Here is a 53891-nt window from a genome sequence, read left to right on the forward strand (position 1 = left end):
AACGCCCGGTTACATTCCGAACCCGGAAGCTAAGCCTCACAGCGCCGATGGTACTGCAGGGGGGACCCTGTGGGAGAGTAGGACGCCGCCGAACTCATTTTAATAGCCGTGGTCCCTGGACTTTATTGTCCAGGGACCACGGCTTTTTGTATTTCTGGGCCCTTTCGGGCCCTCGGCCACCCCTCTGCACCGCCGGCTGACAACTGAGGGTAAGGTCAGGGGGCATCATCGGCTCGTTTCCCACAGGAGGCCCCCGGGTGGAGGTCCAGGAGACTCGCGTCCAGACGGACCGGGTCCTCACCATCCCGAACATCCTCAGCATGGCGCGTCTCCTTGGCGTACCCCTCTTCCTGTGGCTGATCCTCAGGCCGGAGTTCGGCGGGCCCAAGAGTGACCACTGGGCGCTGCTGGTGCTGATGCTGAGCGGCATCAGTGACTATCTCGACGGCAAGCTGGCCCGCCGCTGGAACCAGATCAGCAACCTCGGGCGGCTGCTCGACCCGGCTGCCGACCGGCTCTATATCTTGTCGACGTTGCTCGGGCTCACGTGGCGGGAGATTCTTCCGCTGTGGGTGACCGCGGTGCTGCTCCTGCGCGAGCTGGTTCTGCTGGTGATGGTTGGGATCCTCAGGCGTCACGGCTATCCGCCGCCGCAGGTGAACTTCCTGGGCAAGGCCGCCACCTTCAACCTGATGTACGCCTTTCCACTACTGCTCCTCAGTGACGGCAGTGGCTGGATCAGCACTCTCGCTGCTATTTTCGGATGGGCGTTCGCAGGATGGGGTACAACTCTGTACTGGTGGGCAGGGATCCTCTACGTGGTTCAGGTCCGCCGACTTGTCCGTGCGGACGTCACGGCCGATTGAGCTTGCCGATTCGGCAGCTGTAGAGGCTTGCAGACCCGTAAGAGATATTTACGGGACTATCTTGGCGGGCTGAGTCGGCTAGATCGTCGCCTATTGAGGAGGACGCTTCCGACATGAAGGCCGTCGTAATGGCTGGAGGCGAAGGCACGCGCCTTCGCCCCATGACCTCGAGCATGCCCAAGCCGCTCCTGCCTGTGGCCAATAGGCCCATCATGGAGCATGTGCTGAGGCTGCTCAAGAGGCATGGACTCACCGAGACCGTAGTAACAGTCCAGTTCCTGGCCTCACTGGTCAAGAATTACTTCGGCGATGGTGAAGAGCTCGGGATGGAGCTCACCTATGCCAATGAGGAGAAGCCACTCGGCACTGCCGGGAGCGTGAAGAACGCCGAGGAGGCATTGAAGGACGATGCCTTCCTCGTGATCTCCGGTGATGCTCTGACCGATTTCGACCTCACCGAGCTGATCAACTTCCACAAGGAGAAGGGCGCGCTTGTCACCGTCTGCCTGACGCGCGTTCCCAATCCGCTGGAATTCGGCATCACCATCGTGGACGAAGAAGGAAAGGTCGAACGCTTCCTGGAGAAGCCGACCTGGGGACAGGTCTTCTCCGACACGGTGAACACGGGCATCTATGTGATGGAGCCCGAGGTCTTCGACTATGTCGACGCCGATGTGTCGGTCGACTGGTCCGGTGACGTCTTCCCCCAGCTCATGAAGGAAGGCAAGCCCGTCTACGGGTACATCGCCGAGGGCTACTGGGAGGACGTCGGCACGCACGAGAGCTACGTCAAGGCGCAGGCCGACGTGCTGGAGCGCAAGGTCGACGTCGAACTCGACGGCTTTGAGATCTCGCCCGGTGTGTGGGTCGCCGAAGGCGCCGAGGTGCACCCCGACGCCACGCTGCGGGGGCCGCTCTACATCGGTGACTACGCCAAGGTCGAGGCCGACGCCGAAATTCGTGAGCACACGGTCGTGGGCTCGAACGTGGTGGTCAAGACCGGCGCGTTCCTGCACAGGGCCGTCGTGCACGACAACGTCTACATCGGCCAGCACAGCAACCTGCGGGGCTGTGTCATCGGCAGGAACACCGACATCATGCGGGCCGCCCGCATCGAGGACGGTGCCGTCATCGGCGACGAGTGCCTCGTCGGTGAGGAATCGATTATCCAGGGCAATGTGCGGGTCTACCCGTTCAAGACGATCGAGGCCGGCGCGTTCGTCAACACGTCCGTCATCTGGGAGTCCCGCGGCCAAGCCCATCTCTTCGGTGCACGCGGTGTCTCCGGAATCCTGAACGTGGAGATCACGCCGGAGCTCGCGGTGCGGCTCGCGGGGGCGTACGCCACGACCCTGAAGAAGGGCTCGACCGTCACCACGGCCCGTGACCACTCTCGAGGCGCCCGGGCGCTGAAGCGAGCGGTGATCTCGGCCCTCCAGGCCAGCGCCATCGACGTACGCGACCTGGAGAACGTGCCGCTGCCGGTGGCGCGGCAGCAGACGGCTCGAGGCAGTGCCGGCGGGATCATGATCCGGACGACGCCCGGGGTGCCGGACTCCGTCGACATCATGTTCTTCGACGCACGCGGGGCCGACCTGTCGCAGGGGAGTCAGCGGAAGCTGGACCGGGTGTACGCGCGCCAGGAGTACCGGCGTGCCTTCCCCGGGGAGATCGGGGATCTGCACTTCCCGTCCAGCGTCTTCGACTCCTACACGGGCTCGTTGCTGCGCAACGTCGACACCACGGGCGTGGCCGAGTCGGATCTGAAGGTGGTCGTCGACGCCTCCAACGGCAGTGCGGGCCTCGTGCTGCCGAGCCTGCTCGGGCGACTGGGCGTCGACGCGCTGACCATCAACCCCGGTCTCGACGAGTCGCGTCCGACCGAGACCTATGAGGCTCGCAGGTCGGGGCTTGTGCGGCTGGGCGAGATCGTGGCGTCGTCGCGTGCCGACTTCGGTGTGCGGTTCGACCCCGTGGGCGAGCGGCTTTCGCTCGTCGACGAGAAGGGGCGGATCATCGAGGACGACCGCGCGCTTCTCGTCATGCTCGATCTGGTCGCCGCGGAGCGCCGCAGCGGGCGGGTCGCGCTGCCGGTGACGACGACGCGCATCGGCGAGCAGGTGGCCGCGTACCACGGGACGCAGGTCGACTGGACGACGACGTCGCCCGACGATCTGACGCGCGTGGGGCGTGATGAGTCGACCATCTTCGGTGGCGACGGCCGCGGTGGATTCATCATTCCGGAGTTCAGCAGCGTCTTCGACGGTGCGGCGGCCTTCGTGCGGCTCATCGGTCTCGTCGCGCGGACGCAGCTCACGCTGAGCCAGATCGATGCCCGTATCCCGCGTGCGCATGTGCTGCGGCGTGACCTCGCGACGCCGTGGGCGGTCAAGGGGCTCGTGATGCGGACCGTGGTGGAGGCCGCGGGGGATCGGTCGGTGGACACGACCGACGGCGTCCGGGTCGTGGAGACCGACGGGCGGTGGGTGCTGGTGCTGCCCGACCCCGCGGAGGCCGTCACCCATCTGTGGGCCGAGGGACCCGACGACGCATCCGCCCAGGCGTTGCTCGACGAGTGGTCCGCCGTGGTGGACAGCGCCGGTCGCTGACCGGCGGCGTGGGCCGGACGGCACCTGTGAGAGGTGCTGTCCGGCACGCCGGTGGGGCCATTCGGAGGTAGCGCCCGCGACGTGCGACGATGTGCGGCATGCCGCAGCAGCCCCCCGTTCGGAGCACCCCCTCGCGCCCCCGGCGCCCGGACGCCTCCATGTCGCTGCTGACCACGGTCATGGACCACAGTCTGGACGAGGGCTACGCAGAGGCGGCGGCCCGCAAGAAGGCGCAGGGCGCGGCCGGTGTGCCGCGTCCGCTGCGGGCGAAGCTCGGCCTCGCGCTCGGACTGGTGCTCGCGGCCCTGGTGGTGACGGTGGGTGCGGCGCAGGCGCGGATAGCCGCTCCGGTCGTCGCCAAGGAGCGCGTGGAGCTCATCGACCGCATCGAGTCGGCGACCTCGGACGCCGACGAGCTCGAAGAGGACGTCGAGACGCTCCGTGACGACGTGGGCGAGCGGCAGCGCGAGGCCTTGAAGAAACACGGGGGCAGCAAGGGCGAGTTGGTGTCCCTGCTCTCCGGTGCCACCAAGGTCCACGGGCTCGGTGTGAAGCTTGTCGTGGACGACGCGAAGGAAGCCGACCAGGGCGGGGGCGGGCCGCGCGAGAGCGCGGGGTTCTCCGACACCGGACGGGTGCGCGACCGCGACATGCAGCGGGTCGTCAACGGCCTGTGGCAGTCCGGCGCTGAGGCGATCGCCATCAACGACCAGCGGCTGACGGCCCTGTCGGCGATCAGGGCCGCGGGTGACGCGATACTGGTCGACAACAAGCCGCTGGTGCCGCCGTATACGGTGCTTGCCGTGGGTGACGGTCAGCGCTTGAGCACGAGATTCCAGAACAGTCGCGACGGTCAGTATCTGCATGCTCTGCAGGAGAACTTCGGCGTACGGACCAGTATTTCCGTCCAGGAAGACGTCCGACTGCCGGCAGCACCGAGTGTGACCGTACGTACAGCAGAGCCGAAGGCAGGAAAGGGCACATCGTGATCGCCGTACTGGGCCTCGTCGTGGGAGTCGTGGCCGGATTGTTGGTCCGGCCCGAGGTTCCGGCGGTGGTCGAGCCGTACCTTCCGATCGCCGTGGTGGCGGCACTCGACGCGGTGTTCGGAGGTCTGCGGGCGATGCTCGACGGGATCTTCGACGACAAGGTCTTCGTGGTGTCGTTCCTCTCGAACGTGGTCGTGGCCGCCCTGATCGTGTTCCTGGGCGACAAGTTGGGCGTGGGCGCCCAGCTCTCCACCGGTGTCGTGGTGGTCCTCGGCATCCGGATCTTCTCGAACGCCGCCGCCATCCGCCGACACATCTTCAGGGCGTGACGCGCATGGGTACGGACGAGACGCCCGGGGGCGACAACCGCGGCAGGGCGCTTCCCGCCGAGGTGCACGGCGCTCCCGCGGAGCCCGTGCAGGCCGCGGGGCCCGAGCAGGGCGAACAGCGGGACGCACACCACGACGAGCAGCAGAACACGCAGCAGGACGGGCAGGCGCCGCTCAGCGGCCGTCGGCGGCTGGCGGAGGGGCTGTGGCCCCCTCGCGTCACGCGCCCCCAACTCATCGTCGCCCTGCTGCTGTTCGTGCTGGGGCTCGGTCTTGCCATCCAGGTGCGCTCCAACAACGACAGCAGCGCGTTGCGCGGCGCACGTCAGGAAGATCTCGTACGCATTCTCGATGAACTGGATGACCGTACACAGCGTCTGGAAGGTGAGAAGCAGCGTCTTGAGGACCAGCGCACCGGGCTTGAGAACAGCTCGGACCAGGCCGAGGAGGCCCGCAAGCAGACTGTCGAGAAAGAACGTCAACTCGGCATTCTGGCGGGCACCGTGGCGGCGCAGGGTCCTGGCATCACGCTGACCATCGATGACAAGAAGGGGTCGGTTGAGGCGGACATGCTGCTCGACGCCATTCAGGAGTTGCGTGCTGCGGGTGCCGAGGCCATCCAGATCAATGATGTACGCGTAGTGGCCAACACCTATCTGTCGGATACGGACAGTGGTGGTGTCCGGGTGGACGGCCGCAAGGTCGGCAAGCCCTACCGGTTCAAGGTGATCGGCAAGCCGCAGGACCTCGAGCCGGCGCTGAACATCCCAGGTGGCGTGGTGCAGACTCTGGAGAAGGAGCAGGCCACCGTCACCGTGACGCGAGCGGAGAAGATCGTGGTGGACGCCTTGCGAGCGGCGAAGCGGCCTGACTACGCTCGGTCGTCGTCCCAGTGAGGGCGGGGTGCATGGGGGCCGCCGGTCGAGGGCATGAGGTTGCGGGGGGTCGGCGCACTGTAAGCGTGGTGCGTGGTGGAAACTGTTTGGCGGATGCGGACGTTGTGAGGATGTCTGTGCTGCCGATGTACGCCGGTGTGTGCAATCAGGGTTCGTCCTGCCCCACGGGCGGGTCTGTTTCGGTCAAGGGGAATCGCCCGTGAAGTTGTTTGCGAAGTTGTTCGGCAAGAGCGCACGTGAGGACAGTGGCAACCCCGCCACTGCCCGGCACCGTGCCACGCGCCATGGAGATGCAGAGGAGCAGGGCGCCGAGCGCCCGATGTTCCGTGACCAGGTCGGTGGGCCAGGCGGTGACATTTCGGGCGCGCAGGGCGCGTCGTCTGTTGACCCTGCCGGTCCGGGCCGCATAGGTTTCGGAGAACCGTCAACCTCAAGTACGGGTGGAGGGTTTACCCCCGATCCGTACGCATCGAATGCCCCCGCGGGGCAGCCGCGGCAGGAGGATCCGTCCATGGCCCTGGTGTGTACGAGGTGCGGGAACCGCAACGCCGAGGCGAGCCGGTTCTGCTCCAACTGCGGCGCGCCGCTGCGGGCCGGGGCCGCGCCGGAGCGTCCCTCGGAGACGACCTCCACCATCTCCATCTCGGGCCTGGAGGCCTACGACGCGGAGGTGACGGGGCAGACCGCCTCGCCCGCCCTCTCGCCGGAGGCCCAGGCCGCCGTTGACGCACTGCCGCTCGGTTCCGCGCTCCTCGTGGTGCGCCGTGGGCCGAACTCGGGCAGCCGCTTCCTCCTGGACGGCGAGCTGACCACGGCGGGGCGCCACCCGCAGAGCGACATCTTCCTGGACGACGTGACCGTCTCGCGTCGCCACGTGGAGTTCCGTCGCCTCGGTGACGGCTCCTTCACCGTCGCCGACGTGGGCAGCCTCAACGGCACGTACGTCAATCGGGAGCGCATCGACTCGGTCGCGCTGTCGAACGGCGACGAGGTGCAGATCGGCAAGTACCGCCTGGTCTTCTACGCGAGCCAGCGGGCCATGGGTATCTGATCCGTCAGGAAGGTCCATGCTTCAAACACCGAGGGGCGGTGCCGGCAACGGCACCGCCGCCGAGGACCGTCGGCTGATGAGCATCGGCGCCGTGTTGAACGCGCTGCGTGACGAGTTTCCCGAGGTCACGATCTCCAAGATTCGTTTCCTGGAGTCGGAAGGGCTCATCGAGCCGGAGCGCACGCCGTCGGGCTATCGCAAGTTCAGCCCGCAGGACGTCGAGCGGCTCGGTCACGTCCTGAGGATGCAGCGGGACCACTATCTGCCGCTCAAGGTCATCCGGGAGCACCTGGACGCCCTGGAGCGCGGAGAGAAGGCTCCCGTGCCCTCTCTGGGGCAGCCGCGCGAGCCCGGTGACGCCTGGGGCGTGAGTGACGCCGATGAGCCCACTGCTGCCCGTGTGGGCCGTGCCGAGCTCCTTGCGGCCGCCGAGATCGACGCGGAGCAGCTCGCGGACTGGGAGACGTACGGGCTCATCGTGCCCTTGCCGGACGGCGGCTATGACGCGGAGGCCGTGACGGTGGCCGCGCTCGTCGTCGAACTCGGGCGGTTCGGTATCGAACCCAGACATCTGCGCACCCTGAAGTCGGCGGCCGAACGCGAGGCCGGGCTCGTCGACCAGGTCGTCGCGCCGCTGCGCCGGCACCGCAATCCGCAGACCAGAGCCCATGCGGAAGCTCGTACGAAGGAGCTCGCGGGACTGACCGGAAAGCTGCACTCTGCACTGGTGCAGACCGCGCTCGGGGTGCGGTTGCCCTGACTCAAGGGGTGCCCGACTACCCAAACCGGCCGGGCACGTCCTAGGGTTGCTGTGTGAACGAGCTCGACGTCGTAGGTGTCCGGGTGGAAATGCCCTCCAACCAACCGATCGTGCTCCTGCGTGAAGTGGGAGGCGATCGGTACCTCCCCATCTGGATCGGACCAGGTGAGGCGACCGCGATCGCCTTCGCACAGCAGGGGATGGCGCCCGCACGGCCGCTGACCCACGACCTGTTCAAGGACGTGCTGGAGGCGGTGGGACAGGAGCTCACCGAAGTGCGCATCACGGACCTCCGAGAAGGGGTCTTCTATGCGGAACTGGTCTTCGCCAGCGGAGTCGAGGTGAGCGCCCGGCCGTCCGACGCCATAGCGCTCGCCCTGCGCACCGGAACGCCGATCTACGGCAGTGACGGTGTCCTCGACGACGCGGGCATCGCCATTCCGGACGAGCAGGAGGACGAGGTGGAGAAGTTCCGCGAGTTCCTCGATCAGATCTCGCCCGAGGACTTCGGTACGAACAGCCAGTAGTCCGTCAGCCGGTGGTCCGTCGCTTCCGAAGGGGTCCGGCGGACCATTCGGCTAGCTTTTCCCGGCGGTGCGGTACGGCAAACCACTCTTAGGGTGATTATCACTCGGCGTGCCGAGTGTGGCGATCGTTGACGAGCCCCTGGTGACTGCCTACCGTCGAGAAGGCAGGTCAAGGACGGAGGTCGGCGTGGGAAGCAGCGGCGACGGTACGGCGATGGGCGGGCCGTATCCGCTTCACAGCAGCGCGGCCGGTCACTCTCCGAAGAGGCCGATGGTGGTTCAGGGGAGCGTTCAGGGGAGCGGGGACGCCACGTCCGGACAGTCCGAACAGGAACAGATCGGTTACCGGGGGCCGACCGCGTGCGCGGCCGCCGGCATCACCTACCGACAGCTCGACTACTGGGCCCGTACGGGTCTGGTCGAGCCCAGTGTGCGGTCCGCGGGCGGGTCGGGCACCCAGCGGCTCTACAGCTTCCGGGACGTCGTCGTCCTGAAGATCGTGAAGCGGTTCCTCGACACCGGTGTGTCCCTGCAGAACATCAGGACCACGGTCCAGCATCTGCGCGACCGCGGCTTCCAGGACCTGGAGCGGATGACGCTCATGAGCGACGGCGCGACGGTCTACGAGTGCACGTCGCCCGACGAGGTCCACGATCTGCTCCAGGGCGGCCAGGGGGTCTTCGGGATCGCCGTGGGCGTCGTGTGGCGGGACGTGGAGGCGGCGCTCTCGCAGCTGCACGGCGAGCGGATCGAGACCGGGGAGACGCTGGTGCGGCCGAACCCCGCCGACGAGCTCGCGCGGCGGCGCAACAGGGCCGTCTGAGGCCGCCGCGCGCGTCGCGGACCGGTCGCGGCCCGGTTGGGTGCGGGGTGGCGTTCTCGGGGCGTTGTCAGTGGCGTAGGGCAGCATCAGTGGTGTGAGAACCGCGCCCACGATTCTGCATCTGGACATGGATGCCTTCTACGCGTCCGCCGAGCAGGCCGCGAAGCCGAGTCTGCGCGGGAAAGCCGTGGTGGTGGGCGGGCTCGGGCCGCGGGGCGTGGTGGCCACGGCCTCGTACGAGGCGCGGAAGTTCGGTGTGCACTCGGCGATGCCCATGGGGCAGGCGCGGCGTCTGGTGCCCAATGCCGCCTATCTGGTGCCGCGCTTCGCGCTCTACCGCGACATCAGCGACCAGGTGATGGCGCTGCTGCGTGAGCTGTCGCCGCTGGTGGAGCCGCTCAGCCTGGATGAGGCATTCGTCGACCTGGAGGCGGGCGGGGTGGCCGACGACCAGGCGTCGGCGCTGGCCGTGGGAGAGCGGTTGCGTGTCGACATCAAGGCGGTGACCGGGCTCGCGGGGTCGGTCGGGCTCGCCGCGTCCAAGATGCTGGCGAAGATCGCCTCGGAGGAGGCCAAGCCGGACGGCCTGCGGCTGATAGTGCCGGGGACCGAGCGGGACCTGCTCGGGCCGCTGTCGGTGCGCATCCTGCCCGGTGTGGGGCCGGCCACCGGGGACCATCTGCGGCGCGGCGGGATCACGACGGTGGGGGAGATCGCCGAGGCGGGCGAGGACGAGCTCGTCCGACTCCTGGGCAAGTCGCACGGGAGCGCGCTGTACGCGATGGCGCTCGCGCGCGACGAGCGGCCCGTGGTGGCCGAGCGGGAGTCCAAGTCGGTCAGCGTCGAGGACACGTACGACGTGGACATCCATGACCGGGTGCGGGTCAGGGGCGAGGTGGCGCGGCTCGCCGACCGGTGTGTGGAGCGGCTGCGGGCGGCGGGGCACTCGGGGCGGACCATCGTCCTGAAGGTGCGGCGGTTCGACTTCTCGACGCTGACGCGTTCCGAGACGCTGCGGGGGCCGACGGACGACCCCGGGGTGGTGCGGGAGGCCGCCGCGCGGCTCCTGGAGTCCGTGGACACCACCGGAGGCGTGCGGCTGCTCGGCGTGGGCGTCACGGGGCTCGCCGACTACACGCAGGAGGATCTCTTCGCGCAGGCCCAGGCCCAGGCGCTGGCGCTGGCAGAGGGCCCTGAGCAGAGGGAGGGCGAGGCCGCGCCGGAGGGGGTGGCTGCCGAGACGGTGGAGGAGCCGGCCGAGGAGGTGCCGCTCGTCCTGCGCCGGTGGAGCGCGGGGCACGATGTGCGGCATGCGCGCTTCGGGCACGGGTGGGTGCAGGGGAGCGGGCTCGGGCGGGTGACGGTGCGGTTCGAGACACCGGGGTCTGCACCGGGGCGGGTGAGGACCTTCCGGGTGGACGATGCCGAGCTCGTCCCCGCGGAGCCGTTGCCGCTGGTGACTCCGCCGGGGGAGGAGGGCTGAGCCGTGGGGTCAGGTGCTCTCCTGGCCCGCGATCTTTCCGAAGTCCTGGTCCGGCGGTGGCGCCGACTGCGGGGGCGTGATGTCCAGGCCGTAGTGGTGGTAGAGCTGTAGTTCCTGCTCGGGGGAGAGGTGGCGGCCCACGCCGAAGTCCGGGGCGTCCTTGACCAGGGAGCGGTCGAAGGGGATGCGCAGGGTGCCCTCGCTGGTGACCTCGCTGGGCTCCAGGGGGACGAAGGCGTCCCGGCTGAAGAGGCCCGTGCGTATGGCCGCCCACTCCGGGGCCCCGGTGGCGTCGTCGAGATAGACCTCGTCGATCGTGCCGATCTTCGCCCCGTTGCGGTCGAACGCCTTGCGGCCGATCAAGGTGCGTGGATCGATATCGGTCTGCACGGGCCCTCCAACTGGTCGAGGCTTGTCGAAGTGGGGCGTAACTCATCCTTGTTCGTTCGTATTCACTACGAAAGAGCACTTCGGGGCAGGCGGCCACTCGAGGGATCCTCCATCTCCTCGCTGGTAGGCTGGCGCTTGGCTGCTGACCCCGTGCGGGAGAGCTCTCCGGTGGACACACCGGAGGCGCCGAAGGAGCAACTCCTCCCCGGAATCTCTCAGGCCCCTGTACCGCACGGACGAGGTCACTCTGGAAAGTAGGGCGGGCGTCGGGCGGGCACGTTCGAAACCCTTCCTCACCGACGGTGAAAGCCGGTACGGCGTCTCTCGCGAGGCACGGACCGGTGAAGCTCTCAGGTTGAGATGACAGAGGGGGAGGCCGTCCGGGTACCCGCGCCGTGGTGCCCCTCGCAGGTCGCGTCAGACCCGCGTCAGACCAGGAGGCCTCCGCATGACCGCCACCCCTCGTATCCCGCTCTCGCAGCTCGAGCAGGGCATTCCCTTCGAGCAGCGGCACATCGGTCCCGATGTGGAAGCACGGGCCAAGATGCTCGCGCAGGTCGGATACGGCTCGCTGGACGAGCTGACCGCCGCCGCCGTGCCGGATGTGATCAAGAACGCCGAGGCGCTAAACCTGCCCGGGGCGCGCACCGAGGCCGAGGTCCTGGCCGAGCTGCGCTCTCTCGCGGACCGTAACCAGGTCCTCGACTCCATGATCGGGCTCGGTTACTACGGGACCTTCACTCCGCCGGTGATCCTGCGGAACGTGATGGAGAACCCCGCGTGGTACACCGCTTACACGCCGTACCAGCCCGAGATCTCCCAGGGGCGCCTCGAGGCGCTCCTGAACTTCCAGACCGTCGTCGCCGAGCTGACCGGGCTGCCCACCTCCGGTGCCTCGCTGCTCGACGAGGGCACCGCCGCCGCCGAGGCCATGGCGCTCTCGCGGCGCATGGGCAAGGTCAAGGACGGTGTCTTCCTGGTCGACGCCGACGCCCTGCCGCAGACCGTCGCCGTCATCCAGACCCGCGCCGAGCCGACCGGTGTCGAGGTCGTCGTCGCCGATCTGAGCGAGGGCATCCCGGCCGAGGTCGCCGAGCGCGGTGTCGTCGGCGTACTGATCCAGTACCCGGGCGCCTCCGGTGCCGTGCGCGACATCAAGCCGCTCATCGAGCAGGCGCACGAGATCGGTGCCATCGTCTCCGTCGCCGCCGACCTGCTGGCCCTGACGCTGCTCACCTCGCCCGGCGAGCTCGGCGCCGACATCGCCGTCGGCACCACGCAGCGCTTCGGTGTGCCGATGGGCTTCGGCGGCCCGCACGCCGGTTACATGGCGGTGCGCGAGAAGTTCGCGCGCAGCCTGCCGGGGCGGCTCGTCGGTGTCTCCGTGGACGCGGACGGGAACAAGGCCTACCGCCTGGCGCTGCAGACCCGTGAGCAGCACATCCGCCGCGAGAAGGCCACCAGCAACATCTGTACGGCGCAGGTGCTGCTCGCCGTGATGGCCGGGATGTACGCGGTCTACCACGGGCCCGAGGGCCTCAGGTCCATCGCGCGGCGTACCCACCGCTACGCGACCGTGCTCGCCGCGGGACTCACCGCGGGCGGTGTCGAGGTCGTGCACGGCGCGTACTTCGACACCCTGACCGTTCGGGTGCCCGGCCGGGCCGAGGCGCTCGTGGCCGCGGCCCGCGAGGGCGGTGTCAACATCCACCAGATCGACGCCGACCACGTCTCCCTGGCCTGCGACGAGACCACCACGCGCAAGCAACTGACCGCGATCTGGACGGCGTTCGGCGTCGAGGCCGACGTCGAGGCGCTCGACGCGCAGACCGCGGACTCGCTCCCCGGCGCTCTGCTGCGCTCCGACGACTACCTGACGCACCCCGTCTTCCACCAGTACCGCTCCGAGACCGCGATGCTGCGCTACCTGCGCAAGCTGTCCGACCGCGACTACGCGCTCGACCGCGGCATGATCCCGCTGGGCTCCTGCACCATGAAGCTCAACGCGACCACGGAGATGGAGCCGGTCACCTGGCCCGAGTTCGGCCAGCTGCACCCCTTCGCCCCCGCCCAGCAGGCGCAGGGCTATCTGACGCTCATCCGTGAGCTGGAGGAGCGCCTCGCCGAGGTCACCGGGTACGACAAGGTCTCGCTGCAGCCCAACGCCGGTTCGCAGGGCGAGCTCGCCGGACTGCTCGCGGTGCGCGGCTACCACCGTGCCAACGGCGACGAGCAGCGCACCGTCTGCCTGATCCCGTCCTCCGCGCACGGTACCAACGCCGCGAGCGCCGTGATGGCCGGCATGAAGGTCGTCGTCGTGAAGACCAGCGACGACGGCGAGATCGACGTCGAGGACCTGCGCGCCAAGATCGAGAAGCACCGCGACGAGCTGTCCGTGCTCATGATCACCTACCCGTCCACGCACGGGGTGTTCGAGGAGCACGTCGCCGACATCTGCGCCTCCGTGCACGAGGCGGGCGGCCAGGTCTACGTCGACGGCGCGAACCTCAACGCCCTGGTCGGCCTCGCCCAGCCCGGCAAGTTCGGCGGCGACGTCTCGCACCTGAACCTGCACAAGACCTTCTGCATCCCGCACGGCGGCGGCGGCCCCGGCGTCGGCCCGGTCGGTGTGCGCGAGCACCTCGCGCCGTTCCTGCCCAACCACCCGCTGCAGCCCGCCGCGGGCCCCGAGACGGGCGTCGGGCCGATCTCCGCCGCGCCGTGGGGCTCCGCGGGAATCCTGCCGATCTCCTGGGCGTACGTACGCCTCATGGGCGGCGAGGGCCTCAAGCGCGCCACGCAGGTCGCCGTGCTCTCCGCCAACTACATCGCCAAGCGCCTCGAGCCGCACTACCCGGTGCTCTACACCGGCCCCGGCGGGCTCGTCGCGCACGAGTGCATCATCGATCTGCGCCCGCTGAGCAAGGCGACCGGTGTCAGCGTCGACGACATCGCCAAGCGGCTCATCGACTACGGCTTCCACGCGCCGACCATGTCCTTCCCGGTCGCGGGGACGCTGATGATCGAGCCCACCGAGAGCGAGGACCTGGTCGAGATCGACCGGTTCTGCGAGGCGATGATCAACATCCGCGCGGAGATCGAGAAGGTCGGCGCCGAGTGGACGGCGGACGACAACCCGCTGCGCAACGCGCCGCACACCGCCGCCGCGCTCGGCGGTGAGTGGGAGCACGCCTACAGCCGCGAGGAGGCCGTCTTCCCGGCCGGCGTCGTAGCCGCTGACAAGTACTGGCCGCCGGTGCGCCGCATCGACCAGGCGTACGGCGACCGGAATCTGGTCTGCTCCTGCCCGCCGCTGGATGCGTACGAGGACTGACAGCGCGTCCAGAACATGCGTGGGGGCCGGTCCGGAGGTTGTTGCTCCGGGTCGGCCCCTTTGTTGTCCGTGCCGTGATGGCGCCGCGTCAGGCGGCGGTCATGATCTTGTCCGTGCCCAGCGGTCGATGCGGGGCGATGATCTGGCCGTCCGGCAGCAGCTCACCGGTGTCCTCGAAGAGCAGGACGCCGTTGCACAGCAGGCTCCAGCCCTGCTCCGGGTGGCTCGCCGTGAGCAGTGCGGCTTCCCGGTCGGCGGAGTCGGCTGTCGGGCACGGTGGTTGGTGCTGGCACATGGAAGGGTTCTTTCGCTGCGGTGTGATGGCTGTGACGTCTGCCTTGCGGCTCGATGCGGTGTTCATGCCGCCCCCCGTTTAGTCGGTCCGATCCCAGTGTTGCCCTACGGACGTCAATCCGCAGGGATTTAGCGGCAGCGCTCCTTACTGCTTAATGACGTATCACCCGCCCGGACGGTTCAGCCCAACTGCACTGTCTCTTCGGGTGGTTCGGGGTGGTCATACTGGGCTAGTCCGTATGGGCACATCACGCGCCGAGCCCCGCGGCCGAGGTCGGCGGCGGGGCACGGGGACGTACGGCGAGGTCAGGCGGGCGAGCCGAGCAGCGGTGCCGGGGTCAGACGGTGGGTGAGGACCTTGAGGAGCTCCGCGGCGCGGTGCGGGCGGTGCGCCGCGATGCCGGGAGGCGCGGGCGCCAGGGGCACGAGGATGTCGGAGGGCGCGAGATCGCCGTCCGCGCCGTCCGCCGTGCAGTCGCCGTGCAGCCAGAGGGTCAGCATGTAGAGCTCGGGTACGGACAGCAGACGGGGTTGGTAGGGCATCGGCATTGCCTCGGCATGGCGCAGGGCGCGTTCTGTGGAGGCGATGTAGGGGCCCTCGAAGAAGTGGGAGAAGGCCCATCCGTCAGGGGTCAGCATCGTGTCCGCGGCGGCGACGGCTCGCTCGCCGGAGCGGATCAGGAAGCGCCACCCGGCGAGCCGGGTGGGCGATGTGCCCGACGGGGCGATCCGGTCAAGGACGTGGACGGGCAACGGGAGTTCGGGGCTCGTCGGTCCCTGCGCGGCACGCAGGGACGGGGTGCGGGCTTCGCGTACGGCGGTGGGTGAACCGAGTGCCGCGAGGACGCTGCGCAGGGCGGGCGCGGGAGCCGGGGGGACTTGCAGCGGCATGATGGGTCGCCTCTCTCATTCGACAGGCACGGTGGAACGAGGACAGGTGCGGACGTCGCTGTCTGCTCCGAAGTCAGAGGGGGCGGGGGCAGGGGACCGCGAGCGCCAACTCTCTGCCTCGTTCGCGGAGTTTATACGACACGTGTTCAGGCAGTGTTTCGTCTAACCGCACCCGATATTGCCTGCAAGGCGTTATTCGGTCGCCATTTTGCGGGCTTTATCCCGATCTCGGATGAGCCCAGGCGTTTGACCTCGGCTCCCTTCGCGGGAGCGGACGGCCGATTCTCGTCGGCGTTTTTCACCAGGGGTTCGGGGCGAGGAATCCCCGGCGTACCCCATGCCCGGTGAATGTGCCGCGCGGGCACGGCATCGAGCCTACTGGGCCGGAGGCATGTGCGGGGCGTTATCGATCACATTGCAGGGCATCATCCCCCGAGACATCGCGGCCGGATCATTGGCTGCCCATCCGAGGAGGGGACGCTTCGATGGGGGAGAAGGTCGTAGCAGGAACGTTTGACCTGGCCGAGCGGCACCGGTACCGGAGCAAGCTCAGGGAGTGTCTCGCGGGGCTGCGGAGACTGTTGGACGAGGAGCGGTTCGAGCGCCCCCAGAACCTGATGGGGGTGGAGATAGAGTTGAATCTCGCGGGGCCCGACGGCATGCCGAGAATGCTGAATGCGGAAGTTCTCGAGCGCATCGCAAGCCGCGACTTCCAGACCGAACTCGGAATGTTCAATCTTGAAGTCAATATCGCCCCGCACCGATTGGGCGGACGGGTTCTCGACCGCCTCGCCGAAGAGCTGCGCACCGGCCTCGCCTATGCCCACCGGAAAGCCAACGAGGTGAACGCGGGCATTGTGATGATCGGTATTCTGCCGACGCTCGCCCACCACGACCTGGTCTCGGGGAACCTCTCCGACGTCGACCGCTACGCGCTGCTCAACGACCAGATCGTGGCCGCCCGCGGCGAGGACTTCGTCCTGGACATCCAGGGCATCGAGCGGCTGACCTGCACCTCCGCGTCGATCGCGCCCGAAGCGGCCTGCACCTCCGTGCAGTTGCACCTCCAGGTCACGCCGGGCAGGTTCGCCGACGTGTGGAACGCGGCGCAGGCCGTCGCCGCGGCGCAGGTCGCCGTCGGCGCCAACGCGCCCTTCCTGTTCGGGCGCGAGCTGTGGCGCGAATCCCGGCCGCCGCTGTTCCTGCAGTCCACCGACACCCGCCCGCCCGAGCTACAGGCACAGGGCGTGCGGCCGCGGACCTGGTTCGGCGAACGCTGGATCAGCGACGTGTACGAGCTCTTCGAGGAGAACCTGCGCTACTTTCCCGCGCTGCTTCCCCTCATGGACGACGAGGACCCGCTGGAGGCGCTCGACGACGGCCGGGTGCCCCAGCTGGGCGAACTCGTCCTGCACAACGGCACCGTGTACCGCTGGAACCGTCCCGTGTACGGCATCGCCGGCGGCGTCCCGCACCTGCGCGTGGAGAACCGCGTCCTGCCCGCGGGCCCCACCGTCACCGACGTCATCGCCAACGCCGCCTTCTACTACGGCGTCGTACGCGCCCTCGCCGAGGAGCCCCGGCCCGTGTGGACCCGGCTGCCCTTCGAGGCCGCGGCGAGCAACTTCGACACCGCGTGCCGCGACGGCATCGAGGCCCGGCTGCAATGGCCGCGGCGCGGCCGCTACGGAGGGCTGGTCGAGGTGCCCGCGGTCGCTCTCGTACGCGACGAGCTGTTGCCGCTCGCCGCGGCGGGGCTCGACGCGTGGGGAGTCGAGCCCGCCGACCGGGACTTCTACCTCGGCGTCATCGAGGAGCGCTGCAGGCGGCGGGTGAACGGGGCGTCCTGGCAGGCGGCGACCTACCACCAGGCCCTGGAGACCGGGCTCGAACGCGAGGCCGCGCTCGCGGCGACCACCCGGCGCTACGCCGAGCTGATGCACGCGGGGGACCCGGTGCACACCTGGCCGGTGGGGCTGCCCGAACCGGCCTTCCTGAGCTGAGGCGCCGCGCCGAGGCGCACGGGGGCGGGCTCAGCCGTGGCTGCCCGCCTCCATGATGGCCTTGAGGATGACCGCGTGGATCTGCGCCGGATCATCGACCTGGTGACCTGATCCGCCGGTCGCCTCCGCGATCTGCACGACCTCCTCCTTGTCCGCGTTCGGGCCGACCGCGATCGCGATGAGCGGCACCGGGCGCTTGGGGTCGGCGAGGTTCTCCAGCTGTGCGATGAGGTTGCTGCGCGAGATGGAGCCGAGGTCCTGGTTCGCGCCGTCCGTGAGCACCACGAGCGCGTTGAACTTGCCCTTCGCGTAGGTGGACGTGGCTTCCTTGTACGCCGCAAGCGTCGTGTCGTACAGGCCGGTCGCGCCGCCCGGGATGGGCGCCAGATCGCTGAAGGCCTCCGAGACCTTGTCCCGCTGGGTGCCGCCGCCCTTGCGGTCGCCGAGCCGCTCGGTCGGCACGAGCTTGCGGTAGTCGCGCTCGCCGTCCAGGAGGGTGGAGAACTCCCAGAGGCCGATCTCGTCCTCGTCGGTGAACCCCGCGAGGGCCTGGAGGAGCGAGGACTTGGTGACCTCCATCCGCGTCTGCCCCCGGCCCGGCACGAGCTGGCCCATGGAGTCCGAGACGTCGACGACGGTGCTGAGCCGGGCGCTCTGGACGGTGATCGTCCACATGCCGAGCGTCTCCTGCACCTCCTTCTCGGAGGGAGGATCGGTCGGTTCGTCGCCGTACGGCTGGGGGGTCCGGCCGCCTGCCGCCGTGATGAGCTTCGCCGACGGGGCCTCGGTGCCCGTCCTGAAGCCGTGCCTCTCCAGGATCGCGCGCCCCTCGTCGTCGCCGAACAGCGTCATGAAGCGCAGGGCGGCCCGGCTCTGGTCCGTGGACAGCTCGTCCTCCTGGACCAGGGTGTACGGGTAGTCGAGGCGCGGCGAGCCGTCCTTCGGATAGAACATGTCCAGGCTGTTCTCCTCGCCCGCCGTCGCGTTGTGCTTGAACGCGGCCTGCTCGGAGAGGATCAGCGCCTGGTTGCGGCGCGGGTTGCCCTGCTCGGTGCCGGAGGCGTCGCGGGCCAAGGTGTCAAGGAGCTGGCTGTCGCTGTCGGAGGTGCGCGCGGACAGCGCCTTGGCCAGCCCGGCGGCCTGGGTGTCGCCGTCCTTGCCGCCCGACTTCTTCGCCGAGGCGCTCAGCTTGGCGAGGGCCAGCAGGCCGGTCGCGCTGCGGGCCGGATCGGCGGCGCCGAGCCGCAGCTTGTCGCCCTTCATCGCCGCGCCGGTCAACTCCGGCCAGTTATACGTCTTCTTGGGCCAGCCCAGGGATTCGGCGGCCGAAGGGACCATGGCCATGCCGACCGGCGACGAGGCTATGTTCCCCGCGGGCGACACCTTGTTCTGCCGGCCGCCCAGGCCCACGCGCTGCAGCCACAGTTCGGAGTCCGGCACCCACACGTCGTAGCCCGGATCTCCCTTGCCCGTGCGCAGCTGGTCGGCGACCTTGTAGGAGTCACGGGCGGTGACCCGTACGTCGATGCAGGCTCCGTCGGACGCGACCTCGTTCTCGCGCGCGTCGTCGGCGGCCGCGCGCAGGGCGGGGGCGATGTCGGGCGCGGCGACGACGTCCAGCTCCACCGCGTCGTCGCTGCACGAACCGCCGAAGGTGAGCAGGTCGCTGCGGACGGCGACCGCGGTGCCCGCCGCGACCGTCAGGACCAGTGCCGTCGCGATGGCCACGGTGCGGCCGCGGGTGCGTGGCCGAGGGTCGGGTGCGTCCGTCCCGTACTCATCGGGCAAGCTGTGACGTCCCATGGCGGTGGTGCCCCTCCTTGAGTGATGAAGCAAGGAAAGAGGGGGTGGCATGACCGCAGTCGGCGTCCGTCCCCCTCGGCCTGTCGCGCACGATCTTCGTAACTCTTTTCGAGACCCTAGCGGGGCGGAGATGGGGATGAGGCGGGATTACTCAACTGGAGGCGGAGTGCAAGCGGAGCCCGGGCCGTTGGCCGGTTCTTTTCGGGGCGAGGAGCCATCGCGACGGATCCTCCGGGACGAGACGCTGCTCGTCCTGGCACTTTCCCTGGGTGCGAGCGGTGTGTCCGCGCTGATCAGCTTTGTCGGGTCGGTCACCAAACCGGGTGGTCTGAAGGATCAGGCGGCGACCATGAACGCGTCGGCCGCTCCGGGGCGGCCATGGCTTGATCTCGCGTGGCAATTGTTCGGAATCTCCACCGCGTTGGTGCCGGTCGCGCTGGTCGCGCACTTCCTGATCCGGGAGGGCGCCGGGCTGCGCACGATCGGCTTCGACCGGAGCAGGCCGTGGCCGGACCTGGGGCGCGGGGCGGCGATCGCGGCGGTGATCGGCAGCACCGGGATCGCCTTCTATCTGGCGGCGCGCGGGCTCGGGTTCAACCTGACGGTGGTACCGGAGGACCTGCCCGACGTGTGGTGGAAGTACCCGGTGCTCGTGCTGTCCGCGGTGCAGAACGCGGTGCTCGAGGAAGTGATCGTCGTCGGCTATCTGCTGCGCAGGTTCGGGCAGTTGGGGTGGACGCCGACGGCCGCGCTGGTCGGCAGCTCGGTGCTGCGCGGCTCGTACCACCTCTACCAGGGCATCGGCGGGTTCATCGGGAACATGGCGATGGGGGTGGTCTTCGTGCTCCTGTACCGGCGGTGGGGGCGGGTCGGACCGCTGGTGGTGGCCCATTCGCTGTTGGACATCGGCGCGTTCGTCGGGTACGCGCTGCTCGCGGGGAAGGTGGGGTGGCTGCCGACGCCTTAGGCGGCGGGCAGGGCGGTGCTGGGCTGGCGCGGACGGTGCTGGGCTGGCGCGGACGGTGCTGTGGGGACGTACGACCGGGTGTCGTGCGTCCCCACGGTTGCGTCAGGTGTCAGGGGGTGGTGTCAGGCGTAGAGCTCGCCCTCGATGACGGTGACCGCGCGGCCGGTCACCACGGTGCGGTCGCCGCGCAGTTCCGTGCGGACGAGACCGCTGCGGGCCGAAGCCTGCAGGCCGGTGAGTTCCGCGCGGCCCAGGCGCTCGGACCAGAAGGGGGCCAGGGCGGTGTGGGCGCTGCCGGTCACCGGGTCCTCGTCGATGCCGACGCGCGGGAAGAAGCCGCGGGAGACGAAGTCGTAGCCGCGGCCGGGGTCTTCGGCGCGTGCGGTGGCGATGATGCCGCGCCTGGAGTGCTGGGCCAGGGCCTTGTGGTCCGGGGTGAGGGCGCGCACGGTCTTCTCGTCCGCGAGCTCGACCAGCAGGTCGCCGAGGTTCGCCCCGGTGTCGTAGACCGCGAGCGGCTCGGCGCCGAGTGCCTCCGCCGCGCCGGCGGGGATCTCGGCCGGGGTGAGCGGGGCGGTCGGGAAGTCCATGGCGATGTTGCCGTCGGCGTGCGCGGTCGTGGTCAGGACACCGCTGCGGGTGGCGAAGCGCACGGTGCCCTCGGCGGCGCCGGTGGCCTGTAGCACGTGGGCCGTGGCGAGCGTGGCGTGGCCGCAGAGGTCGACCTCGGTGGTGGGCGTGAACCAACGCAGCGCCCAGTCGGCTTCGCCGTGCGCGGGGAGGCGGTGGGCGAAGGCGGTCTCGGCGTGGTTGACCTCCGCGGCCACGTTCTGGAGCCAGGCGTCCTCGGGGAATGCGTCGAGGAGGAGGACACCTGCGGGGTTGCCCGTGAAGGGGCGGTCGGAGAAGGCGTCGACGATGCGGATGCGGTGGGAAGTGGACATGTCGATGACGCTAGCGGGCCAATGCGGGGGTGGGACAAGGCCAATTGGGGGTTGGTGGCCCGTTGGGGGGCGGTTTTTTTGGGGGGCCACGCGTGAGTGGGGCTCGGTGGACTGGGTGAAGTGGGGGGCGGGGCTTGCTGGGGGCTGCCGTGGGGGCGCGGGTGCGGGGGTTGCGGGTGCGGGTGCGGGTGCGGGTGCGGGTGCCGGTGCCGGTGCCGGTGTGGTGGGGCTGGTTGGCGGGGTCGACGGTGGTGGTCGGTGAGTCGGGTGGCGGCGCCGTCGGTGTGCGGTCGCTGCTCCCTCTCCGTTCGGGCCGTTGGTGATGACCCGGCCTGTCCGGCCCAGCCGCCGGGTGGCCCTGCCCTCCCCTGCGGGTGTCGGCGCCGGTGTGGTGGGGCTGGCTTCGTGTGAGGCGTCGGCCGGGCTCGTGAGCGTGATCGCGTACGGCTCAGGGGGGCGTCGTTGGCGGGGTCGACGGTGGCGGTCGGTGAGTCCGGTGGCGGCGCCGTCGGTGTGCGGTCGCTGCTCCCTCTCCGTTCGGGCCGTTGGTGATGACCCGGCCTGTCGTCCGACCCAGTCGCCGGGTGGCTCTGCCCTCCCCCCAAGCTCCTGACCTGCTGCTCTGCCCACCCCTCAGAAGAGCCTTGCCATGCGAACTGTTCCGATATATCGTTGACGCATCGCGACAGATCAACGATGGCGCGATAGATCACCTACGAGAACAAGCGCACGAGGAGTGATTGCTATGCGTTCCCACGGTTATGAACACGAGCACGGACGTGGAAAGTGCGGCCCCGGCCATGAGGGTCGGGGTGGCTTCGAGGGCCGGCGCGCCGCTTTCGGTCCCTTTGGGCCCGGCTTCGGCGGTCCCGGTGGACCCGGCGGCCCCTGGGGCGGCGGACGAGGCGGCAGGGGCGGTCCGCGCGGCAGGGCGCGGCGCGGCGACGTACGCGCGTCGATCCTGGCCCTGCTGAAGGACCGGCCGATGCACGGCTACGAGATGATCCAGGAGATCGCCGAGCGCAGCGGCGGGGCATGGAAGCCCAGCCCCGGTTCGGTCTACCCGACCCTCCAGCTCCTGGAGGACGAGGGTCTGATCAGCAGCGCGAGCGAGGGCGGCAAGAAGCTCTTCTCGCTCACCGAGGCCGGTGTCACCGCGGCCGAAGAAGGTCCTGACGCGCCTTGGGAAGAGGCCGGGCGCGGGGTCGACTGGGAGACGCTGAACGAGATCCGGCAGGCCGGCTTCGGTCTGATGGAGGCGTTCGGCCAGGTCTGGAAGACCGGCAGCAAGGAACAGCGCGAGAAGGCTCTCACGGTCATCAACGACGCCCGTAAGAAGCTGTACCTGATCCTCGCCGATGAGGACTGAGGTCGTGGGGGTCGATGAACCCCATGGCCGCTGAGGCGCCCCGCACTTCGCGTGTGGGGCGCCTCTTTGCGTACGAGTTGCCCGCGGGGGAGTCTCGCTCAGGTCACCAGGCCCGCCAGCTTCCGCAAGGACTCGTTCAGTGCCGCCGTCGCCGAGTCCTTCAGCTTGCCCGCCATCAAGGAGACCGCCGCGCCCGTGAAGTCGCCGTCGATGCGTACGTTCGTCGCGTCCCCGTCGGGCGTGAGCGTGTAGCGCGTGCCGACCGTGACGCCCATCGGGCCCTTGCCCTTGATGGCCAGGGTGCGCTCGCTCTCCAGGTCCTCGATCGTCCAGTTGACCTCGGCGGGGAAGCCCATCAGCTTCATGTTCTCCAGGAACGTGCCGCCCACCTCCAGCGTGGTGGGACCGCCCTTGGGAAAGTTCGTGTGCGTGGCGTTCCACTCGCCGTACGAGGAGAAGTCGGTGAGCTGGGCCCAGACCTTCTCCGCGGGCGCCTCGATCCGTGCTTCCGCGCTGACTTCGGCCATGCGACACCCCTTCTCTGTGGGCGCTGCGGCGGGGCGCAGCTGTGGTGTCGCGGAACGTAGCCGCAGGGCCTGGAACATTCAATACTGATGAACCGTCAGATGTCATGGACGCTCCGGGGTGCCGCCCCTGCTGCCCGGAACCGGGTCGGGTACTGTTGCCCTCCCCGCGACGGACGCGGGCAGACGGACCCAGGAGGTGAGACCCATTACCGCAGCAGCAGGTCGGGCGCTCCCCCTTCGCGACCGCGCGGTTCACCCGGCATAGGTGACCGAGGGAGCCCCATAGGCGTCCCGAAAGGTTCCTCTTCTCATGTCGGTCTCACCTTCGTCACCCGCGGCACCCTCGTCTTCCGTGGCCCCCTCGTCACCCACGGCATCCGCCGCGTCGCCCATAACGCCCCTCGCGCCTTCCGTCATCGTCACCAGGCTGCGCGCCGCCGGTTGTGTCTTCGCCGAGGACGAGGCGCAGTTGCTCGCCGACACCGCGCGTGACCCCGCCGAGCTCGCCGCCATGGTGGAGCGGCGCGTCAGCGGTCGGCCGCTCGAACACGTCCTGGGCTGGGCGGAGTTCCGCGGTCTGCGGATCGCCGTGGACGCCGGGGTCTTCGTGCCCCGGCGGCGCACCGAGTTCCTCGTGCAGCAGGCCGCCGCCCTCGCCGGGCCCGGGGCGGTCGTCGTCGACCTGTGCTGCGGCTCGGGCGCGCTCGGGGCCGCGCTCGGCGCCGCCGTCGCCGGGGTCGAGCTGCACGCCGCCGACATCGACCCCGCCGCTGTGCGGTGCGCCCGGCGCAACCTCGCCGATGCCGGGGGGCGGGTGTACGAGGGCGACCTCTACGAGCCGCTGCCCGGCGCCCTTCAGGGCCGCGTCGACGTACTGCTGGCGAACGTCCCCTACGTACCCACCGAAGAGGTCGGTCTCCTGCCGCCGGAAGCCCGTATCCACGAGGCGCGTGTGGCGCTCGACGGTGGCGCGGACGGCCTCGACGTCCTGCGGCGGGTGACGGCGGACGCGGCGCGCTGGCTGGCACCCGGCGGCCGGCTGCTGTTCGAGACGAGTGAGCGGCAGGTGCCGTACGCGCTCGAAGCGGTCGCCGACGGCCGGCTCGTGGCGCGGTCGGTGAGCGACGAGGAGATGTACGCGACGGTCGTCATCGGGACGCGGCCCGCGTAGGTCTCGTCCGGGGAGCGCGGGGCCTGGCGGGGTCAGGGGGGGGCGTGGTTCAGCCGACCTTGCGTATGACCGCGGCGTCGAAGAGGTCGCACGCCCTGGGGAAGGGGCCCTCGTCGTGGCAGTGCCAGGCCTCCCAGAACAGGTCGGCGGGCAGTGCGTCATCGGGTGCGTACACCCGATACACGTACTGCCTGCCGTCGATCGCCGGCAGCGCGACCATCCAGCACTCGCACTCCATGCCTGAAAGACGAGTGACCGGTGCGTCATGGTTGCGTTCCCGGCGCGAATCAAGGCGGCGCGCGCCCCTCGGGGAAGAACAGTGGGATCTCATCCGTAAGGAGGAGAAGCCACACATGCGTACCCAACCTGTGTCGGACGCGAAGATGCTTCCCGCCGCCGATGACGGCGCTCTTGGGGGCTGATGGGGTGGGAGATGTGCAAAGCCGTACCCCGCAGGGCGCCGAGCCCGGCCCGACCCGAGCAGACATCGACTCCCGACTCAGCGCAGCGCTGGCGTCGGTGGTGGCAGGCGCGCGCCGGCGTGCGGTGCGCGACGGGGACCGGCAGATCGACACCGCGCATCTGCTGCACTCCCTGCTGGAGACCGACCCCGACGTGCGGGCGGCCTTCGACGACGGGGCGCACGTGGTGCGGCTGCTCGGCTATCTCGTCCAGCGCAGCATCGGCTACGGCCTGCAGTGGCAGGGGACGGTCGAGGACTCCGGAGCCGTGCCGCTGGTGCGGGCGGGCAACCCCGCCTCCGTGCAGTCCGCCCCGGTGAAGGAGACGGGCTGGTCGCCGTCCGCGACCGCCGCCATGGAGGCGGCCATCGAGCGGGCCGGCCGACGCGGTGAACCGCGCGCCCTCGGCATGGACCTCCTTGCGGCGCTCGCCGCCGATCCGGACTGCCGCGCGGTCGAGGTCCTGGGGCGGGCCGGGGTCGACGCGCGGGCGATCCTGCGGCGGATCGAGGACGATCCGTTCCCCGGGACGCCCGCCGACGCGTTTCCGTACGCCGACCCCTACGCCGAGACGTCCGCGGATTGAGACAGGGTCTACCGAGGATGACGCTCATGACACGCCCTGACATGCTGGGCCGGTGCAAGCGTCTCAGGGGAAACAGGCAGGCTCGCGGCTGAGCCACGGGAGAGGCGTCGGTCTGGGGCTCGCCCTGGGGTCGGCGGTCGCCTTCGGTGGTTCGGGTGTCGCGGCCAAGCCGCTGATCGAGGCGGGCCTCGACCCGCTGCATGTGGTGTGGCTGCGGGTGACGGGCGCCGCCCTGGTGATGCTGCCGGTCGCCTGGCGCCACCGCGGACTGCTGTTGCGCAGGCCCGCGCTGCTGCTCGGCTTCGGCCTGCTCGCCGTGGCCGGTGTCCAGGCCTGCTACTTCGCGGCGATCTCCCGCATCCCCGTGGGCGTCGCGCTCCTGATCGAGTACCTCGCGCCCGCGCTCGTCCTCGGCTGGGTGCGCTTCGTGCAGCGGCGGCCTGTGACGCGGGCGGCCGCGGTGGGCGTGGTGCTCGCGGTCGGCGGGCTCGCCTGTGTCGTGGAGGTGTGGGCCGGGCTGAGCTTCGACGCCGTGGGGCTGCTGCTCGCGCTGGGCGCCGCGTGCTGCCAGGTCGGCTACTTCGTCCTGTCCGACCAGGGCAGCGACGCGGGGGACGACTCTCCCGACCCGCTCGGCGTCATCGCGTTCGGACTGCTGATCGGCGCCGTGGTGGTGACCGTGGTGGCGCGGCCGTGGGGCATGGACTGGTCGGTGCTCGCAGGCAGCGCGGACATGGACGGCTCGGCCGTTCCCGCGTGGACGCTCATCGCCTGGATCGTGCTCGTCGCGACCGTCGTCGCCTACGTCACCGGGGTGCTCTCGGTGCGTCGGCTCTCTCCGCAGGTGGCAGGCGTCGTGGCCTGTCTGGAAGCGGTCATCGCGACCGTGCTGGCCTGGGTCATTCTGGGCGAACACCTGTCGGCGCCGCAGATCGTCGGGGGCGCCGTGGTGCTCGTCGGGGCGTTCATCGCGCAGTCGTCCACGCCTGCCAAGCCCCGGGTGGGGCCGACCGCGGGCGGCCTTCCGGAGCCGGAAGAGCAGTTGTCGTCGACCGGCACCGCCGCCTAGGGTGCTGATCATGCATTCACGCGCGCTCGTTCTTCCGCCTCCCGCCGCTTAAGCGCGGGCACCTCCTGGATCACACCCGGCCGGTCGCCGGGTGGAACGACGCTGCCCGCAGACGGAGCCAAGGACCTTCTTTTCCTTTCTGCGGAGAACTCACGTGTCGAATGTGTCGCATGTGTCGACTGTTGCCTCCGGCCTGTCCGTCGGACGCGGCCTCTTCTATCTGATCGTCGCCGGTACGGCCTGGGGCACCGCCGGTGCCGCCGCCGCACTGGTCTTCAACGCCAGTGACATGGGGCCGGTCGCCCTGTCCTTCTGGCGCTGCGCCGGCGGCTTCGTGCTGCTGTTCGCCGTCCGGCTGGTGCGGGCGCGCCGACGGCCCTCGTACGCCGCCGCGGGCGCGCCGCTGCGGCGCAGGCTGCCGCGGATCGTGGCCACCGGCGTGGCCCTCGCCGTGTTCCAGACCGCCTACTTCGCCGCCGTCGAGTCGACCGGGCTCGCGGTCGGCACGGTGGTCACCATGGGTGCCGGGCCCGTGCTCATCGCGCTCGGGGCGCGGTTCATCCTGGGGGAGCGGCTCGGGGCGGGCGGCGTCGTGGCCGTGGCCGGGGCCCTCGCCGGGCTCGTGGTGCTCGTCCTGGGCGGCGGCGGCGCCAGCGTGCGACCGCTGGGCGTCGGGTGGGGGCTGCTCTCGGCGGCCGCGTATGCCGCGATGACGCTGCTCACGCGGTGGTGGGGGCGGGACGGCGGCGCCGACTCGTCCGACACGACGGTCTGGTCGTTCGCCGTGGTGTCCGTCTGCCTGCTGCCGCTCGCCGCGGTGGAGGGCCTCATCCCGCATGCCGCCGATCCGGCGCGGATGGGCCTCTACCTGCTGTACATCGTCGTGATCCCGACGGCGGTCGCCTACGCGCTGTACTTCGCGGGCGCCGCCGTCATCCGGTCCGCGACCGTCTCCGTGATCACGCTCCTCGAACCGCTGAGCGCCGCGGTCATCGCGGTCGTGCTGCTGGGCGAGGAGCTGACCGTCTCGACGGTGGTCGGCACCTTGCTGATGCTGGCCGCGGTGACGGGCCTCGCGGTCGCGGAGACGCGGGGCGTGGCCGCGGCGCGTCGGGAGGCGGCCTTGGCCTGAGAGGGCTCGCGGGGCGCGGCTTTTGTGACCGCGCCCCGCGGGCGCCGCCCTCTGTCGGGTTGGTGGGGGCTGGTCGCGCAGCTCCCCGCGACCCTGACGGGGCGCTCAGCGGCGGCGCAGTTGGTGTTCGTGTGCCGCCCTGTCGCGTGGGCCGTCGCGTTGCGTGAGGCCCGCCGCGATTCTGTTCTGGACCTCCTGCGGCTTGTGGCTCGCGTACTTGAACTTGGCTTGTACGTCCGTCACTTCGAGGCACAGGGCGCGGATGCCGGAGAGCATGCGGCCGAACGGCGCCTCGCCCACCGCTGCCGGGGCCGAGCCGCCCTCCGGCTGGAAGTGGGCGACCTGGCGGTTGAGCAGCTCGGCCTTCTCCTCCGGGGCGTCCACGATGCGGGCGGTGCACCGGAGCTGGACGGCGGCGTAGAAGCTGGTCGGCACGCCGTGCTCGGGCGGGGTGTCCGGGGGCGCCTGCCAGGGGCCCGGCACGTACACGTAGTCGTCCACCACGCTGAGCAGCACTTCCGGATCGGCTTCGAGCGCGGGCCACAGCGGGTTGGGGCGCGCCAGGTGGGTGATCACGCGGCCGTGCGGGCCGTGGCCCGCTTCGTAGGCGAAGTGCGTGGGCTGGACGTGCGGGGGCTCTCCGGGCAGGCCGTTCACGGCGAGCTGTCCGAAGTCGTGGGCGGCCAGCCACTGCTGCCACTCGGTGTCGGAGCGCGGTGCGTCCCAGGGGTGGATCAGCATCACAGCTCGATCAGGTAGTCGGGGGCCTCGATGCCGGGGCCCAGGTCGGCCGACGGGACGAGCGGGTCGTGGCCCTTGCGCAGCGGGACGACGCCGGCCCAGTGGGGCAGGTCGAGGTCCTCGGGGTCGTCGTTCGGGCCGCCGGTGCGCACCTTGGCGGAGACCGCGGCGAGGTCGAGGCTGAGCACGGCGGTGGCCGCGAGCTCCTTGGCGTTCGCGGGGCGGGAGTCGGCGGCGCGGCCCGGCACGACGTGGTCGACGAGTGCGTCCAGGGCGGCGCGCTTCTCCTCGGGGTCCGTGACCTGGTGGGCGGTGCCGTGGATCACCACGGAGCGGTAGTTGATCGAGTGGTGGAAGGCCGACCGGGCCAGGACGAGGCCGTCGACGTGGGTGACGGTCAGGCAGACCGCGAGCCCCGGGTCGGCTTCCTGCTGCCGGGCGTCGCCCGCCATCCGCAGCGGCCTAGAACCCGTCGAGCCGTGCACGTACAGGCGCTCGCCCACCCGGCCGTACAGCGTCGGCAGGACGATCGGGGAGCCGTCCCGCACGAAGCCGAGGTGGCAGACGTAGGCCTCGTCGAGTATCGCGTGCACCAGTTCCTGGTCGTACGCGGCGCGGTCGCGCCCGCGGGTGGGCACGGTCAGGTCGGTCGGCGCGTACGAGGCGGTGTCGGTGGCGGTCTCGACGCCGGTGTCGATGCCGGACTCGGATGCGACGCTCATTGCCTTCTCCATTGCACTAGTGCATAATCTGGTTTGTGCTAGGAGAGTATCGGATCGAAGGCCGGCGTGCAGCTGAGATCGCTGCCAGCGTGGAGCGCGCGGTGGGCGGCGGTGACCTGGAGCCGGGTCAACTGCTGCCGCCAATGCGCGAGTTGGCGGAGCGGCTCGGGGTGAATCCCAATACGGTGGCCGCCGCCTACCGCACGCTGCGCGAACGCGGCGTGATCGAGACGGCGGGGCGGCGCGGCAGCCGCGTACGCCCCAAGCCCGCGACGACGGTGCGTGAGCTGATCCGGGTGGACGTGCCCGCCGGTGTGCGCGACGTGTCGAACGGCAATCCGGACACGGCGCTGCTTCCGCCGCTCGCCGAGGCGTTCGCGGCCGCCGCCGCGGAGGGCGACCGGCATCCCGTGCTGTACGGGGAGGAGGCCGTGGACCCGGAAATGACCCGCCACGCGCGCGTGGCCCTCGACGAGGACGGCGTGCCGGACGGCCCTGTCGCCGTCACCTCGGGCTCCCTCGACGCGATCGAGCGCGTGCTCGCCGCGCACCTCAAGCCCGGCGACGCGGTGGCGGTGGAGGACCCGGGCTGGGGCAGCCTGCTCGACCTGATGCCGGTGCTCGGGCTGCGCACGGTCCCGGTGGGCGTCGACGACGACGGGCCGCTGCCCGCAGACGTGGAGGAGGCGCTGCGCGGCGGCGTGCGGGCGATCATCGTCACCGACCGCGCCCAGAACCCGACCGGCGCCGCGATCAGTGCTCCACGCGCGCGTGCCTTGCGCGAGGTGCTCTGCGCGCACAAGGACGTGCTGCTCGTGGAGGACGACCACGGCCACGCCATCGTCGACCTGCCGCTGCACCCACTGGCGGGCGTGACCCGCAGCTGGGCCTTCGTGCGGTCCACGGCCAAGGCGTACGGACCGGACCTGCGGCTCGCCCTGCTCACGGGGGACGCCGTCACCGTCGATCGCGTGCAAGGGCGTCAGCGGCTCGGCCCCGGGTGGGTGAGCCATCTGTCGCAGCGCGCCGTGGTGCGTCTGTGGGAGGGCGGGGCGGTGGACCCGGCCCAGGTGGCGGCGTCCTACGGGAAGCGGCGTGACGCCCTGATCGCCGCACTCGCCGAGCGGGGCGTCGCGGCGCACGGGCGCAGCGGGATGAACGTGTGGGTGCCCGTGCCGGACGAGACCGGCGCGGTCGCCCGGCTGCTGCACGCGGGGTGGGCCGTCGCCCCGGGCGCGCGGTTCCGGATGGGTGCGCGGCCCGGGGTGCGGATCACGGTGTCGACGCTCGGCGCCGGTGACATCGAAGCGGTGGCGGACGCCGTCGCCTCCGCCACCGGGCCCGCTCCCGCTCGCCGCTACGAGTGAGCGGGCTGCGGGCGGCGGTACGAGCCCACCGGTTTCCGCACGGCCCTACGAGTCGGCCGGTTTCCGCACGGCGTTACGAGCCGGCGGGTTTCCGGAAGCGGTCGCGCGGCCTGGACTGGGTGAGGGCCGCGCCCGCAAGGACGATCACCGCGCCGACCGGCGTCGACCAGCTCAGGGACTCGCCGAGTACGGCCACGCCCGCGGCGGTGGCGATGACCGGGACGAAGTACGTGACCATCTGGGCCGTCGTCGGCCCGACCTCGGCGACCAGGCCGTACTGGATCAGGAAGGCGACCCCGGTGCCGACGGCGCCCAGCGCCACGATCGCAAGGAGCGGCACCACGGGGAAGTGCGTGGGAAGGGACGTGAACAGCGGGGTCACCACGGCCAGTTCGACGGTCGCGATCAGCAGCTGGGCGCCGGTCAGCGAGAGGTTCGAGTGGCCGCAGCCGGCCAGGGTGCGGCGCACGTAGATCCAGCCGATCGGGTAGCAGAGCGAGGCGAGCAGCGCCATCGCCGTACCGCCGAAGTCCAGCCCGTTGAAGCCCTGCCAGGCGCCGAGGACCGTGAGCACGCCGAGGAAGCCGATGCCGAGACCCGCGACCCTGCGCCGCGTGGGGCGGTCCTCGGAGAGCGCGACCAGGGAGAGCGCCATGCCCCACAGGGGCGACGTCGCGTTGCAGATGCCGGCCAGCGTGGACGGGATCGTCAGCTCGGCGTAGGCGAACAGCGAGAACGGCAGGGCGTTGAGCAGCAGCGCCGCGACCGCGAGATGCGCCCACGTCCGTGCGCCGCGCGGCAGCCGCTCGCGCTTGGTCACGAGGACGGCCGCGACGACCGCGGTGCCGAAGACCAGGCGGCCCAGGGTGACTTGGAACGGCGCGTAGCCTTCCGTGCCGACCTTGATCAGCAAGAAGCTGAAGCCCCAGATCAGCGAGAGGATGCCGAAGCGCAGGCGCCAGCCGATGGCGCGGCGCTGCGGACCGGCGGGGGAGGGGCCGGTGAACGGGACGGAGGGGGCGGAGGGGGCGGAGGGGGCGGAGGGGGCGGAAAGGGAGCCGGGAGGGGTGGTGACGCGCATGTACGTCACCTTGAAGCAGCCGACCTCGTAGGACAAGCGAAATAAACTGCCCGGTATCGCGTAGCATCGCTTACATGTTGAACCTGGAGCGTCTGCGCACGCTCGACGCACTGGCCCGGCACGGCTCGGTCAGCGGAGCCGCGGCGGGACTGCACGTCACGACGTCGGCCGTCTCCCAGCAGATGACCAAGCTGGAGCGCGAGGTGGGCCAGCAGCTCCTGGCCAAGAACGGCCGCGGGGTGCGTCTCACCGACGCCGGACGGCTGCTCGCCGAGCACGCCGCGCGCATCCTCTCCCAGGTGGAGCTCGCCAAGGCCGACCTGGAGGAGCAGCGCGGCAAGGCCGTGGGCGAGTTGCGCATCGCCGCGTTCCCCACCGCGATGCGCGGTCTGCTGCCCGCCACGCTCGCCGCGCTGCGCACCGGCCACCCCGGCCTGCGCGTCCGCTCCCAGGAGCTGGAGCCGCAGCCCGCGGTGGCCGCCGTGGTGCGCGGCGACATCGACATGGCGGTCGTCCTCGACTGGTACAACAAGCCGCTGCCGATGCCCGAAGGCCTGGTCAAGGCATCCCTCCTGGACGACCCCGCCGATGTCGCCATGCCCGCGGCGCACCCGCTGGCCGACCGCATCGACGTGGACCTGGAGGAGTTCGCGGACGACGAGTGGATCACCTGGGCGGAGGGGGAGTTCTGCCACGAGTGGCTGATGTTCACGCTGCGCGCCAAGGGCATCGAGCCGCGGATCGCCCACCGCGCGGAGGAGCATCACACCCAGCTCGCGCTGGTGGCCGCGGGCCTCGGGGTGTGCGTGGCACCGCAGTTGGGGCGCGATCCGATGCCCGCCGGGGTCAGGACGGTCCCGGTGCGCCACCGGGTGCACCGTCATGTGTACGTGGTGTGGCGCGCGGACGCGGACCGCAGGCCGTCGATCAGGGCCGCGGTGGAGGCGCTCCAGGGGGCGGGGGCCGGTCCCTGCGGGTGATCAGGGGCGGGCCCCCAGCTCCGCCAGCTTCCGGAAGTCCCAGGACGCGATCGCGTCGGGTGTGAGCCGGATCCAGGCGTGCTTCCCGTCGTACGGCATCGTGTCGAGGCCGAAGTACTTCTGATTGAACAGCCGCTCGGGAACGTCGAGTTCCGGGCAGGGATCGCCCACGCGCGGCGACTCGCCGACGAAGACCGCCGTCCCGGACAGCTCCACGCCCCGCAGCTCTCCGTACTCCTCGCCGGAGTCGATCACCACGGCGATCCGCCCGTTGCCGCGCAGATCCGCCCAGCGCCTGCTGCGGGTGATCGAGAACAGCCACAGGGACGTGCCGTCCCAGGCGAACCAGAGCGCACTGACGTGCGGGGCGCCGTCGCCGGACACGGTGGCGACCCGGCAGGTGCGCTCCGTGCCGAGGAACGCGTCGAGCTCGCCCGGCGACATCATGATCCGGCGGCCCCGGCGCTGTGTGACGGCCATCGTTCCTCCCGCGACAAGTGGAAAGGGTGGGCGCACAAAGGCAACTGACTGGGCGTCAGTTGCGTGCGTCAGGAAAGCATGCGGTCTCTTCCGCCGTGGCGCAATGGCCGCTAACCTCCGCGCATCCCGGGCGCCGGTTGCCCCGGCGGTCCCGGACGACCCGGATGACCCGGATGACCCGGACAGGGGGAGCCATGCCGTCGTACGAAGAGCTCAGGGAACTCCTCGATCCCGCCACCACCGTGCTGATGACCGTCGAGTGCCAGCAGGGCGTGGTGGGGACGGAGAGCGCGCTGCCCGAACTCGCCGACGAGGCACGCTCTTCGGGCTGCCTCGCCAATGTCGCGCGACTCGTCTCCGCCGCCCACCAGGCCGGGGTCCAGGTCCTGCACGCCGTCGCCGAACGGCGGCCCGACGGGCGGGGCGCCAACCGCAACGCCCGCCTCTTCCGCGCGGCGGGGCGGCTGCCCGTGCAGCAGCTGTGCGGGACCAGGGCCGTCCGGATCGCGCCGCCCATCGAGGTGGCCGACGAGGACCTGGTCGTACGGCGGCTGCACGGGCTCTCGCCCCTCGCGGGCACGGACGTCGACCCGCTCCTGCGCAACCTGGGCTGCCGCACCCTCGTGGTGACCGGTGTGTCGGCGAACGTGGCGATTCCCAACGCCGTCTTCGACGCGGTGAACCTGGGCTACACCGCCGTCGTGCCGTCGGACGCCATCGCGGGAGTCCCCTCCGACTATGCTCCCGCGATGATCCGCAACACGCTCGCCCTGGTGGCCACCATCGCCACCACCGAGGACGTTCTCGGCAGCTGGAAGCGCCCTAGGCCAGTGTGATCGACTCGCCCTCCACGGTGATCTCGGCGGCGGGCAGCGGCTTCGGCGCCGGGGAGGACTTCACGCTCCCGTCGGCGATCGAGAACTTGCTGCCGTGACAAGGGCAGTTGATGGTGCCGCCCTCGACGCTCGTCACCGGGCACTGTTTATGGGTGCAGCGGTTCGAGAAGGCCTTGAACTCGCCCTCCGTCGGCTGGGTCACCACCACCCCCTCCTCCTTGAAGATCTTGCCGCCGCCCACCGGGATCTCCGAGGTCTTGGCGAGCACGGCCCCGGCGGCGCCGGCGGGCTCCTCGCCCTCCTTGCCCTCCTCGGGCGCCTTGTCCGCGGCCGGGTCGGAGTCGTAACCGTCGTCGCTCTCACCGCAGGCGGCGAGCGCCGCGGCCAGGCTGACGACACCGGCCGCCGCGACGACCGAACGGCGGGAAGGGGCGGGCAGATGTTCCTTCGAAATGGTCATGTCCGGTGGTACGAGGCCGCGCACCGCTGTGTTCAAACGCTCAAGCACTTCTTGCGCGAGCGGCGTTCGGACCGGCATTAACCTGGGGCAATGCTCACCGAAGTCACCGCGGTTCGCTACGCCACGCCCCTGCGGGAGGGCGGATCGCTCCCCGGCCTCGTGGAGGCCGTGGACAGCCAGGGAACGTACGCGGCGTACGTCATGAAGTTCACCGGGGCCGGACAGGGCCGCAAGACGCTCGTCGCCGAGGTGATCTGCGGACAGCTGGCGCGCGGCCTGGGCCTTCGGGTGCCGGGCCTCGCGCAGATCCGTCTCGACCCGGTGCTCGGCCTGGGCGAGCCCGATCAGCAGGTGCAGGAGCTGCTCAAGTCGAGCGGCGGCCTGAACCTGGGGATGGCGTACCTCTCGGGCGCGCTCGGCTTCGACTCGCTCGCGTACGGGATCGATCCGGCGGAGGCGGGCCGCGTCGTGTGGTTCGACGCGCTGATCAACAACGTGGACCGCTCCTGGCGCAATCCGAACATGCTCCTCTGGCACGGCGACCTGTGGCTCATCGACCACGGCGCGAGCATGATCTGGCACCACAACTGGCGCACCGCCGAGACCGCGGCCGCCAAGCCGTACGACGCCACCGACCACGCCCTGGCGCCGTTCGGGCCCGACGTCGCGACGGCCGCGGCCGAGCTCGCGCCGCTCGTCACCGAGGAGCTGCTCGCCGCCGCCGCGGCCGACGTGCCCGACGCGTGGCTGGTGGACGAGCCGGGCTTCGAGAGCCCTGACGCCGTACGCCGCGCCTATGTGGCGGCGCTGCTGCCGCGGGCCAGGACCATCCACGAACGGATCCAGCTGCCCGAGAGCCTCTCCGGGCCGCAGCGGAAGGGTGCCACCCGATGACCGGACAGCTCTCGATCCAGCGGGACGTCTTCGAGTACGCCCTGGTGCGCGTCGTTCCGCGGGTGGAGCGCGGGGAGCAGTTCAACGCGGGGGTGGTGGTCTACTGCCGCGCCAAGTCCTTCGTGGCCGCCCGTACCCATCTCGACGAGGGCAAGCTGCGGGCCCTGGACCCGGAAGCCGACCTCGGGGGCATCAGGGCCGCGCTCGGCGCCGTCGAGCGGATCTGCGCGGGTGGCGAAGGGGCAGGTCAGGCCGAGCGGGACGATGCCGGGCGGCGCTTTCGGTGGCTGATCGCGCCGCGCTCGACCGTCGTGCAGCCCGGACCGGTGCACACGGGCCTCACGGCGGATCCTGCCGCAGAGGTGGACCGACTCCTCGACCTCCTGGTGAGGTAAAGAATCACAGGCCCCGGTGTGCCGTTGACACCGGGTGCCAGGGCTTCTAGCGTCTCGTTCAGCTGAAGGTACTAAGCGGTCGCTCACCATCGGGGCGTACCGTAGAGCCGCATCCCAAGGGCGAGGAGAACCAGCATGTCCACCACTGAGCAGCGCGTCGCGGTCGTGACCGGAGCAGCGCGAGGCATCGGCGCGGCGACCGCCGTGCGTCTGGCCGCCGAAGGCCGCGCCGTCGCGGTGATCGACCTCGACGAGGCCGCCTGCAAGGACACCGTCACGCAGATCACCGCTGCCGGTGGCAAGGCGATCGCCGTCGGCTGCGACGTGTCCGACGAGGCTCAGGTCGAGGCGGCCATCGCCCGCATCGCCGACGAGCTCGGCGCGCCCACGATCCTCGTGAACAACGCCGGTGTGCTCCGCGACAACCTCCTCTTCAAGATGAGCGCGAACGACTGGGACACCGTCATGAACGTGCACCTGCGCGGCGCGTTCCTGATGTCCCGCGCGATCCAGAAGCACATGGTGGACGCCAAGTTCGGCCGGATCGTGAACCTCTCCTCGTCCTCCGCGCTCGGCAACCGGGGCCAGGTCAACTACGCCGCGGCCAAGGCAGGCCTCCAGGGCTTCACCAAGACCCTGGCCAAGGAGCTCGGCAAGTTCGGCGTCACCGCCAACTCCGTGGCCCCGGGCTTCATCGTCACCGAGATGACCAAGTCCACCGCCGACCGCGTCGGCATGGGCTTCGAGGACTTCCAGGCCGCGGCCGCGACCCAGATCCCGGTGCAGCGCGTGGGCCGCCCTGAGGACATCGCCAACGCCATCGCCTTCTTCACGGGCGACGCCGCGGGCTTCGTCTCGGGTCAGGTCATGTACGTGGCCGGCGGCCCGCTCAACTAGTTCGGTACCGGTAGTTCTGTCCCGGAGGGATGCGGAGATGACTGTGCAGGACAGTGGAAAGGCGGCGCTCATCACGGGCGCCAGCCGCGGTATCGGCTACGGCATCGCGGAGGCGCTCGTCGCCCGCGGTGACCGCGTGTGCATCACCGGACGCAACGAGGACGCACTCAAGGAGGCCGTCGAGAAGCTCGGCGCCGACCGCGTCATCGGGGTCGCGGGCAAGGCCCACGACGAGGCCCACCAGGCGGTCGCCGTCGAGCGGGCCATGGAGGCCTTCGGGCGGGTCGACTTCCTTATCAACAATGCCGGTACGAATCCGGTGTTCGGGCCGATGGCGGAGCTCGACCTCAATGTGGCGCGCAAGGTCTTCGAGACCAACGTGATCTCGGCGCTCGGCTTCGCCCAGCAGACCTGGAAGGCCTGGCAGAGCGAGAACGGCGGCGCGATCGTGAACATCGCGTCCGTCGCGGGCGTCGCCCCCTCGCCGTTCATCGGCGCGTACGGCATGAGCAAGGCCGCCATGGTCAACCTCACCCTGCAGCTCGCGCACGAGTTCGCGCCGAAGGTGCGGGTCAACTCGATCGCGCCGGCCGTGGTCAAGACCAAGTTCGCCCAGGCCCTGTACGAGGGCCGCGAGGAGGAGGCCGCCGCTGCCTACCCCCTGGGGCGGCTCGGTGTGCCCGAGGACATCGGGGGCGCCGCGGCGTTCCTCACGTCCGCCCAGTCCGACTGGATCACGGGGCAGACACTCGTGGTCGATGGCGGCATCTTCCTCAATGCGGGCGTCAGCTGACGAAGGCGGCACAATCGCCTGGTACGCCACGTAAAAGGGACGTACACGCGCATCAAGTGCCCCGTCGGCGCCGCAAGTTGGCCCGGCGGGGCATTGCGATATTGTCTCCCGACCCATGGCATGGCCGATCGAGGAGCGTGCGCGTGTTCACTGAAGTTCGCCTGGTGGCGGCGGCGGGTCTCCGTGGCCTGGCCGGGCTGCCCCGCCGGGGCCTGCGGCCGGCCGCGGCGCTGGTGTCCATATCCCTGCTCTCGGGGTGCGGAGTCTTCTCGTCGGACGAGTCCGACGAGGAGCAGCAGATCACCGTCGGCACGATGAGTGCGCCCAGCACCCTCGACCCGGCGGCCGCCTGGGACAGCTCCTGGGAGCTGTACCGGAACGTCTTCCAGACCCTCCTGAGCTTCCCCAGCGGGGCGGCGGAGCCCGAGCCGGACGCTGCCGAGTCCTGCAAGTTCACCGACGCGACGAACAAGGTCTTCACCTGCGAGCTGCGGGAGGACCTGAAGTTCTCCGACGGTCACCCGCTCGACGCGAAGGCGGTGAAGCACACCTTCGACCGGATGCGGCGCATCGACGTGAAGGGCGGACCGACCGGTCTGCTCGGATCGCTCGACTCGGTCGAGACGAAGGGCGACCGGACGGTCACGTTCCGGCTCAAGAAGCCGGACGCCACGTTCCCGTTCGTGCTCTCCACACCCGCCATGTCGATCGTCGACCCCGGCGAGTACCCGGCGGACAAGCTCCGCGAAGGCACCTCGATCGCGGGCTCGGGGCCCTACTCCCTGGAGTCGTACAAGCCCGGCGAGCGGGCGGAGCTGGTCAAGAACACCCACTACAAGGGTGCGGCCGACCGGCAGAACGACGCCGTCACGATCCGCTACTTCAAGAAGTCGGCCACCATGGTCGAGGCCCTGAAGAACAAGCAGATCGACGTCACCTTCCGCGGACTCGCGGCGGAGGACATCGTCGAGATGCAGGCCAACAAGCACGCGCGCGAGGGCATCCAGCTCGTCGAGGGCTCGGGCACCGAGATCCGCTACCTGGTGTTCAATCCCGACGACCCCTGGGCCAGGAAGAAGCCGGTCCGTCAGGCCTTCGCCCAGGTCATCGACCGCCCGGCCATCGCCCACAAGATCTACCAGGACACGGTCGAGCCGCTGTACTCCATGGTCCCCCAGGGCCTCACGGGGCACGGCACCGGCTTCTTCGACGACTACGGGGACCCCGATACCGCCAAGGCCGCCAACATCCTCAAGAGCGCGGGCATCAACGAACCGGTGCCGCTCACGCTCTGGTACACGACCGACCGCTACGGTTCGGCGACCGAGGGCGAGTTCGAGGAGATCAAGCGGCAGCTTGAGGAGTCGGGCCTCTTCAAGATCACGCTGAAGGGCCGTCCCTGGACCGAGTTCGACGCGGGCACCAAGAAGCGCGAGTACCCCGTCTTCGGCCGTGGCTGGTTCCCCGACTTCCCCGACGCGGAGAACTTCATCGCGCCGTTCATCGGCACGAAGAACGTGCTCAACACGCCCTACCCGGCACGGGAGATCACCGACGAGGTGCTGCCGCGCTCACGCCGTGAGCCGGACCGGGGCGCGGTGGCCGACGACTTCGAGCGGGCGCAGCAGCTCCTCGTCGACGACGTGCGGCTGCTCCCGCTGTGGCAGGGCAAGCAATACATCATGGCGAGCGAGGAGATCGCGGGCGGCGAACGCGCCCTCGACCCCTCGGCGATCATGATGATGTGGGAGCTGCAGCGCAAGACCAGCTGGTAGCGGAGGCCGGGGCGGCAGGGGCGAGGGCGGCGGGGCGCGGAAGTGGGGGTCGGGAAGTGGGGGTCGGGCCGATTGTCAGTGGCCGCCGGTAGGTTCTGCGGTGAGAAGTGACCGCACACCGGAGGTTGTTGACGTGACCGACATCGCCATGCTGCCCGCGTCCTGGCGCGGAGTCCTCGGCGAGGAGCTCCAGAAGCCCTACTTCAAGGAGCTCACCGAGTTCGTCGAGGAAGAGCGGGGGAAGGGTCCCGTCTACCCTCCGCGTGACGAAGTGTTCGCCGCGCTCGACGCGACGCCGTACGACCAGGTCAAGGTGCTCGTCCTCGGCCAGGACCCGTACCACGGCGAGGGACAGGGGCACGGCCTCTGCTTCTCCGTGCGGCCGGGCGTGAAGACCCCGCCCTCGCTGCGCAACATCTACAAGGAGATGAAGGAGGAGCTCGGCCACCCCGTGCCGGACAACGGCTATCTGATGCCGTGGGCCCGGCAGGGCGTCCTGCTCCTGAACGCGGTGCTCACGGTCCGCGCGGGAGAGGCCAACTCCCACAAGGGCAAGGGCTGGGAGAAGTTCACCGACGCGGTGATCCGCGCGGTGGCCGACCGCCCCGACCCCGCCGTCTTCGTCCTGTGGGGCAACTACGCACAGAAGAAGCTCCCGCTCATCGACGAGGAGCGGCACGTGGTCGTGAAGGGCGCGCACCCCTCGCCGCTCTCCGCGAAGAAGTTCTTCGGCTCGCACCCTTTCACGCAGATCGACGAAGCGGTGGCGGCGCAGGGGCACGAGCCGATCGACTGGCGCATTCCGGATCTCGGCTGACCTCAGCCGACGGTGTACGTGAAGGTATAGGGCACGGTGGAGTCGCCGTGCCGCGCGGTGAAGGACCCGGTGCCGCTCAGGCCCGCGAGATCACCCGCTCCCGAGCCGGGGTGCACGGAGAGCGCGCAGGTGATCGTGCCGTCGGCACCGAAGGAACCGCGCTGCTCCAGGACGAACGAGCCCGTGCGGCCGTCGACGCTTCCCGCGATGAACTCGTGCCCCACGAAGGAGCCGGTGGTCTCGTCGGTGTACACGAGGGTGTACTGGCAGGAGGTGCCGGTGGCCTCGATGGCACCGGTGAAGTCGTTCGTGACGGCGGCGTGCGCGATGCGTGCGCCGCCGTCCGCTCCGGCGACGGGCTTCTCGTCCCAGTGGGTGAAGGTGAAGGTGCCGGCGTTGGTGCTGGTGTCGGTGCCGGTGCCGTTGTTGGTACCGGTGTCGTTGATGGGGTGCGTGGCCATGTGATGCCTTTCTCGGTGACTCGGTGACTGGGTGACTCGGTGGCTCGGGTGGCGTGATGGCGCGGTGGCGCGGTGGGGTGGTGGGGTGGTCGGTGGTTGTTGAGAGGAAGCCTTTCAGCGGTACCTGACACCTTCTGTCAGGTACCGGTGCAGACTTGGCTCTCATGCGCGCCGACCGGCTTCTCGCCCTGCTCCTGCTGCTCCAGAACCGGGGCCGCATGACCGCGCCCGAGCTCGCCGATGAGCTCGAGGTCTCCGTGCGGACCATCTACCGGGACGCGGAGGCCCTGGCAGCCTCCGGTGTGCCCGTGTACGCCGAGCGCGGTCCGGCGGGCGGCTTCCGGCTGATGGACGGCTACCGCACCCGGCTGACCGGTCTTACGGACGATGAGGCCGACTCCCTCGCCCTCGCGGGCATGCCGGCGGCCGCGGCCGACCTCGGCCTGGGTGCCGAACTGGTCACCGCGCAGCTCAAGTTGGGCGCGGCGCTCCCGGCCGGGCTGGGTGAGCGGTCCCGGCGGATCCAGGAGCGCTTCCACCTGGACGCGGAGGGGTGGTTCCGCACGGCCGATCCCGCGCCGCTGCTGTCGGTCGTCGCCGACGCGGTGTGGCGCCGACGGGTGCTGCGGGCGCACTACCAGCGGTGGGGCGGCGAAGTGCGGCGCGAGCTGCACCCCTTGGGGCTCGTCCTCAAGGCGGGCAACTGGTATCTGGTGGCGTCGGCCGACGGCACCGTACGCACCTATCGGGTCTCCCGCTTCCTGGAGGTCACGGCGGCGGACGAGCCCTCCGAGTGTCCCGCCGGATTCGATCTGGCCGCCTACTGGGAGACGGCCTCCGGCGATCTGCGGGCGCGCGTGCTGCGGGGCACGGCGCGTGTACGGCTCTCTCCGGCAGGGCTTCGGCTGCTGCCCGCGCTGTTCGGGTCGGCCGGGACACGTGCCGTTCAGGAGGCGGCGGCGCCGGACGCGGACGGCTGGCGGGTGGTCGACCTGGAGGTCGAGACGCTGCCGGTCGCCGTGAGCGACCTGCTCAGACTCGGTCTGGAGGCCGAGGTGCTCGGCCCGCCCGAACTCCGCGCCCAGCTGGCCGCGACCGTCACCGGCCTGGCCCAGCGGTATGCGTGAGCGCCTCGCGGCCGATCGCGCCTGACCGTGATTGTCGGTGGGGGCGGATAGCGTCGAGAGCGGTTCGCGCGATGGGCGTACGGCGTACGAGTGTGGAGGATCCGGTGGCGGAGCAGCAGGAGCAGGCGGCGGAAGACGTCGTGATGACCCGGATCGGGCAGGCGGTAATGCTGCACCACGGGGGTGATCGCGAGGAGGCGCAGGGCCGCTTCCTCGGCCTGTGGTCGGAGATCGGCGAGGAGGGCGACCCGCTGCACCGCTGCACGCTCGCGCACTACATGGCGGACACACAGGAGGACCCGTCGGACGAACTGGCGTGGGACCTGCGGGCGTTGTCGGCGGCGGACGAGCTCACGGACGAGCGCCTGCACGAACACCACGACTCGATCGCGGTCCGTGGCTTCTACCCCTCCCTGCACCTCAACCTCGCCGCGGACTACGCGAAGCTGGGGCGCCCCGAGGCGGCGCGCAACCACATCCGGCGGGCGCGCGGGGCGGTCGGGGCACTGGGGGACGACGGGTACGGGGACGGGGTTCGGGCGGCCATCGGGCGGCTGGAGTTGCAGTTGGGGGAGGGCAGTGAGGTGGAGTGAGGTGGGGTGGAGTGGGTGAGGTGAGGTGGAGTGGGTGAGGTGAGGTGGGAGGGGCGGTTGTGTTGCGGGCGGGCGGGCCGTGCGGTCAATGGCCGTAGGCGTCTTCGCAGATGACTGCTTCGGGGCTGCCCGGCTGCCAGCCGCCGTACTGCTTGCCCAGGGCGCAGGGGTCCACGTTCGTCGGTACGGCGGTGGGCAGCGCGGGCGGGTCGGCGGCCTCGGGGCGGTGACCGTGGCGGTGTGGTGGCGGGGCGGAGCGCTGTGCGGGGCTCGCGGTGCGGGGAGGTGCGGCGGGCACGGTCGGGGCGGTCCCGGTGGCGCGGGGCGCCGGGTCGCGGGGTGCTCCGATGAGCTCCAGCGCCTCGCGGGCGGGGGCTTCCACGACCCGCGGGCGGGAGTCGCCGTCGGGGCGGGGCGCCGGGGGCGGGGCGCTCGCGGCGGACGGCCCTTGAGCGGGCTGCCGCTCGACGCTCACACAGCCGGAGACGGCGGTGACCGCCACGGAGACCAGGAGTGTGGCGGTGGTCGTGGTTCGGTGCATTCGCGCAACTCTGAGGGTTGGGGGGTGCATTCGGCGAGGGAACGGGGGGAAGTTGGCCCGCATGGGTGAGTGCGTCTCTGGCCGGCGGGGGGAGCGGGGGGCTTGTGGCCTGGGGTGTCGGTTCTGTGCTCCGTGGTGGGGGCTTGGGGGCTTGTCTGCGGGTTGACTCCGCCGTCCCGCCGCTTCGCGACGGATCTCTCCCACCCACCCACCCGATCACCCGGCAGTGCCACGCTCTGCCGCTGCGCGGCGGATCTCCCCCTCCCACCCACCCGGTCACCCGGCGGTGCCACGCTTTGCCGCTGCGCGGCGCGAGTTCCCCACCCACCCGCCCGATCACCCGGCGGTGAGGGGGCGCCGTGCCGTTTCCGCGGCGTGGCTTTCCTGCCCGATCACCCGGCGGTGCCTTCGTTGCCTCGCCGCTTCGCGGCGCCATTTTCCCGCCCGCCCACCCGATCACCCGGCGGTGACGGGGTGTCGTGCTTGCCCAGTTGTTTCGCGGCGCGATTCTTCCGCCCACCCCGCCCGATTGCCCCGTGGCGCTGTGCTTGCTTGCCTTGCCGCTTCGCGGGGCGTTTCCCGGCCGTCGGCGTAGGGCCGCCCCGGTGCTACCTCCCCCTGGCGCCGCCGGGTGAACGGGCGGGTGGGTGGGGAGCTATGGCTTGGGGAGCATTCCCTGTAGGAGTTCGCGGAGGCCGGTTCGGAGGGATTCCTCCGTGGGGGGCGGGGTGCGGTACGAGCCCGCCACGTGGGAGAACAGCAGGCCCTCCGTCCAGGCGACGAGAGACAGCGCGTGTCGCTCGGGGGCCGGGGACCCCAGGGTTCGCATCAACGCCACCAGTGGCTCTCTGAACTGGGCTCCCGCCGCGTCGTAGTAGGCGCGCAGCTCCGGTCTGCGGGTTGCCTCCAGGGCCAGTTCGTAGCGGGAGATCAGCAGGTGGCGGCTGTCGCCGGTCAGGTAGCGGTGCATCACCAGGGCGAGTGATGTGATCACGGGCTCGCGGGTGATCGCGTCGGCGGACATGAGGTTCCGCAGCTCGGCGGGGGTGAGGACGTCCGCCTCCCGCTCCGCCAGCCTACTCACCGCCGCCTCCAGGAGCGCCAGCCGAGTGCGCGCGTGGTTCGACGTCGAGCCCTGCGGGAGCCCCGCGGCCTCGTCCACGGCCCGGTGCGTCAGCCCCCGCATGCCGCGCTCGGCGAGCAGGGTCAGCGCCGTGTCGGCGATCAGTTCGCTGCGGGGCGGCCCCGGCGGCCCCGTACTGCTTCGGCGTGCGGTCATGGAACCCACCCTATCCCCGATCACTACAGGTGTAGTACGGTCGGCGCGCACCATCTACTACAGGTGTAGTGCTTGAGCTTCAGGAGGAGTCATGGCACAGCCCCACCAGGCTCATCGGTCCCGCCGACCCAACCGCCCCAATCAACCACCCCACCAGCCCCACCAGCCCCACGCCGTCGTCATCGGCGGCGGCATCGGCGGCCTCACCTCCGCCATCGCCCTGCACCGCTCGGGCTGGCGCGTCACCGTCCTGGAGCGGGCCGCCACCCTGGAGCCCGTCGGCTCCGGCATCGGGCTCGCCCCCAACTCCCAGCGCGCCCTGGACGTCCTGGGCCTCGGTGACCGGGTCCGCGAGTTGGCCGCCTGGGAGGGCGACGGGGGGATGCGCGCGCAGAACGGGCGCTGGCTCGTGCGGACGAGCGCCGCGGCGACCGCGGCGGAGTTCGGCGGCGCGCTCGTCCTCGTGCACCGCGCGACCCTCGTCGAGCTGCTCGTCGCCTCACTGCCCGCCGACGCCCTGCGCACCGGAGTGCGGGCCGAGCTCGCCGACCCGGGAGCGGCCGACCGCAGGGCCGTCGTCCGTACCGACGACGGGGACATCGAGGCGGACCTCGTGGTCGGTGCCGACGGCATCAACTCTGCCGTGCGTTCGGCCCTCTTCCCGGCGCACCCGCAGCCGACGTACACCGGATTCACGGCCTGGCGCCTCATCGCCCCCGCCCCCGACCGCCCCTTCGCGCCGCACGAGACCTGGGGGCACGGCGGCGTCTGGGGCACCCATCCGCTCAAGGACGGCAGGATCTACGCGTACGCCACCGCCACCGTCCCCGCGGGCGGCCGCAGCCCCGACGGCGAGAAGGCCGAGCTGACGCGCCGCTTCGCCGACTGGCACGACCCGATCCCCGAGATCATCGCCGCCGCACGCCCCGAGGACATCCTGCGCAACGACGTGCGCCACATGAGCACGCCCCTCGTGCGCTACCACCGGGGCCGTGTCGCCCTCATCGGCGACGCCGCGCACGCCATGGCGCCCACCCTGGCCCAGGGCGGCAACCAGGCCATCGAGGACGCCGTCGTCCTGGCCCACCACGTGGCCCCGGGAGGCGACCTGGCCGCCGGTCTCGCCGGCTACAGCGCGGTGCGGGTGCCGCGGACGACGGCGATCGTCCGGCAGGCGGCGCGCGCCGCCCGCATGAACCATCTGACGAGCGCCCCGCTCATCGCCGTACGCAACAACCTCATCGCCGCGGCGGCCCGCCTCGGCCCGAACCTGATCCTGCGGAGCTTCGCCTCCATCGCCGACTGGCGCCCGCCGCAGCAGCCGTATGCTGCGGGAACAGAACTCGCACAACGGTAGAACACAGCCGTAGGACACAGCCGTAGGAAACAGCGGCGGAACGAAGCGGCAGAGGAGACAGGGGACAGTGGTGAAGGTCGGCTGTATCGGACTCGGTGACATCGCGGAGAAGGCGTACCTGCCTGTGCTCACCACCCTGCCGGGGGTCGAGCTGCACCTGCAGACGCGCACGCCCGCGACGCTCGCCCGTGTCGCGGGCGTCCACCACATTCCCGACGAGCGCTGCCACGCCGACCTGGACGCGCTGCTCGCCCAGGGCATCGACGCCGCCTTCGTGCACGCCTCCACCTCCGCCCACCCGGAGATCGTGACCCGGCTGCTCGAAGCGGGCGTGGCGACCTACGTCGACAAGCCCCTCGCGTACGAACTCGCCGACTCGGAGCGGCTCGTGGGCCTCGCCGACGAGCGCGCGACGAGCCTGGCCGTCGGCTTCAACCGCCGCTTCGCCCCCGGCTACGCGCAGTGCGTCGAGCACCCGCGCGAGCTGATCCTGATGCAGAAGAACCGCGTCGGCCTGCCCGAGGACGCGCGCACGCTCGTCCTCGACGACTTCATCCACGTCGTGGACACGCTGCGCTTCCTCGCGCCCGGACCGATCGACCACGTCGGCGTGCGCGCCCGCATGCAGGACGGGCTCATGGAGCATGTCGTGCTGCAGCTCGCGGGAGACGGGTTCACCGCGATCGGCATGATGAACCGGCTGAGCGGTTCCACCGAGGAGATCCTGGAGGTGTCCGGCCAGGACACCAAGCGGCAGGTGCTCAACCTCGCCGAGGTCATCGACCACAAGGGCCAGCCCAGCGTGCGGCGGCGCGGCGACTGGGTGCCGGTGGCCCGCCAGCGCGGCATCGAGCAGGTCGTGCTCGCCTTCCTCGACGCCGTGCGCGCGGGCAAGGTGCTCAGTGCCCGGGATGCGCTGGCGACCCATGAGCTGTGCGAGCGCGTGGTCCGTGCGGCTCAGGAGCAGGCCGCCTGAACCGCCCCTTCGCGGGTCCCCGCAGGGACCGCACTCCCAGCGTCGCGCAGAGCGCAGCGAGCACCGCGAGGGCCGCGTGCAGGGGCCAGTCGCCCAGCCTGACGTACGGCGTGACGCCCTTGGCCAGCGGAATGTCGTACGTCGCCGTGGTGCTCGCCGAGGTGCCGAGCGGGGCTCCGACCCGCTCGCCGTCCGCGCCGTAGACCGCGGAGACGCCGGTGAGGGTGGCGTGCACCATCGGGCGGCCGGTCTCGGCGGCCCGTATCGCGGCCAGCGAGGCGTGCTGCTCGGGCGCCCAGCTGGACTGGAACGTCGAGGTCGAGGACTGCGCGAGCAGCAACTGGGCGCCCTCGCGCGTCAGATGACGGCTCATGTCGGGGAACGCGGACTCGAAGCACACCAGCGGGCCGACCTTCAGGCCGTCACCGACGTTCATCACGACCGGACGCTCGCCGCGCCTGCGGTCCTCACCCGCCGCCTTGCCCACGGACGTCGCCCAGCCGAGGAGGGAGCGTGCGGGGACGTACTCGCCGAAGGGGACGAGCCGCATCTTGTCGTAGCGGTCGCCGGTGGGGCCCTGGGGGCCCACGAGGACGGAGCTCTTGAAGATGCCCGGCCGGTCGGAGCGGCGCGCGTCCACGTTCACCATGATGTCGGCGCCGACCTCCCGGGACAGCGCCGCTATCCGCCGCGCGACGTCGGGGCGCTCCGCGAGGTCGTAGCCGACGCTGCTCTCGCCCCAGACGACGAGGTCGAGGTCCCGGCCCGCCAGACCGCGGGTCAGCTCCTCCTCGCGCGCGAGCCGCTTGTCGGGGCCGCCGACCCCGTCGATGACGCCGGGCTGGACCACGGCCACGCGCATCGAGCCCGCCGGCTCGGGGCGCGGTGCCCACGCCCAGGCGGAGGTGGTCACGGCGGCGACGGCCACTAGTCCGGCGGTGGCGGTGGCGGTGGCGGTGGCGGGGGCGGTCCGGGCCGTCGTCGTCGTACGTGACGTCCCGGGCGTACGTGACGTCCCCGTTGTACGTGGCGTTCCGTGCGGGCGTGCGGTGTGGGCCACGACGAGCGCCGCGATGCCGGTGTTCAGGGCGACGATCAGGGCGCTGACCAGCCACACCCCGCCGACCGACGCGAGGCGCAGGGCGGGGTCCACCTGCCACTGACTGGAGCCGAGCAGCCCCCAGGGTCCGCCCAACCCCTCCCAGGACCTGACCAGTTCGACCATCAGCCAGGCCGACGGCAGGACGACCAGCGCGGCCGCGGTCCGCCCGGCCGACGCCACCCCGCCCAGGAGCCGCCGCACCAGCCAGCCCCACGGCGCCCACAGCAGGCCGAGCAGCGCGGCGATGACGAGGGTGAACACATGCAGGCTCGGCAGCAGCCAGTGGTGCACCGCCACCATGAACCCGAGGCCGCCCAGCCAGCCGTCGAGCGCCGCCCTGCGCCCGGTGGCCGCCGAGCGGGCGAGCAGGATCCAGGGCACGAGCGCTATGCAGGCGAACCACCACAGCGACGGGGCGGGGAAGGCGAGGGCGGGCAGGGCGCCGGCGAGGACGGCGAGGACGCCGCGCCATCGGGCCGAGGCGAGTACCCCCGATGCGGCTGCGGGCAGCCTCGATGCCGAGGCGAGCAGCCCCGCCGGCGAGGCGCCCGAAAGGCGTGGCCGCCGCCCGTCCCGGTCGTCGCTGAGTTGATCCATGCAGCGCCTCCCTCGGCCCCGACGCCCGGTCGTTCCTCCAGTGTGCGCGCCCCGGACGATCTAGAACAGTGCGCCGACCGCGCCCCTGCTCAGGTGGGCGTGTGGTCCCGGGAGCGCTCCTGTACCTGGCGCCACTTCTCCTGCACGGTCACCTGGCGCAGCCGCCAGCCCTGGGGCGTACGCAGCGTGGTGAAGGCGTACCGGCCGCCGCAGATGAAGTCCGGGGCCGAGGATTCCGATGCGCCGCTGTTGCTGCCGCTCTCGCCCTCCCGTGCCGTGAAGCGCATCGGGTTCACGTAGTCGGCCTGTACCTGCGCGATGTCGCCGATGTCCTGGTCGAGCGTCCCGAACCGCAGCCTCCTGTTGACGATCAGATGCTGGCGCATCGGGAAGAGCTCCATCGTCCCGGCCAGCCATCCGGCCACTTCGGCGGCGCTCGCGTCGATGCCTCCCGCCGAGCTGTAGTCGGCGCGTCCGTCCGGGGTGAAGAGCCCCTGGTAGGCGTCCCAGTCGCCGTCGTCGACGGTCACTGCGTACTCGGTGATGAGGGAGTCGATGGCCAACCGGTCCATCACGGCGGCGAGTTCCACGCGCTGCGTCATCGGGTCAGTGTTGGGCACCGGGGGTGCCGAGCCAAGAGGCGTGCAAGAACGTGCGGGAAAGGGCCCGGAAGCCGGTGTGGCGATGAGGGCGGTGATGGGGGCGGTGACGGGGTGGCGACGGGTGCGGAAAAGCGGCGCGCGTGCTGCGGTCGAGACGGGTCGCGTATCGCTGAACTGTCGTACCATGCCCGGCAGTTGAGGATTCCCCGATGCGGGAACGGCCCGAGCTGGGAGGCCCGGTGAAGAACGAACAGCGCATCGCCGCGTACAAACGGCAGGGCAACCGCCGGGAACTGACGGGGCAGCAGAAGCGCCGCCTCGCGAAGAAGGAGCGCCAGGGCAAGGGCTGACGCGGCGGCCGTTGACGGTGAAGGCGCGGCTCGGTGAAGGCGCGGCTCGGCGAAGGTACGCCTCATGAGCTCGCACGCCCGAGTGAGCTCGCATGCCCGCGTGAGCCCGCATGCCCGCGGCGTCCTGATCGACGTCGGCGGTGTGCTCGTCCGCGAGTACCTGCCCGCCGCCGCTGCCGCCTGGGGCAGGCGGCTGGGGCTCCCGGCCGCCGCCTTCATGGCCGCGCTGTACGAGGGGGACGAATCCGGGGTCCTCATCGGCCGGGTCGGCGCGGACGCGTGGTGGGAGACCGTGCGTGAGCGGCTTCGCACGGGGCCGGACGTGATCGCCGAGCTGCGCCGGGACCTGGCGGCGAGGGAGACCTGGGACGAGGAGCTCGTGGCGTGCCTGCGCGGCCTGCGGGGGCGGGGCGTCCCGACGGCCGTCGTCAGCAACACCTGGCCCGGCCTGCGCACGCGGATGGCGGACGGCGGTCTCCTGGACATCGCCGACCACATCGTCCTGTCCTGCGAGGTCGGATGCGCCAAGCCGGACCGGCGGATCTACGAGATCGCGCTGCGGCCGCTCGGAATCGAGCCCGCGGCGGCGCTGTTCGTCGACGACACCCCCGGCAACGTCGAGGCCGCGCAGGCGCTGGGGATGGCAGGGCATGTGCACACCGGAACGGCCGAAACCCTCGCGCGCATAGAGGAGTTCACGGCGCGGCGGTGAGCGATCGAAGGCGCCGGCCGAGGCGCCCCGGCGAGCGCCGCTCGGTGCGCCGGGGTGTCAACTAGGCCGCCTCCACGACCTCTTCGCGCACGGCTGTCGCCCACTCCGTCACCAACTGTTCGTACTCACGGCGCTGTTCGGCCGAGAGGCGGCCGCCGGCGCGCAACCACAGGCCGCGGATCCGCTCGTTCAGTTCCGCGGCTGAGCGCGCGGAACCAGGGGGATGGGGGTTTAAGGGCATGCGTCAAGCCTAGGGGATACCTACGACAATCGGAACTCTCCGCTACCGGGCAGATCCCCCAAGTGAGCATTCGCACAGCAAGACGCGCCACATGCCGCACATGCGTCGCACGGGACGCCGTACTGCAGCCGCCGCGTCACAGTCCGTCACCCGTACGGCCCATCAGCGGGCCGTGCCCGACCGTGACTGCTGATATCCAGGAGAAGGGACGCGCCGGAAGCCGCGCGCCGTGGGGGATTCATCGCCCTGACGCCGTTGTGGCGCACGGGGCTCATCGAGTGGAGGGCCACTCATGTCCCAGTACATCAGTCTCTCCGTGGACTTCACCCAGGGCCTCAACGACGCCTGGTCGAAGGTCGCGCAATTCGTGCCGAAACTGATCGGCTTCCTGGTCGTCCTGGCCATCGGCTGGTTCGTCTCGAAGATGATCGCCAAGGTTCTCGACCGGGTCCTGCGCAAGGTCGGCTCCGAGAAGCTCGCCGAACGTGCGGGCGCGTCGCGCATGCTGGCGAACTCCAAGTACGACATGACGGGGATCGTCTGCAAGGTCGTGTACTTCGCGCTGCTCCTGATCACCCTGCAGCTCGGCTTCGGCGTCTTCGGCAGCAACCCGGTCTCCTCGATGCTCGACGGCATCGTCTCCTGGATCCCGCGCGGCGTCGTCGCCATCGTCCTGATGGTCGTCGCCATGGCGGTGGCCAACATCGTGCGGGACATCGTCACCAGCGCCCTGTCCTCGATGTCGTACGGGAAGACCGTCGGCACGATCGTCTGGGCCTGCATCGTCGCGCTCGGCGTGATCGCGGCGCTGGGCCAGGCGGGCATCGCCACGACGGTCACCCAGCCCGTCCTGTACGCGGCCCTCGCGGCCGGCGCGGGCGTCCTGATCGTCGGCGTGGGCGGTGGCCTCATCGGCCCGATGCGGGCGCGCTGGGAGCGCTGGCTGAACACGGCGGAGCAGGAGACGGCCAAGGCGCGCGGCAGTGTCGGCGCCTACCAGGCGGGCCGGCAGGACGCGATGACCAATCAGCCGGTGGAGGAGCGCGAGCGCTTCGACATCTGACCGGCCGGGTCTCAGGACCCGGAGGCCTCCGGCACCAGGTCGTGCCGCCTCACCAGCCAGGAGATGGCGGTGAGGCGGCACACCGCGTAGTCGTGGCCCACGGGCTCGCGCCACCCGTTCTCGGCCAGGGCGTCGAGGAACCCCAGGGCGTAGTCCGCGAGGATCTCCGGATCCGGCGCCGGCGGCACGAGCCCGGCCCCACGCATCTCGAGCCGCTCCCGCAATTCGGCGACGTGCTGGTCCACGGCGGCCGTGAAACCGGGCTCGAAGGCGAACTCGGCGAAGCGCGGGGCGTACGAGGCGCTGATGCGGGCGAGGGGCGACATTCCTTCACCGTAGGCCGGTCAAACCCTCCTGAAGAGGGTCTTTCGGCATGCCATTGGTCACAGCGCCGCTGCCCCGCCCCCGCCTGCGACCGGGCCGGGATCAGCCCCCGCGGACTCACCGGCGTGCGGACTGAGTGTGCCCGCGCCGACCAGGATGAACAGGATGATGCCGAGCAGGATGCGGTAGTACACGAACGGCATGAAGCTCTTGGTCGTAATGAACTTCATGAACCGGTTCATGCGTAGATGTCCTGAGCGGCTTTGACCTGCTGTTTTCCACCACTATTCAAGATCGAATGCGAGAGCAGTGGGAGATGGCACTTTCCAGTGCTCTCCCTCGCCGGCCACGAAGCGCAGCCACCTGGTTTGCAGCGAATGGGCAATCTCCTGCTCCATGGTCAGGGTGACGTGCGAGTGGAGACCTTCCACGCCGGCGACTTCGTGGCCCATGCGGGTCTCCACGGCGATTCGACTGTGCCGATCTTCGTCCAGCCGCTCCTTGCCGCCGTGACGAAGCAGGTACAGCCGCTTCCCCCCGTCGTACGCGGTCGCAGGGACCTCCGGGAGGGGACGGCGGGAGGTGACCAGCTGGGGCTGGTTCAGGCGAACCCTCGTGAACTCCTCGGAGGCCGGTCGACCGCGCGAGACCGGCTTCCAGTAGGAGTAGCTGAAGTTGGCGTTGGCCAGCAGCCCTGCCCTTGCCGGAAACCTCATCCGGCCTGGTCACGCAGCATGCTGGTACTCGTGAAGGAGGCCGCCGAGCCGGTCGGTTCGATGCATGTCGAGGCGGCGATTTCGTCCGGATCGGTGATCGGTTCGGGGAGCGGGTGCAGCGGGCAGGCGTTCGCGATGCCCCGGTGCGGCCGGTGCGCGTTGTAGAACTGCTCGAACTCCCGCAGTGCGTGGAGGAGATGCCGCTGGTTCCAGATCAGGGTGCGGTCCAGCAGTTCACGGCGGCAGGTCTGCACCCATCTCTCCATGATGGAGTTCATGCGGGGGATCCGGATGCCGCTGAGCACGACCTCGATCCCGCGTCGGCGAGGATCGTGTTGAACGGTTCGAGGAACTTCCCGTCCCGGTCCCGGATCAGGTAGCGGGCCTGGCAGCCGGCGCCCTGGAGGTCCATGCCGAGATTCCTCGCCGCCTGCACGACCCAGGAGGTGGTCGGGTGTGCGGTCTGACCGAGGGTGATCTGCCGCTGTATTTCGTGGCCGCATTCACGTACCTGTGCAGCGAGGTCTGAGTGATGGCACCCCTCTACGCCCACGACGTCTTCATCAAGGACAAGATCGAGGCACTCGCCCAGCAACTCGGCCTCGAACTGCCGCACCAGGAACAGTGGGACTTCATCCAAAGCGCGGAATCCCTGGACCTCCAAGCAGCTCCCGGTTCCGGCAAGACCAGCCTGATCGGGCTCAAGCTCGCCCTCCTGGGCCAGGGGTGGACCTCGCCCACGCGCGGCATCTGCGTCCTGTCCCACACCAACACGGCCAAGGACGAGATCGCCCACCGCCTTGCCGCAACGCCGGCGGGACGCCGTCTACTGAACTACCCGCACTTCATCGGCACGATCCAGGCCTTCACGAACACCTTCTTGGCTCTGCCGGCCCTGCGGTCCCGAGGTATTGAAGTCCAGACCGTAGACGACCAGGCCTACGCGGACGAAGCCCTCCGGCTGCTCGAACGCCACCCCAGTTCCGGAAACTCAACACCGCGCTCGGGCATCGTACGAACGGCTTCGGACTCGTCGCCGAGGCCCGCTACGTGTGCGACGCCGGAGAGCTGATCGCGACAGGACTTGACGGCACCCGCCCTTCAAAGCGTCCAGCGACAGTGGCAAACAATTCGCCGCTCTCAAAGAAGCGCTCACCGAGCGAGGCGTCTTCCGCTACCACGACATGTTCGCCATCGCCGAGCACCACCTCTTTCACCACCCACAGCTCGCGCTGGCCGCCACCCACCGCTTCCCCTTCGTCCTCCTGGACGAAATGCAGGACACCAGTGACCTCCAACAACGCCTGCTCGACAAGGTCTTCGGCTTGCCGAGCACGGTCGTCCAGCGAGTCGGTGACGTCAACCAGCGCATCTTCGCCGACGGACCGGATGCCTCACAGCCCTCGTCGTTCCCCCTGCCTCACGCCGCCCAACTCCCCGTCAGCCGCCGATTCGGCAGCAAGATCGCAGCACTCGCCAGCGACCTCACGGTCCACCGCCGCCAACACATCGACGGCGCCGGCCACGACGGGACCGTCGCCCTGCTGCTCTTCGACGACGACACCGTCGCCGAGGTCGTACCGGCCTTCGAACGGATGGCAGCGGCCACCGTCTCCCGCCAACTGCTGCTGAACAACCCGCCCCGCGTCCTGGGCGCCCGCCTCACCCGGGGAAGCATCAACGCCTTTCCGCAATCCCTCTCCTGCTACGTACCCGGCTTCACCGCCACGCCGGTCCAGGTAACCGGCAGTTTCATCACGGTGACCCGCACCGCCCAGGCGCTTCGGCAATCCGGCGACAACCACACAGCCGTCACGCTCCTGTGGAAAACGATGCGTGACGTAGCCCGACTCGCCAGTTCCGGCGCCCTGCCCCCGCTGAGACGACTGGACCGAGACCCGGCGACAGCTGGAGGCCGGGCACGCCTGCTTCTGCACGACCTGCTGACGAGCCCACTCGATAGCCACGCTGAATGGGCAGTTTTTGCCGCCCGGCTTCTGCGGCTGCTGCCGGACCTGACCCAGAGCCCCTTGAAGGGCGTCGCCCGTCTCACGGATCCCCTTGCTCACATCCCGTACGTCGCCCAGCCAGCGCCAGCGTCCGTGCCCGATGCGCCGGCTGATGCGGACCAGGGCGTGGTGGCGTCAGTTGCGGGATCGATCCAGAGTGCCAAGGGCGAAACCCACGCGGCCACACTCATCCGCGAATGCCTGGAACGCAGCGGCAAAAAGTACGACGTACACGAAGTCCTCGGACTCCTGAGCCGACAGCAAGACGCTTCCAAAGCCCTGGTCACGATCCAGCGCGCGGCGCAACTCGTCTTCGTCGGCGCCACCCG

The 53891-nt window shown here is 70.4% G+C and carries 57 protein-coding genes, 1 rRNA gene, 2 pseudogenes and 1 riboswitch (1 of these 61 running past the window's edge); of the genes and pseudogenes, 38 read left to right on the top strand and 22 right to left on the bottom strand.

Annotated elements, in window-relative coordinates:
• From rrf to ACIGXX_RS35555, 11 genes are all read left to right on the top strand, one after another.
• Window positions 1-94, top strand: a 5S ribosomal RNA gene (gene rrf / locus ACIGXX_RS35505); the annotation flags it as partial.
• 163 nt (window positions 95-257) lie between these two features.
• Window positions 258-866, top strand: a complete 609-nt coding sequence (locus ACIGXX_RS35510; protein WP_351170073.1) for a CDP-alcohol phosphatidyltransferase family protein — start codon at window positions 258-260, stop codon at window positions 864-866.
• A 113-nt stretch (window positions 867-979) separates the two neighbouring features.
• Entirely contained in the window at window positions 980-3475 is a 2496-nt protein-coding gene (locus ACIGXX_RS35515; RefSeq protein ID WP_351170070.1) for a mannose-1-phosphate guanyltransferase, read from the top strand.
• 89 nt (window positions 3476-3564) lie between these two features.
• Window positions 3565-4464: a DUF881 domain-containing protein gene (locus ACIGXX_RS35520; RefSeq protein ID WP_351170068.1), complete on the top strand. Its 900-nt coding sequence runs from the start codon at window positions 3565-3567 to the stop codon at window positions 4462-4464.
• Entirely contained in the window at window positions 4461-4793 is a 333-nt protein-coding gene (locus ACIGXX_RS35525; RefSeq protein WP_030794354.1) for a small basic family protein, read from the top strand. The genes ACIGXX_RS35520 and ACIGXX_RS35525 overlap by 4 nt, the downstream gene beginning before the upstream one ends.
• Before the next feature lie 5 nt (window positions 4794-4798).
• Window positions 4799-5689: a DUF881 domain-containing protein gene (locus tag ACIGXX_RS35530; RefSeq protein ID WP_399982284.1), complete on the top strand. Its 891-nt coding sequence runs from the start codon at window positions 4799-4801 to the stop codon at window positions 5687-5689.
• A gap of 82 nt (window positions 5690-5771) precedes the next feature.
• Window positions 5772-6740, top strand: a complete 969-nt coding sequence (locus tag ACIGXX_RS35535; RefSeq protein ID WP_351170103.1) for an FHA domain-containing protein — start codon at window positions 5772-5774, stop codon at window positions 6738-6740.
• A 16-nt stretch (window positions 6741-6756) separates the two neighbouring features.
• Window positions 6757-7500 (top strand): MerR family transcriptional regulator, encoded by a 744-nt coding sequence (locus tag ACIGXX_RS35540; RefSeq protein WP_351170066.1) that lies wholly within the window; start codon window positions 6757-6759, stop codon window positions 7498-7500.
• A gap of 53 nt (window positions 7501-7553) precedes the next feature.
• Entirely contained in the window at window positions 7554-8027 is a 474-nt protein-coding gene (locus tag ACIGXX_RS35545; protein WP_006123076.1) for a bifunctional nuclease family protein, read from the top strand.
• 187 nt (window positions 8028-8214) lie between these two features.
• Window positions 8215-8850: a MerR family transcriptional regulator gene (locus tag ACIGXX_RS35550; protein ID WP_351170064.1), complete on the top strand. Its 636-nt coding sequence runs from the start codon at window positions 8215-8217 to the stop codon at window positions 8848-8850.
• A 94-nt stretch (window positions 8851-8944) separates the two neighbouring features.
• Window positions 8945-10333 (top strand): DNA polymerase IV, encoded by a 1389-nt coding sequence (locus ACIGXX_RS35555; RefSeq protein WP_399981997.1) that lies wholly within the window; start codon window positions 8945-8947, stop codon window positions 10331-10333.
• Between the two features lie 9 nt (window positions 10334-10342).
• Here the strand turns inward: ACIGXX_RS35555 and ACIGXX_RS35560 are convergent, their stop codons facing one another.
• On the bottom strand, window positions 10343-10723 hold the full coding sequence (locus ACIGXX_RS35560; RefSeq protein WP_351170060.1) for a PRC-barrel domain-containing protein: 381 nt from the start codon (window positions 10721-10723) through the stop codon (window positions 10343-10345).
• Window positions 10724-10866: 143 nt separating this feature from the next.
• Window positions 10867-10964: riboswitch (glycine riboswitch) on the top strand.
• 207 nt (window positions 10965-11171) lie between these two features.
• On the opposite strand from ACIGXX_RS35560, the gene gcvP reads away from it, so the two are divergent.
• On the top strand, window positions 11172-14057 hold the full coding sequence (gene gcvP / locus ACIGXX_RS35565) for an aminomethyl-transferring glycine dehydrogenase (RefSeq protein WP_351170058.1): 2886 nt from the start codon (window positions 11172-11174) through the stop codon (window positions 14055-14057).
• Window positions 14058-14145: 88 nt separating this feature from the next.
• Here gcvP and ACIGXX_RS35570 read toward each other — a convergent pair whose 3' ends face one another.
• Window positions 14146-14352, bottom strand: coding sequence for a DUF5999 family protein (locus ACIGXX_RS35570; RefSeq protein WP_351170055.1), 207 nt, complete (start codon window positions 14350-14352; stop codon window positions 14146-14148).
• A gap of 305 nt (window positions 14353-14657) precedes the next feature.
• Window positions 14658-15242 carry a hypothetical protein gene (locus ACIGXX_RS35575; protein ID WP_351170052.1) on the bottom strand — a complete coding sequence of 195 codons (585 nt, stop codon included), beginning with the start codon at window positions 15240-15242 and terminating at the stop codon, window positions 14658-14660.
• A gap of 485 nt (window positions 15243-15727) precedes the next feature.
• Here ACIGXX_RS35575 and ACIGXX_RS35580 point away from each other — a divergent pair, with 485 nt between their 5' ends.
• A complete protein-coding gene (locus ACIGXX_RS35580) occupies window positions 15728-17245 on the top strand; it encodes a glutamate--cysteine ligase (RefSeq protein WP_399982003.1) in 1518 nt (505 codons plus the stop codon).
• A gap of 30 nt (window positions 17246-17275) precedes the next feature.
• Here ACIGXX_RS35580 and ACIGXX_RS35585 read toward each other — a convergent pair whose 3' ends face one another.
• Window positions 17276-19048 carry a substrate-binding and VWA domain-containing protein gene (locus ACIGXX_RS35585; protein WP_366463130.1) on the bottom strand — a complete coding sequence of 591 codons (1773 nt, stop codon included), beginning with the start codon at window positions 19046-19048 and terminating at the stop codon, window positions 17276-17278.
• Window positions 19049-19214: 166 nt separating this feature from the next.
• Here ACIGXX_RS35585 and ACIGXX_RS35590 point away from each other — a divergent pair, with 166 nt between their 5' ends.
• Entirely contained in the window at window positions 19215-20015 is an 801-nt protein-coding gene (locus ACIGXX_RS35590; RefSeq protein ID WP_361469383.1) for a type II CAAX endopeptidase family protein, read from the top strand.
• Window positions 20016-20137: 122 nt separating this feature from the next.
• On the opposite strand, the gene ACIGXX_RS35595 is transcribed toward ACIGXX_RS35590, so the two are convergent.
• Window positions 20138-20959: a PhzF family phenazine biosynthesis protein gene (locus ACIGXX_RS35595; RefSeq protein ID WP_399982008.1), complete on the bottom strand. Its 822-nt coding sequence runs from the start codon at window positions 20957-20959 to the stop codon at window positions 20138-20140.
• Window positions 20960-21093: 134 nt separating this feature from the next.
• Between ACIGXX_RS35595 and ACIGXX_RS35600 the strand changes: the two genes are divergently transcribed.
• Entirely contained in the window at window positions 21094-21282 is a 189-nt protein-coding gene (locus tag ACIGXX_RS35600) for a hypothetical protein (RefSeq protein WP_399982011.1), read from the top strand.
• 422 nt (window positions 21283-21704) lie between these two features.
• Window positions 21705-22328, top strand: coding sequence for a PadR family transcriptional regulator (locus ACIGXX_RS35605; protein WP_361469378.1), 624 nt, complete (start codon window positions 21705-21707; stop codon window positions 22326-22328).
• A gap of 98 nt (window positions 22329-22426) precedes the next feature.
• On the opposite strand, the gene ACIGXX_RS35610 is transcribed toward ACIGXX_RS35605, so the two are convergent.
• A complete protein-coding gene (locus ACIGXX_RS35610) occupies window positions 22427-22855 on the bottom strand; it encodes an SRPBCC family protein (RefSeq protein ID WP_361469375.1) in 429 nt (142 codons plus the stop codon).
• A 310-nt stretch (window positions 22856-23165) separates the two neighbouring features.
• Here ACIGXX_RS35610 and ACIGXX_RS35615 point away from each other — a divergent pair, with 310 nt between their 5' ends.
• Entirely contained in the window at window positions 23166-24026 is an 861-nt protein-coding gene (locus ACIGXX_RS35615) for a putative protein N(5)-glutamine methyltransferase (protein ID WP_399982016.1), read from the top strand.
• A gap of 49 nt (window positions 24027-24075) precedes the next feature.
• Here ACIGXX_RS35615 and ACIGXX_RS35620 read toward each other — a convergent pair whose 3' ends face one another.
• Window positions 24076-24246 (bottom strand): hypothetical protein, encoded by a 171-nt coding sequence (locus ACIGXX_RS35620; RefSeq protein WP_351170032.1) that lies wholly within the window; start codon window positions 24244-24246, stop codon window positions 24076-24078.
• Window positions 24247-24461: 215 nt separating this feature from the next.
• Between ACIGXX_RS35620 and ACIGXX_RS35625 the strand changes: the two genes are divergently transcribed.
• The 3 genes from ACIGXX_RS35625 to ACIGXX_RS35635 all read left to right on the top strand — a co-directional run bounded on the left by ACIGXX_RS35625 (window position 24462) and on the right by ACIGXX_RS35635 (window position 27274).
• Window positions 24462-25073, top strand: coding sequence for a Clp protease N-terminal domain-containing protein (locus tag ACIGXX_RS35625; protein WP_361469369.1), 612 nt, complete (start codon window positions 24462-24464; stop codon window positions 25071-25073).
• Window positions 25074-25125: 52 nt separating this feature from the next.
• Window positions 25126-26142, top strand: a complete 1017-nt coding sequence (locus ACIGXX_RS35630; protein WP_383825856.1) for a DMT family transporter — start codon at window positions 25126-25128, stop codon at window positions 26140-26142.
• Between the two features lie 172 nt (window positions 26143-26314).
• A complete protein-coding gene (locus ACIGXX_RS35635; RefSeq protein ID WP_399982021.1) occupies window positions 26315-27274 on the top strand; it encodes a DMT family transporter in 960 nt (319 codons plus the stop codon).
• Window positions 27275-27379: 105 nt separating this feature from the next.
• Here the strand turns inward: ACIGXX_RS35635 and ACIGXX_RS35640 are convergent, their stop codons facing one another.
• On the bottom strand, window positions 27380-28015 hold the full coding sequence (locus tag ACIGXX_RS35640) for an FMN-binding negative transcriptional regulator (RefSeq protein WP_399982024.1): 636 nt from the start codon (window positions 28013-28015) through the stop codon (window positions 27380-27382).
• Entirely contained in the window at window positions 28015-28737 is a 723-nt protein-coding gene (locus ACIGXX_RS35645) for a pyridoxamine 5'-phosphate oxidase family protein (protein WP_399982027.1), read from the bottom strand. Before ACIGXX_RS35645 ends, ACIGXX_RS35640 begins: the two co-directional genes overlap by 1 nt.
• 35 nt (window positions 28738-28772) lie before the next feature.
• Here ACIGXX_RS35645 and ACIGXX_RS35650 point away from each other — a divergent pair, with 35 nt between their 5' ends.
• On the top strand, window positions 28773-30104 hold the full coding sequence (locus ACIGXX_RS35650) for an aminotransferase class I/II-fold pyridoxal phosphate-dependent enzyme (protein WP_366463136.1): 1332 nt from the start codon (window positions 28773-28775) through the stop codon (window positions 30102-30104).
• A 73-nt stretch (window positions 30105-30177) separates the two neighbouring features.
• Here the strand turns inward: ACIGXX_RS35650 and ACIGXX_RS35655 are convergent, their stop codons facing one another.
• Window positions 30178-31185, bottom strand: coding sequence for a DMT family transporter (locus ACIGXX_RS35655; RefSeq protein WP_399982288.1), 1008 nt, complete (start codon window positions 31183-31185; stop codon window positions 30178-30180).
• A 74-nt stretch (window positions 31186-31259) separates the two neighbouring features.
• Between ACIGXX_RS35655 and ACIGXX_RS35660 the strand changes: the two genes are divergently transcribed.
• Entirely contained in the window at window positions 31260-32165 is a 906-nt protein-coding gene (locus tag ACIGXX_RS35660; protein ID WP_399982031.1) for a LysR family transcriptional regulator, read from the top strand.
• On the opposite strand, the gene ACIGXX_RS35665 is transcribed toward ACIGXX_RS35660, so the two are convergent.
• Window positions 32166-32645 carry a pyridoxamine 5'-phosphate oxidase family protein gene (locus tag ACIGXX_RS35665; RefSeq protein WP_351170008.1) on the bottom strand — a complete coding sequence of 160 codons (480 nt, stop codon included), beginning with the start codon at window positions 32643-32645 and terminating at the stop codon, window positions 32166-32168.
• A 194-nt stretch (window positions 32646-32839) separates the two neighbouring features.
• On the opposite strand from ACIGXX_RS35665, the gene ACIGXX_RS35670 reads away from it, so the two are divergent.
• Complete coding sequence (locus ACIGXX_RS35670; RefSeq protein ID WP_361469356.1) at window positions 32840-33481, top strand: cysteine hydrolase; 642 nt, start codon at window positions 32840-32842, stop codon at window positions 33479-33481.
• Here ACIGXX_RS35670 and ACIGXX_RS35675 read toward each other — a convergent pair.
• Entirely contained in the window at window positions 33468-33941 is a 474-nt protein-coding gene (locus ACIGXX_RS35675; RefSeq protein WP_351170003.1) for a Rieske (2Fe-2S) protein, read from the bottom strand. The two genes, ACIGXX_RS35670 and ACIGXX_RS35675, sit on opposite strands and share 14 nt — an antisense overlap.
• Window positions 33942-34031: 90 nt before the next feature.
• Between ACIGXX_RS35675 and ACIGXX_RS35680 the strand changes: the two genes are divergently transcribed.
• The 6 genes from ACIGXX_RS35680 to ung all read left to right on the top strand — a co-directional run bounded on the left by ACIGXX_RS35680 (window position 34032) and on the right by ung (window position 39512).
• Window positions 34032-34835, top strand: coding sequence for a HipA family kinase (locus tag ACIGXX_RS35680; protein WP_351170000.1), 804 nt, complete (start codon window positions 34032-34034; stop codon window positions 34833-34835).
• Entirely contained in the window at window positions 34832-35230 is a 399-nt protein-coding gene (locus ACIGXX_RS35685; protein ID WP_351169997.1) for a DUF3037 domain-containing protein, read from the top strand. The genes ACIGXX_RS35680 and ACIGXX_RS35685 overlap by 4 nt, the downstream gene beginning before the upstream one ends.
• A 135-nt stretch (window positions 35231-35365) precedes the next feature.
• Window positions 35366-36127 carry a 3-oxoacyl-ACP reductase FabG gene (gene fabG / locus ACIGXX_RS35690; protein ID WP_351169994.1) on the top strand — a complete coding sequence of 254 codons (762 nt, stop codon included), beginning with the start codon at window positions 35366-35368 and terminating at the stop codon, window positions 36125-36127.
• Between the two features lie 37 nt (window positions 36128-36164).
• Window positions 36165-36920 carry an SDR family oxidoreductase gene (locus ACIGXX_RS35695; protein WP_351169991.1) on the top strand — a complete coding sequence of 252 codons (756 nt, stop codon included), beginning with the start codon at window positions 36165-36167 and terminating at the stop codon, window positions 36918-36920.
• Window positions 36921-37084: 164 nt separating this feature from the next.
• A complete protein-coding gene (locus tag ACIGXX_RS35700; RefSeq protein WP_399982291.1) occupies window positions 37085-38695 on the top strand; it encodes an ABC transporter substrate-binding protein in 1611 nt (536 codons plus the stop codon).
• 133 nt (window positions 38696-38828) lie between these two features.
• Window positions 38829-39512 (top strand): uracil-DNA glycosylase, encoded by a 684-nt coding sequence (ung, locus tag ACIGXX_RS35705; RefSeq protein WP_351169988.1) that lies wholly within the window; start codon window positions 38829-38831, stop codon window positions 39510-39512.
• Window positions 39513-39514: 2 nt separating this feature from the next.
• On the opposite strand, the gene ACIGXX_RS35710 is transcribed toward ung, so the two are convergent.
• The gene (locus ACIGXX_RS35710; RefSeq protein WP_399982041.1) at window positions 39515-39973 is read right to left on the bottom strand and encodes a DUF3224 domain-containing protein; all 459 of its coding nucleotides are present in this window, start codon (window positions 39971-39973) and stop codon (window positions 39515-39517) included.
• 164 nt (window positions 39974-40137) lie between these two features.
• On the opposite strand from ACIGXX_RS35710, the gene ACIGXX_RS35715 reads away from it, so the two are divergent.
• Both ACIGXX_RS35715 and ACIGXX_RS35720 read left to right on the top strand, forming a co-directional pair.
• Window positions 40138-41100: a helix-turn-helix transcriptional regulator gene (locus tag ACIGXX_RS35715; RefSeq protein ID WP_399982044.1), complete on the top strand. Its 963-nt coding sequence runs from the start codon at window positions 40138-40140 to the stop codon at window positions 41098-41100.
• A gap of 104 nt (window positions 41101-41204) precedes the next feature.
• Window positions 41205-41693 (top strand): hypothetical protein, encoded by a 489-nt coding sequence (locus tag ACIGXX_RS35720; RefSeq protein ID WP_351169979.1) that lies wholly within the window; start codon window positions 41205-41207, stop codon window positions 41691-41693.
• 85 nt (window positions 41694-41778) lie between these two features.
• On the opposite strand, the gene ACIGXX_RS35725 is transcribed toward ACIGXX_RS35720, so the two are convergent.
• Together ACIGXX_RS35725 and ACIGXX_RS35730 are read right to left on the bottom strand one after the other, a co-directional pair.
• A complete protein-coding gene (locus tag ACIGXX_RS35725; RefSeq protein WP_351169976.1) occupies window positions 41779-42234 on the bottom strand; it encodes a hypothetical protein in 456 nt (151 codons plus the stop codon).
• Window positions 42235-42889: 655 nt separating this feature from the next.
• Window positions 42890-43513, bottom strand: coding sequence for a TetR/AcrR family transcriptional regulator (locus tag ACIGXX_RS35730; protein ID WP_351169973.1), 624 nt, complete (start codon window positions 43511-43513; stop codon window positions 42890-42892).
• Window positions 43514-43604: 91 nt separating this feature from the next.
• Here ACIGXX_RS35730 and ACIGXX_RS35735 point away from each other — a divergent pair, with 91 nt between their 5' ends.
• Together ACIGXX_RS35735 and ACIGXX_RS35740 are read left to right on the top strand one after the other, a co-directional pair.
• Complete coding sequence (locus ACIGXX_RS35735) at window positions 43605-44870, top strand: FAD-dependent monooxygenase (RefSeq protein WP_399982049.1); 1266 nt, start codon at window positions 43605-43607, stop codon at window positions 44868-44870.
• A 70-nt stretch (window positions 44871-44940) separates the two neighbouring features.
• Entirely contained in the window at window positions 44941-45846 is a 906-nt protein-coding gene (locus ACIGXX_RS35740; RefSeq protein ID WP_361469415.1) for a Gfo/Idh/MocA family oxidoreductase, read from the top strand.
• Here the strand turns inward: ACIGXX_RS35740 and lnt are convergent.
• The gene (gene lnt, locus ACIGXX_RS35745; RefSeq protein WP_399982052.1) at window positions 45770-47545 is read right to left on the bottom strand and encodes an apolipoprotein N-acyltransferase; all 1776 of its coding nucleotides are present in this window, start codon (window positions 47543-47545) and stop codon (window positions 45770-45772) included. The two genes, ACIGXX_RS35740 and lnt, sit on opposite strands and share 77 nt — an antisense overlap.
• Window positions 47546-47634: 89 nt before the next feature.
• Window positions 47635-48147: a nuclear transport factor 2 family protein gene (locus ACIGXX_RS35750; protein WP_361469329.1), complete on the bottom strand. Its 513-nt coding sequence runs from the start codon at window positions 48145-48147 to the stop codon at window positions 47635-47637.
• A gap of 209 nt (window positions 48148-48356) precedes the next feature.
• On the opposite strand from ACIGXX_RS35750, the gene ACIGXX_RS35755 reads away from it, so the two are divergent.
• Window positions 48357-48497 carry a hypothetical protein gene (locus ACIGXX_RS35755; RefSeq protein ID WP_399982056.1) on the top strand — a complete coding sequence of 47 codons (141 nt, stop codon included), beginning with the start codon at window positions 48357-48359 and terminating at the stop codon, window positions 48495-48497.
• A gap of 100 nt (window positions 48498-48597) precedes the next feature.
• Window positions 48598-49209 (top strand): HAD family hydrolase, encoded by a 612-nt coding sequence (locus ACIGXX_RS35760; protein ID WP_399982060.1) that lies wholly within the window; start codon window positions 48598-48600, stop codon window positions 49207-49209.
• A 61-nt stretch (window positions 49210-49270) separates the two neighbouring features.
• Here ACIGXX_RS35760 and ACIGXX_RS35765 read toward each other — a convergent pair whose 3' ends face one another.
• Complete coding sequence (locus ACIGXX_RS35765; protein WP_351169956.1) at window positions 49271-49450, bottom strand: hypothetical protein; 180 nt, start codon at window positions 49448-49450, stop codon at window positions 49271-49273.
• Between the two features lie 292 nt (window positions 49451-49742).
• On the opposite strand from ACIGXX_RS35765, the gene ACIGXX_RS35770 reads away from it, so the two are divergent.
• Window positions 49743-50513: a hypothetical protein gene (locus tag ACIGXX_RS35770; RefSeq protein ID WP_399982063.1), complete on the top strand. Its 771-nt coding sequence runs from the start codon at window positions 49743-49745 to the stop codon at window positions 50511-50513.
• Window positions 50514-50524: 11 nt separating this feature from the next.
• Here the strand turns inward: ACIGXX_RS35770 and ACIGXX_RS35775 are convergent, their stop codons facing one another.
• The 4 genes and pseudogenes from ACIGXX_RS35775 to ACIGXX_RS35790 form a co-directional block, all read right to left on the bottom strand.
• Window positions 50525-50839, bottom strand: a complete 315-nt coding sequence (locus ACIGXX_RS35775; protein WP_351169950.1) for a DUF6401 family natural product biosynthesis protein — start codon at window positions 50837-50839, stop codon at window positions 50525-50527.
• A 57-nt stretch (window positions 50840-50896) separates the two neighbouring features.
• A complete protein-coding gene (locus tag ACIGXX_RS35780; protein ID WP_399982311.1) occupies window positions 50897-51067 on the bottom strand; it encodes a UDP pyrophosphate phosphatase in 171 nt (56 codons plus the stop codon).
• A gap of 54 nt (window positions 51068-51121) precedes the next feature.
• Window positions 51122-51553: a hypothetical protein gene (locus tag ACIGXX_RS35785; protein ID WP_399982068.1), complete on the bottom strand. Its 432-nt coding sequence runs from the start codon at window positions 51551-51553 to the stop codon at window positions 51122-51124.
• A gap of 9 nt (window positions 51554-51562) precedes the next feature.
• Window positions 51563-52031, bottom strand: a pseudogene (locus ACIGXX_RS35790) (integrase core domain-containing protein); the annotation flags it as partial.
• Window positions 52032-52085: 54 nt separating this feature from the next.
• Here ACIGXX_RS35790 and ACIGXX_RS35795 point away from each other — a divergent pair.
• Both ACIGXX_RS35795 and ACIGXX_RS35800 read left to right on the top strand, forming a co-directional pair.
• On the top strand, window positions 52086-52625 hold the full coding sequence (locus ACIGXX_RS35795; protein WP_399982071.1) for a UvrD-helicase domain-containing protein: 540 nt from the start codon (window positions 52086-52088) through the stop codon (window positions 52623-52625).
• Window positions 52626-52689: 64 nt separating this feature from the next.
• Window positions 52690-53891: pseudogene (locus tag ACIGXX_RS35800) on the top strand (UvrD-helicase domain-containing protein); its annotated part runs 106 nt beyond the window's last position; the annotation flags it as partial.

This window comes from Streptomyces sp. NPDC055243, assembly GCF_044544025.1.
Classification (GTDB): Bacteria; Actinomycetota; Actinomycetes; order Streptomycetales; family Streptomycetaceae; genus Streptomyces.

What these genes read in the sequence shown, in the direction of transcription:
- ACIGXX_RS35515 (WP_351170070.1), top strand. Translation starts at nt 980, where the DNA reads ATGAAGGCCGTCGTAATGGCTGGAGGCGAAGGCACGCGCCTTCGCCCC.
- ACIGXX_RS35520 (WP_351170068.1), top strand. Translation starts at nt 3,565, where the DNA reads ATGTGCGGCATGCCGCAGCAGCCCCCCGTTCGGAGCACCCCCTCGCGC.
- ACIGXX_RS35530 (WP_399982284.1), top strand. Translation starts at nt 4,799, where the DNA reads ATGGGTACGGACGAGACGCCCGGGGGCGACAACCGCGGCAGGGCGCTT.
- ACIGXX_RS35540 (WP_351170066.1), top strand. Translation starts at nt 6,757, where the DNA reads ATGCTTCAAACACCGAGGGGCGGTGCCGGCAACGGCACCGCCGCCGAG.
- gcvP (WP_351170058.1), top strand. Translation starts at nt 11,172, where the DNA reads ATGACCGCCACCCCTCGTATCCCGCTCTCGCAGCTCGAGCAGGGCATT.
- ACIGXX_RS35570 (WP_351170055.1), bottom strand. Translation starts at nt 14,352, where the DNA reads ATGTGCCAGCACCAACCACCGTGCCCGACAGCCGACTCCGCCGACCGG.
- ACIGXX_RS35575 (WP_351170052.1), bottom strand. Translation starts at nt 15,242, where the DNA reads ATGCCGCTGCAAGTCCCCCCGGCTCCCGCGCCCGCCCTGCGCAGCGTC.
- ACIGXX_RS35580 (WP_399982003.1), top strand. Translation starts at nt 15,728, where the DNA reads ATGGGGGAGAAGGTCGTAGCAGGAACGTTTGACCTGGCCGAGCGGCAC.
- ACIGXX_RS35585 (WP_366463130.1), bottom strand. Translation starts at nt 19,048, where the DNA reads ATGGGACGTCACAGCTTGCCCGATGAGTACGGGACGGACGCACCCGAC.
- ACIGXX_RS35595 (WP_399982008.1), bottom strand. Translation starts at nt 20,959, where the DNA reads ATGTCCACTTCCCACCGCATCCGCATCGTCGACGCCTTCTCCGACCGC.
- ACIGXX_RS35605 (WP_361469378.1), top strand. Translation starts at nt 21,705, where the DNA reads ATGCGTTCCCACGGTTATGAACACGAGCACGGACGTGGAAAGTGCGGC.
- ACIGXX_RS35610 (WP_361469375.1), bottom strand. Translation starts at nt 22,855, where the DNA reads ATGGCCGAAGTCAGCGCGGAAGCACGGATCGAGGCGCCCGCGGAGAAG.
- ACIGXX_RS35615 (WP_399982016.1), top strand. Translation starts at nt 23,166, where the DNA reads ATGTCGGTCTCACCTTCGTCACCCGCGGCACCCTCGTCTTCCGTGGCC.
- ACIGXX_RS35620 (WP_351170032.1), bottom strand. Translation starts at nt 24,246, where the DNA reads ATGGTCGCGCTGCCGGCGATCGACGGCAGGCAGTACGTGTATCGGGTG.
- ACIGXX_RS35640 (WP_399982024.1), bottom strand. Translation starts at nt 28,015, where the DNA reads ATGCTGATCCACCCCTGGGACGCACCGCGCTCCGACACCGAGTGGCAG.
- ACIGXX_RS35645 (WP_399982027.1), bottom strand. Translation starts at nt 28,737, where the DNA reads ATGAGCGTCGCATCCGAGTCCGGCATCGACACCGGCGTCGAGACCGCC.
- ACIGXX_RS35655 (WP_399982288.1), bottom strand. Translation starts at nt 31,185, where the DNA reads ATGCGCGTCACCACCCCTCCCGGCTCCCTTTCCGCCCCCTCCGCCCCC.
- ACIGXX_RS35660 (WP_399982031.1), top strand. Translation starts at nt 31,260, where the DNA reads ATGTTGAACCTGGAGCGTCTGCGCACGCTCGACGCACTGGCCCGGCAC.
- ACIGXX_RS35665 (WP_351170008.1), bottom strand. Translation starts at nt 32,645, where the DNA reads ATGGCCGTCACACAGCGCCGGGGCCGCCGGATCATGATGTCGCCGGGC.
- ACIGXX_RS35670 (WP_361469356.1), top strand. Translation starts at nt 32,840, where the DNA reads ATGCCGTCGTACGAAGAGCTCAGGGAACTCCTCGATCCCGCCACCACC.
- ACIGXX_RS35675 (WP_351170003.1), bottom strand. Translation starts at nt 33,941, where the DNA reads ATGACCATTTCGAAGGAACATCTGCCCGCCCCTTCCCGCCGTTCGGTC.
- ACIGXX_RS35680 (WP_351170000.1), top strand. Translation starts at nt 34,032, where the DNA reads ATGCTCACCGAAGTCACCGCGGTTCGCTACGCCACGCCCCTGCGGGAG.
- ACIGXX_RS35685 (WP_351169997.1), top strand. Translation starts at nt 34,832, where the DNA reads ATGACCGGACAGCTCTCGATCCAGCGGGACGTCTTCGAGTACGCCCTG.
- fabG (WP_351169994.1), top strand. Translation starts at nt 35,366, where the DNA reads ATGTCCACCACTGAGCAGCGCGTCGCGGTCGTGACCGGAGCAGCGCGA.
- ACIGXX_RS35695 (WP_351169991.1), top strand. Translation starts at nt 36,165, where the DNA reads ATGACTGTGCAGGACAGTGGAAAGGCGGCGCTCATCACGGGCGCCAGC.
- ACIGXX_RS35710 (WP_399982041.1), bottom strand. Translation starts at nt 39,973, where the DNA reads ATGGCCACGCACCCCATCAACGACACCGGTACCAACAACGGCACCGGC.
- ACIGXX_RS35715 (WP_399982044.1), top strand. Translation starts at nt 40,138, where the DNA reads ATGCGCGCCGACCGGCTTCTCGCCCTGCTCCTGCTGCTCCAGAACCGG.
- ACIGXX_RS35725 (WP_351169976.1), bottom strand. Translation starts at nt 42,234, where the DNA reads ATGCACCGAACCACGACCACCGCCACACTCCTGGTCTCCGTGGCGGTC.
- ACIGXX_RS35730 (WP_351169973.1), bottom strand. Translation starts at nt 43,513, where the DNA reads ATGACCGCACGCCGAAGCAGTACGGGGCCGCCGGGGCCGCCCCGCAGC.
- ACIGXX_RS35735 (WP_399982049.1), top strand. Translation starts at nt 43,605, where the DNA reads ATGGCACAGCCCCACCAGGCTCATCGGTCCCGCCGACCCAACCGCCCC.
- lnt (WP_399982052.1), bottom strand. Translation starts at nt 47,545, where the DNA reads ATGGATCAACTCAGCGACGACCGGGACGGGCGGCGGCCACGCCTTTCG.
- ACIGXX_RS35750 (WP_361469329.1), bottom strand. Translation starts at nt 48,147, where the DNA reads ATGACGCAGCGCGTGGAACTCGCCGCCGTGATGGACCGGTTGGCCATC.
- ACIGXX_RS35755 (WP_399982056.1), top strand. Translation starts at nt 48,357, where the DNA reads ATGCGGGAACGGCCCGAGCTGGGAGGCCCGGTGAAGAACGAACAGCGC.
- ACIGXX_RS35765 (WP_351169956.1), bottom strand. Translation starts at nt 49,450, where the DNA reads ATGCCCTTAAACCCCCATCCCCCTGGTTCCGCGCGCTCAGCCGCGGAA.
- ACIGXX_RS35770 (WP_399982063.1), top strand. Translation starts at nt 49,743, where the DNA reads ATGTCCCAGTACATCAGTCTCTCCGTGGACTTCACCCAGGGCCTCAAC.
- ACIGXX_RS35775 (WP_351169950.1), bottom strand. Translation starts at nt 50,839, where the DNA reads ATGTCGCCCCTCGCCCGCATCAGCGCCTCGTACGCCCCGCGCTTCGCC.
- ACIGXX_RS35780 (WP_399982311.1), bottom strand. Translation starts at nt 51,067, where the DNA reads ATGAAGTTCATTACGACCAAGAGCTTCATGCCGTTCGTGTACTACCGC.
- ACIGXX_RS35785 (WP_399982068.1), bottom strand. Translation starts at nt 51,553, where the DNA reads ATGAGGTTTCCGGCAAGGGCAGGGCTGCTGGCCAACGCCAACTTCAGC.
- ACIGXX_RS35795 (WP_399982071.1), top strand. Translation starts at nt 52,086, where the DNA reads ATGGCACCCCTCTACGCCCACGACGTCTTCATCAAGGACAAGATCGAG.